Source organism: Planococcus halocryophilus, assembly GCF_022489025.1.
GTDB classification, from domain to species: Bacteria; Bacillota; Bacilli; order Bacillales_A; family Planococcaceae; genus Planococcus; species Planococcus halocryophilus_A.
On the sequence record NZ_JAKVTG010000003.1, the window covers coordinates 1 to 57671 of the forward strand.

A 57671-nucleotide genomic window follows, 5' to 3' on the forward strand; every position below is an offset into this window, starting at 1 on the left:
AGGAGGCATCGGAGCATGATGGAAGAAAAGAAAGCGGAGATTCCCGCAATCGAAATATTGCCTCCGGTTCATAAGTTTTGGTATGAGACGCGCGGCGGAGATATAACCGTTTATCGCTTGCGCCTTATGACAGTCGAACAGATTGCCGCACATGGCTTAGAGAAGTATATGCCGGAACGAGGCGAGAACAATGAGTAATGAAGTATGGAACAACGGAAGCGGCGGCTACTTCGGATACACGGAAGACACCTCATTAATGAGCCGTATCAATCGTAATAAAAAATGGCGGATTGCCGCAGAGTATCATGATTCAGCGACAGGCAAACGCATAGCGGTTCAATATACGATACCGCAGGAAGAACGCCGCGCCGCCTTGTATATGTTTAATATTGCGGCAATAAGCGAATAGCAGCGAGGTTGCAAAATTAAATTTTAAAGCGTTCTAAGGGGTTATGAAGATAGCAGGTACAAATACCTTCCTGTGTTATTCCGATAGCTTTAAAACGTCTTAAAACGTAAAAATGCGACTATATAAGCACATTAAAAATAAGGAGGAATATGAAATGCCATTATTCAGAGGAAAGGCAAGCGAAGCAATTCCGGCAGATAGCACAAATTCAATGAAAGGTTATGTTGCCGCAAATATCAGCATAACGAAGAAGCCTGCATATCGCGAAGTTTCAATAATCGTAATTGATTGCGTAACAGGCGATACCTTATATAAGTCGCAATTTCGCAGTAAGGCACGAAACGACTTTGCCGCGCACAATCACGCATTAGACAATATTAACGCGTATCTAGTAACAGAAGGATACGTGCTTCACGATGAACCTACGACAAACGCAGACTTGCCGAGCATAACAAGCCATTTAAAAGGCGGCAGATGGTAAAGCATTACGCTTAAAAATAACAATTGTTGCAATAAGAAATATACCAAAAGGGGAAATTAAAATGAACAATGCTAAAACTGAAATTGAAAATGCAGTTAAGAAATTCCGTAGAGAGGTTGAGAAAATTAAAACTTCGGATAACCCGTATTACCACGATGCAAAAGTACAGGAATACGAAATTAAAGAGAAGCGCGCGGAACTAGACGCCTTTGTTGCCGAACAGCAAAACGCCTTCAATGCTTCTATTGTCGCAGAAATTGAAAAGGCGGAGCATGCCGCACAGCATAGCCGTTTCACTGCAACCGAACAACAACGCAAGCAAGGCGACTACGCGCTAGACAGTTACGTTGCAGACGTTACTCTAGCGAGGGATGATAACGGTAAGCATAGCGCATATAAGACGTTAGAGCGTCGCTTAGATGGAATGAGCGCAGAAGAATTAGCGCATATCCGTTTGCAATTGCCAAGCGTACTTGCACGCGTGAACGGAGATACTGTAGCGCTTAAGCGATTGCAGAGCCTTAATGAAACGCTTGCCGCATTGAAGACGGAAGAGCAAGAGCGGCTCGACGAATTGAAAGCGCACAAGGTTAGTGGCGCGGATGGCGCATATAGACGTTTGCGCATGATTCACCCGGCTTATAACGATTTTCGCGATAACATTGCACGAATGAAGAACTAAACGTAATATTATAATAGGTAGAAACTCAAAAAACGCTTGCCATTATCGGCAGGCGTTTTTTTTGATTAGAATGGAAGTTTATAAAATTTTTGTGCATTATTACTTATGATTAATTTAGCCGTTGAAGTCAAGGCTCGCACTCTATCATACAGAGGTAGAGGCATCTTATATGTTATTACATGATTGTATGAAGGATGATAGGTTGGTGTTAATAAACCTCTATCATAGAAGTTTGAAAGAACTTGTCCATACATATTAATTAGTTCAGAGTCATAAGAATTACTTTCTAACCACGCTATTAATTCATGTTCAGTATTCAATGTGCTTGCTTCTAATGAGTCAAATTCACGAATATTTGTACTTAACATATAGCTCAGAAATAACATTTCAACTGGTGTAAAGATTCCTCGAATTACCATTGTATAAATATCAATATCCTCTGTCGCCGCATTATTAAAATCTTGTTGGAAGAGTGACTTTGCAATAGAAGGCCTTTTTTTATTGTATTCTTGTACTTTTTTATAAAGGTGCGGAATAATATTTCCTTTAGAATAACTAAAAGTTATCCCTTTTTTTCGGTACTCTGATTTAAAATCATCAATCTTTTTAACCTCTTCATAATTACTGTTTCTAGGTATATCTCCATCGACGAAGTAGAGCATAACTTCTTTTCCTTGCTTAAGAAAAATGTTTATTTCTTCAATTGTTCCAGAAGGGCTTGTTGCAGTAGCCGTACCAAATTTGGTCCAAAAAACTCCTACAAGTATGTCGCAATCATAAACAATTTGTTCGTTAATGCTTTGTTGAGAACCTTCTTCGTTATAAGAGGGAATAGTATCGTTTTCCCAACGAATTGGCAATAAGATAGTATTCATTTGTTTAGCATGTAAATTATTCCATTTATAAATTGATTCTTCTATTTCATTGCGTTGTTTGAAAACGTCAGATGGAGAGGCAATTAATACTTGTAATACGTTTGCTTGAAATGCCATTTTAACCCTTCTTTCATAAATCCATTATTTAGCCTTAATTCATTATACAATAAATGTTAGTTTTCTAAATGAAATATTTATAATAGAAGAAACTTAAACTTTTAAGTTAAAGCGCAGGTATTTTCTCTTTGCGCAATGCCTATTACGATGTTATCTTTAGGTATACGGTCTAAGAACGGCTAATGACCGATTCACAAACCTTTCATAGCGCGGTTTATAAACGGCTAATTCTACGTCGGTCGGGGGTTCGAATCCCTCCTGGGACATTATAGGAATGTACATACTTCTCAAAACCTTCCCACCGCTCACAGAGTGATGGGAAGGTTTTTTGTTTAGCGGAATGACCGATTTTTTAAACTATGATGAAGGATATAAATTGCACACGCTGCAATGGATAAGGCATCGTGTTTTTTAATGTAAATACTATTTATAAAAAATCTAATAGGAAATTATAGATATGATACAATTATATTAAATTGTGTATTGATGATAAGGAGTTACGAAAATTTATGGAATCTAAAAGACGTATTCGTCCCGAACTAGAAGGTTTACGAACAATCGCTGCCATATTAGTGGCAATTTACCATATATGGTTTAATCGCGTTTCTGGTGGAGTAGATGTTTTCTTTGTCGTATCAGGATTTTTAATTACGACATCGCTTTTTTCAATGTATCGAAAAAATGGGAAGATCTTATACTTTTCTTATGTTATTAAATTATTGAAACGACTTTTACCAACAGCTTGGCTAATTGGTATTACCACTTTAATCGCAGGTCTATACATATTGCCAGCTTTTACGAAGCAACAAACACTAAATGAGTTTTTAGCTTCTGTTTTTTATTTTCAAAATTGGCGCTTAGCTATCGATTCAGTAGATTATTTAGCTCAGAACAATAGCGCTTCTCCGTTTCAGCATTTCTGGGCGTTAAGCATCCAATTTCAGTTTTATTTAGTTTGGTTGTTAATATTCTTTGTAGCGATTAGCATTCTTCGTGTTTTTTCAGGAAAACACATTAAAAGCAAATTAATTATCTTAATTTCTATCGCTTCAATTATATCTTTTGGTTACTCGGTATATTTAACTGCAGAAAATCAGCCAGTCGCTTATTATCATACGCTTACTCGTGTATGGGAGTTTGGAATTGGTGGGTTGTTGGCATTAACGATTCAAAAGTTAGTAATATCGTCTAAACTTGCATGGGTTTTTGGTTGGCTAGGATTAATTGGATTGATTAGTTGTGGCATCGTATTGCAAGTATCACAATTGTTCCCAGGCTATGCAGCATTATGGCCAGTATTATCAGCTGTGTTTATAATTGTGGCTGGTAATTACTCAACAAATTTTAGCGCTTTCCGACTGCTAAGTTGGAAGCCGTTAGTGAAATTTGGAAGTATATCTTATGCGTTTTATTTATGGCATTGGCCGTTATTGATTTTTTATTATGCATTATTTGAAGTAGAGAAGGTTTCATTTGTCAATGGATTGATTATTATGGTTATGGCATCGATTTTTGCTTATATCACGATTTATGGATTTGAAGTTCCAATCCGTAAACTTCAAGTGGCTACATGGAAAACTGCAAGTTTTATCATTGTTTTCTCTGTTGCGATATGGATTTCTACGATGGTATATGAAGACACTTCTTTAGCTGTCCCTGTCGCTGACACGGAGTTAGATGAAGAAAGTCTCTCAGCTCATCCAGGTGCAGCAACTTATTTGGAAACTGGCCGATTAACTACGGTAGAGGAGTTTAAAGATCCTTATATTCCAAGTTTAGATGTAGCAAAACAAGACAGGTCAGTAATCTATGAAGAGCGTTGTATGGTTGGGAAAGTTACGACCGCAGCAAAAGTTTGTGAATATGGTGAGCTTATAGACTACGACTATACAATTGCGCTAGTAGGTGGATCTCATTCAGCGCATTGGCAACCGATGCTTGAAGAATTAGGGAAAAATCACAAGTTAAAAATTGTAACTTATCTTAAAAGCAGTTGTCGTTTTTCGGAAGAGAGTTTACCAGACTTTCCAGAATGCGAAAAATGGTTTTCGAATGTAAAAGCTAAAATTGCAAAAGACACACCTGACCTTATTTTCACTGTAGGAAATGTGGAGAGTCAAAAAGAAGAATACGATGAAGTTTCAGATGGCTTTATCGAAGCTTGGAAGTACTTTGAAAACGAAGGCATTCCTTTATTTTTAGTAAGAGACACACCTTGGTATAAACAACATGTGTTAACATGCCTTAGTAAAAATGAAGATGCACCAGAAAACTGCAAAGCAAAACAAGAAGACATTATGCGAAAAGAAAATCCAATTACACAAGCAGATTATATTCCAGAAAGTGCAACAACAATGGATGTAACAGATTATTTTTGTGATGGCGAGTATTGTCATTACGTAATTGGGAATGTTGTTACTCATTTTGATGCCAATCATATGACCGCAACATTTTCTCGAAGTTTCGCACCGGTATTTGAAAAACCAATTCTTGAAGCTTTAACAAAAGAATAGTTTAACAAGCTGAGCGAATAACCTGAAAAGGTCATTCGCTCATTTTTTGCAGTACATTTCATTTCTTGTTTTTTTTAAAGTTAACGAATGAAACCATTTCCAACTTAAAGCGTTAAGACTAAGCAATCAACATAAACATTTATATCAAAATGCTATCGTAAGTTTATTGTTTTCTACATAAAGGGAATATGATATGATTATGAAACACAAAAGAGGTGGTAAAGTGCGAAAGAAATACCGGGAGTTAAAACGCAAGGGGAATGTCATCGTCTTTCCAACCACAGTGGAACGTTTACTGGCAGAAGGTATGACTTATTTAAAAGAAGAGAAGTACGAAGATGCTCGGGACAGTCTGTATCAGGTGCTTAGTTACGAACCTGACCACGCAGCTGCACTGGGAGGCTATACTTATTGTCTGTATGAGCTTGGGGAGTTTGGGGAAGCTCTAGAAGTGTGCAGAGAATTGTTGCAAATCGGTCCCATCCACTATTTGGAGACGATGGAGCTATACATAAGTATTTTAATGCAAGTCCGTGAATTTGAAGAAGCGGAAAAGATGATCGAGGTTTTAATAGAAGAAAAAGTTTTGCCTGAAGAGCGATTAGAGCAGTTTCAGCAATTGCGTGAATTGAACGAACGCATTTCAGCGAATGCAACGTCAGAGAAAGTGGATGCATCACTGTATGCAATTGAAAACTTTCTATCGTTACATCCTTCAGAACAAGAACAACTTATTCTATCGTTGCCAACGACTTCTTATCAAGCGCTCAAAAAAAAGCTGCTGGCAATTATTGAACATGTAGAAGCGGATTTGTTGACGAAAACATACATATTATTTATGCTGTCTCAAGAAAACATTGATGCAGAAGTAAGAGTGCAAAAGTTCCATTACAAAGGGGTATTCATGATTAATGAATTACCTGACCCGGTAAATGACGGACGCATACAAAAAATTTCCGCTATTATGGAAGAAGCTTTAGAAAAAGATCCAACTCGTCTGGAACTAGTAAAAGAATTATTTGAACGCCATATTTACTTGCTATATCCGTTTATGTGGGATGACTTTAATGAAAAAGAAATAGCACAAGCATATATGGATTATACGGCCGGGTTATTTACTGGAATAAGCTCATTTAGTGAAGATGAAAAGCTCTTAGGGCTGATTCAACAGGCCGAACTTTGGTTTGAGATGCGTAATGGGTAGAAATAGTTGAACCTGCGTGCATCTGTGCTATAATATTGAAGTTGTCAAAAATCGTAGAGAACGTTAAATAACTTTTAAGAAAATGTTTGGAGGGCTTATAATTATGTCAGCAAAATGGGAAAAACAAGAAGGTAACACAGGAGTCTTAACAGTAGAAGTTCCTGCAGAAGAAGTAAACGCAGGTCTTGATAAAGCGTTTAAGAAAGTTGTTAAAGAAATCAACGTACCAGGATTCCGTAAAGGGAAAATGCCTCGTCAAATGTTCGAAAAACGTTTTGGTGCTGAGTCACTTTACCAGGATGCATTAGATTTCATCCTACCTGACGCATACGCAAACGCTGTTGAAGAAGCAGGAATCAACCCAGTTGACCGTCCTGAAATCGACATCGAAACAATCGAGAAAAACCAACCTCTAGTGTTTACTGCTAAAGTAATCGTAAAACCTGAAGTTGAGCTTGGCGAATACAAAGGTCTTGAAGCGTCAAAACCTGATACAGAAGTAACTGACGAAGATATCGAAAAACAATTGAAAGAAAACCAAGAACGTTTGGCTGAGTTGACTGTTAAAGAAGACGAAGCAATCGTTGAAGGCGATACAGCTGTTATCGATTTCGAAGGATTTGTAGATGGAGAAGCATTTGAAGGCGGACAAGGAAATGATTATTCTCTTGAAATCGGTTCAAACTCATTCATCCCAGGATTTGAAGAGCAATTGGTAGGCGTTAAAGCTGGAGAAGAAAAAGAAGTTGAAGTTTCTTTCCCAGAAGAATACCATGCTGCTGAACTTGCAGGAAAAGCTGCAACGTTCAAAGTAAAAGTAAGCGAAGTTAAAGGCAAAGAACTACCTGAGCTTAACGACGAATTGGCAAAAGAAATTGACCCAGAAGTTGAAAGCTTAGAAGCTCTACGCACAAAAATGAAAGATAGCTTAGTTGCTGAGAAAAAATCAGCTGCTGATGCGAAACTTCGTGACGAATTGGTTCAAAAAGCTGCTGAAAATGCAACAATCGACATTCCTCATGCAATGATCCACACTGAAATGGATCGCATGATGAGCGATTTTGAACAGCGTTTAACGCAACAAGGTATGAACCTTGAGCTATACTTCCAATTCTCTGGTCAAGACGAAGCTGCACTTCGTGAGCAAATGCACGGTGATGCTGAAACACGCGTACGCGTTTCAATGACACTTGAAGCAATTGCTAAAGCTGAAAACATGCAAGTAACTTCAGAAGACATCGATAAAGAGCTTGAAAAAATGGCTGCTCAATTTAGCATGGACATTGAACAGATTAAAACAGCTTTAGGTGGAACTGAAATGCTTGAAAATGATATCCGTATGCAGAACACAGTTGAGTTCCTAGTGGACAACGCTAAAATTTCTGAATAACACATAAGTAACATATAAGTTTTAGGGAAAACAAGGTGCGGAAACGTACCTTGTTTTCCACTACATAGAAGACCGGCTTTATACGTAAGTAGCAGCAAAATTGACGCTGAATCTAATTAGTTGCTACAATCACGATAATCTTGTAAGATAATTGCTTGAATAGGGGTGAATACATTGTTCAAATTCAATGACGAAAAAGAGCATTTAAAATGTTCGTTTTGCGGTAAACCACAAGAGCAAGTTCGTAAACTGGTGGCAGGACCAGGTGTTTATATTTGTGACGAGTGTATTGAGCTTTGTACGGAAATCGTAGAAGAAGAGCTTGGTACAGATGAAGAAGTAGAATTTAAAGAAGTACCTAAGCCAAAAGAAATTTTAGACATTTTAAATGGCTATGTAATCGGTCAGGAAAAAGCGAAAAAATCATTGGCTGTAGCAGTTTATAATCACTACAAACGCGTAAATTCTAATAGTAAGATTGATGACGTTGAATTGTCGAAATCGAATATTGTACTGATCGGACCAACAGGAAGCGGGAAAACCTTGCTTGCACAAACATTGGCTCGTATTCTGAATGTACCGTTTGCTATTGCTGATGCCACTTCATTAACTGAAGCGGGTTATGTTGGTGAAGACGTAGAAAACATTCTACTCAAACTGATTCAAGCAGCTGATTATGACGTTGAACGTGCAGAAAAAGGGATTATCTATATCGATGAAATTGATAAAGTAGCCCGTAAATCTGAGAACACCTCAATTACACGTGATGTATCTGGTGAAGGTGTTCAACAAGCACTTCTGAAAATTTTAGAAGGCACAACTGCAAGCGTACCTCCTCAAGGTGGACGCAAGCATCCTCATCAAGAATTTATCCAAATCGATACGACGAATGTATTATTTATCGTAGGTGGAGCTTTTGACGGAGTCGATCAAATTATTAAACGCCGTCTAGGCAATAAAATCATCGGTTTCGGTGCAAACCCAAACAAAGAAGAAATCGACGAGAAATCATTGCTTAGCCAATTGATTCCGGAAGATTTATTGAAATTTGGTTTGATTCCAGAATTTATCGGTCGTTTGCCTGTATTGGCAAGCCTTGAACAATTGGATGAAAAAGCGTTAGTTGAAATTTTGACTGAACCTAAAAATGCATTGATCAAGCAATACCAAAAAATGATGGAGCTAGATGGCGTCAAATTAACGTTTGAGCCTGAAGCACTTGTAGAAATTGCGAAGCTGGCAATTGAGCGCAAAACTGGTGCACGTGGACTTCGTTCAATAATTGAGAACACGATGCTTGAAGTAATGTTCGATTTACCTTCACGTGAAGATATTGTCGAATGTGTCATTACAAAAGAAACTGTTGCCGATAGCGTGCCGCCTAAACTAATCTTAGAAGATGGTTCAGAGTACGTTAGCGACAACGATGAGAAAACATCCGCGTAATGAGTGGAATTTCACCCAGCAGGAAAAGGTAACTGGGTGAACGTTAAACCAATCAAAAGGATGATACGGGCTGACTCTGATCGTGCGCATCCGCACCTTCTGAGTTAGCCCGTTTTTGTTAGAAAAGCAAAACAGCTTATAAATTAGATGCTACTAATTCATGTTTAAAATATCCCCGGAGGTGACTTCCTAGATGGCGAAGAAAAAAGGAACGAAACACGTGCCATTATTACCATTGCGCGGACTGCTTGTTTTTCCGACGATGGTGCTGCATATAGATGTCGGCCGCGACCGTTCTGTGGCGGCATTAGAGAAAGCTATGCTAGATGACAATATTGTTTTTTTAGCAACGCAAAAAGATATGAGCGTTGAAGAGCCGAAAAGAGCAGATCTTCACAAAATCGGGACGTTGGCTTATGTGAAGCAAATGCTGAAATTGCCAAACGGTACAATTCGTGTTTTGGTTGAAGGATTAGAACGTGGCCAATTAAAAAATTATGATGATGAAGAACAGTTCACAACGGTAGAAGTAACTCCTTTTGCGGATGAAACAGAGCGAGATGCTGAACAAGATGCACTAATGCGTTTGTTGTTGGAGCATTTTGAGAATTACGCTAAAAGTTCGAAAAAAGTTAGTACTGAAACGTACAATACCGTAGCGGATATTGAAGAACCTGGCCGTTTAGCAGATATGGTCGCTTCTCATTTATCGATGAAAGTAGCTGCAAAACAAGATGTTTTGGAAACTTTTGATATTAGCAAACGATTAGAATTGTTAATCACTCGGTTACACAGTGAACAAGAAGTGGTCGATCTGGAAAAAAAGATCAATCTTCGTGTTAAAAAAGCAATGGAGCAAACGCAAAAAGAATTTTATTTGCGCGAGCAGATGAAAGCTATTCAATCCGAACTTGGCGATAAAGACGGAAAATCAGCTGAAGTCGTTGATTTGAAAAAACGGATTGAAGATGCAAAAATGCCAGAGTCTACGGAAAAAACCGCTCTTAAAGAACTTGACCGTTACGAAAAACTTCCTGCAGCAGCTGCAGAAAGTGGCATTATTCGTAATTACATTGAATGGCTCGTGACAATTCCGTGGTCAGAAGCGACAGAAGATCGGTTGGATATTAAGTACGCTGAAGACGTGTTAGATCGCGATCACGACGGTTTAGAAAGCGTTAAAGAACGTGTGTTGGAGTATTTGGCTGTACAGCAAATGACCAACTCTTTACGTGGACCTATTCTTTGTTTAGTTGGACCTCCTGGGGTCGGGAAAACTTCATTAGCGAAGTCGATTGCTGAGTCACTCGATCGTAATTTTGTTCGCGTTTCACTCGGTGGCGTTCGTGATGAATCGGAAATCCGCGGTCATCGCCGTACATACGTAGGGGCGATGCCTGGACGAATCATTCAAGGAATGAAAAAAGCGGGTACGGTGAATCCCGTGTTCTTATTGGATGAAATCGATAAAATGTCGAATGATTTCCGTGGGGATCCATCTTCAGCGATGCTAGAAGTATTGGACCCAGAACAAAACAATTCGTTTAGTGACCATTACATTGAAGAGACATACAATCTTTCAAATGTCCTTTTCATTGCTACAGCGAATGATCTTGGGTCAATTCCAGGACCGCTGCGTGACCGGATGGAAGTCATCACGATTGCGGGCTATACAGAAGTCGAAAAACAAATGATTGCGAAAAATCATTTGGCTCCAAAGCAATTAAAAGAACACGGCTTATCGGCAGAACAATTACAGTTTGAAGAGGATGCTTTGTTAAACGTAGTACGTTATTATACGCGCGAGGCAGGAGTCCGCGGGCTAGAACGTCAAATTGCTTCAATTTGCCGAAAAGTAACAAAACAAATTGTTTCAAAAGAAGAAGAACACATTGTTGTTGGAGAAAAAGAAGTTGAGGCTTATCTTGGGAAACGCAAATTCCGCTATGGTATGGCAGAGTCTGAGAACCAAGTAGGTGTTGCTACTGGGCTAGCTTATACCACAGTGGGCGGAGATACACTTCAAATTGAAGTTTCATTGTCTGCAGGTAAAGGTAAACTGCAATTGACTGGTAAACTTGGTGATGTCATGAAAGAATCTGCACAAACTGCTTTATCGTTTGTTCGAGCACGTGCAGAATCACTTGGCATTGACCCGAAATTCCATGAATCGCATGATATTCACATTCACGTTCCAGAAGGTGCCGTACCAAAAGACGGACCATCTGCTGGGATTACGATTGCAACAGCTTTAGTGTCTGCATTAACGAAACGTCCAATTCGACGTGAAGTAGGCATGACCGGCGAAATTACCCTTCGCGGCCGCGTACTACCAATCGGTGGAATTAAAGAAAAAACGTTGAGCGCGCATCGTGCTGGGTTGAAAACCATCATTTTGCCGATCGACAATGAGCGAGACCTGGAAGACATTCCAGAGACAATCCGCAAAGAGATGACATTTAAATTGGTCTCTCAAGCAGATGAGGCATTAGAAATCGCCTTAGAAGGAGAAAATGAATGAAAGTTAATAATGTAGAACTAGTTATCAGTGCCGTTCGTCCAGATCAATACCCTGAAGACGGATTGCCAGAATTTGCTTTAGCTGGAAGATCAAACGTTGGTAAATCATCTTTTATCAACAAAATGATTGGCCGCAAGAGCATGGCGCGTATTTCATCAAAACCAGGTAAGACACAAACTCTTAACTTCTATAAAATTGAAGAGAAATTGTTTTATGTCGATGTACCCGGTTATGGTTATGCGAAAGTATCAAAAAGTGAACGTGAAGCATGGGGCAAAATGATCGAGCGGTACATTACTGACCGCGAGCCATTGCGTGCTGTTATTCAAATCGTTGACTTACGTCATCCGCCAAGCAAAGACGATGTCGCTATGTATGAATTCATGAAACATTTTGAAATTCCATGTATCATCATTGCAACAAAAGCGGACAAAATTCCAAAAGGTAAATGGGACAAGCATAAGAAAATTGTCCGCACGACTTTGGATATGGAAAAAACCGATCCATTAATCGTCTTCTCATCTGAAACAGGATTGGGTAAAGATGAAGCATGGCAGGAAATTGAAAGCAGAATGTAATACAATAAACGCAGCCCTCAGGTTGCGTTTTTATTGTGGAATTTTGGTATAGTGATGTACTTTAAGGGATAAAATCTTCATAATTTGCCCCTGTATTTACAGTTAATTCTGACTAAGAGCGTTATACTTGTGACACGGAAAACTGTTTGCTAGTATTAATTTATAATAATTATAATCAGGGCTAGGTTCATGCCTTGTTCACAATTTCGGAGTCAACATTATGCATAAAAGTGTTATACTTAATAGAGATGAAATATTGAACGTGAAAGGTGTTTTGTACCCATGCACACATTAGTAGTCGGTGTGAATTATCGCTCTGCACCTGTGGAGATTCGTGAAAAGTTATCGTTTATCGAAAATGATTTGCCACAGGCGATGGAAGCGTTAAAACAACAAAAAAGCATATTGGAAAACGTGATTGTTTCCACCTGCAACCGGACGGAAATTTATGCAGTCGTGGATCAACTTCACACAGGTAAGTACTATGTAAAGCAATTTCTTGCGGATTATTTTGACTTGCCAAAAGAAGCGATTTCACAGTACTTATTTATTCATGAGCAGGATGCAGCGATTGAGCATTTGTTCCGTGTAACGGCTGGTATCGATTCGATGGTATTGGGTGAAACTCAAATTTTGGGTCAAGTAAGAAATAGTTTTCTTGCTGGACAAGAGCAGGGGACGACAGGAACTGTCTTTAATCAATTGTTCAAACAAGCTGTAACTTTGGCAAAAAGAGCACATTCGGAAACAGCGATTGGTGAAAATGCCGTGTCAGTCTCGTATGCAGCTGTTGAACTTGGTAAGAAAATTTTTGGCACGCTTAAAAACAAGCACGTTGTTATTTTGGGGGCCGGAAAAATGGGCGAATTGGCTATCAAAAACTTGCAAGGCAGTGGAGCGGATCGTGTGACGGTTATTAACCGTACATTCGAAAAAGCTGAACTACTGGCTGACAAATTTGGTGGCAATGCAAAACCATTGAGTCAATTACAATGTGCATTGTTAGAAGCGGATATTTTAATCTCTTCTACAGGCTCAACAGATTTCGTCATTGATCTTGAATTGATGCAGTTTGTAGAAAAACTTCGTAAAGGCAAACCGTTGTTTATGGTTGATATCGCCGTACCGCGTGATATGGATCCACGTATCGGTGATTTACCAAATGTTTTCTTGTACGATATTGATGATATGCAAGGGATTGTTGAAGCTAATTTAGCAGAGCGTGAACGTGCAGCGGGTGAAATCATGACAATGATCGATCAAGAAGCACTGCTGTTTAATGAGTGGTTAACAACACTTGGCGTTGTGCCGGTAATTTCTGCACTTCGTCAAAAAGCGCTTGGTATTCAGGCTGAGACAATGGCGAGTATCGAAAACAAAATGCCAGATTTGACGGATCGTGAAAAGAAAATTCTTAACAAACATACCAAATCGATTATCAACCAATTGTTGAAAGACCCAATTTTGCAAGCGAAAGAAATGGGCGGGGCTCCTAAATCCCGTGAACAGCTAGAACTATTTATGCAAATATTTGGTATCGAAGAGGAAGTTGAAATAGAAATAGAAAAGCAGTCGAAAGCTCCACAAAAGAAAAAGGATAAAGCTGTACTTCAAACCGAAAATTCATCAACTGAAACTCCCAGGTATTCATTTTAAGCTTTTTAAAAGAGGCGTTTGCGAATCTATATGTTAAAATGTAGAGACGGAACGCCTTTAACTATGGAGATGAAGGGGAATGGGATGGCTGATATAACAATGGCAAGGCTGCATGAAGCTATGGTTATTCTATATGCTGTCAGCCTTGTTTTTTATTTTATAGATTATTTATATAAAGAAAAAAAAGCAATTCGCATTGCGATGAGTTTACTCGGTATTGTATGGGTGTTGCAAACTATATTTTTAGGATTGTATATTTTTGAAACCCAACGTTTTCCGGTATTGACTTTGTTTGAAGGGATTTATTTTTATGCCTGGCTGTTGGTGACATTGTCGATAGTTTTGAGGATATTTTACCGATTTGATTTTGTGGTGTTTTTCATCAATGTTATTGGCTTTATCTTTATGACAATCCACACATTTTCACCGGTACAAATCGAACGGTCGCCTGTAGGTGATGCGTTAGTATCAGAATTATTGTTTATCCATGTTAGTTTTGCGATTCTATCGTATGTGGCATTTTCATTGTCGTTTGTATTTGCAGCGCTCCATATGGTCTTGTATAGAATGCTCAAAAAGAAAAAATGGACGAAACAATGGGCGAATTTGCCATCGCTCGGCCAAACCCAACAATTTATGACCATTTCAATTTTGGTCGGAATTTCCTTATTGTTTGTGTCACTTGTACTCGGTTTACAATGGGCGGTTATTTCACTGCCGGAGTTTTCATTATTAGACATGAAAATTATCGGATCTTTTGTTTTGCTGGTATTATACAGCTTGGTTCTTTGGCGACATCGAAAAGGTTCGTTAAATGGGATGAATTATGCACTGGCTCATACGTATTTATTTTTAGTGCTGCTCATCAATTTCTTTTTAGGCAGCCGGTTATCTGATTTTCATTTTTGGTATTAAAGAGAGGTAGGATATAGTTGAGAAAAATTATTGTAGGTTCGAGAAGAAGCAAATTAGCGTTAACTCAAACAAACCAGTTTATCGATAAATTAAAAGCAGCAGGTGTACCTTTTGAATTTGAAATAAAAGAAATTGTGACAAAAGGCGATCGGATTGTCGATGTTATGCTTTCTAAAGTTGGCGGGAAAGGCTTGTTTGTAAAAGAAATCGAGCAAGCACTTTTTGAACGCGAAATCGATTTTGCTGTTCACAGTATGAAGGACATGCCTTCTGTTTTGCCTGAGGGGTTGGCAATTGGATGTATTCCGGAACGTGAAGACCCACGCGATGCCTATATTGCAAATGACCATGTGAAGTTATTGGACTTACCAGTTGGAGCAGTTGTTGGAACAAGCAGCTTACGCCGTAGTTCACAATTGCTATTATTGCGTCCAGACCTTGATATTCAATGGATTCGCGGCAATATCGATACGCGTCTTGCAAAACTGCAAGCAGGCGATTTTGACGCCATCATTTTAGCGGCAGCTGGGTTAAAACGGATGGGTTGGAAAGATGATTTAGTAACAGAATTCCTTGAAGTGGATGAATGTCTACCAGCAATCGGACAAGGGTCACTCGGAATTGAGTGTCGCGTAGAAGATACAGAACTTCTTAGTGAATTAGCAAAACTAAATCATGAAGATACAGCTTTAGCAGTAAACGCTGAACGTAAATTCCTTAAAGATATGGATGGCAGCTGCCAAGTGCCGATCGCTGGATATGCAACAGTGAATAATGGAGAAGTAACGTTTACAGGACTTATTTCTTCACCAGAAGCTGACCAAGTGTTTAAAGAAATGGCAATTAGCCATGACCCAATCGAAGCAGGACGGATTGTTGCTGAGAAAATTAGTGCTCAAGGCGGTTACGATTTAATTCAACGCGTCAAAGCTGAAAGCAATGTCTAATAGCAAAAAACTGCTTGAAGGAAAAACAATCGTTTTTACCGGTTCTAGAAAACCGGTAGAAGCGATTTCTCATGCACAATCATTTGGTGCAAAAACAAAGTACGTTCCACTTGTTGAAACAATTGTTCGCCAGTCACAAAAGCCGGATTTCACGAAATATGACTGGCTCATTTTCACTAGTCGTACAAGCGCAGAAGTGTTTTGTTCGTTCAATGAAACCGTGCCTGCTAAAATTGCCGCAGTCGGTAATCAAACAGCAGCAGTTTTAGAAAGACATGGTCACCAAGTGGATTTTATTCCGAAAGTGTTTAGTGCGGATCAGTTTATCCAAGAATTCCCGCCCGTCTCAGGAAGAGCGAAATGTTTGTTTATAAAAGGACAAATGGCGAAAAACACCATTTCCACTATGTCCATGCAAGTCGATGAATGGACGGTTTACGATACTGTGTTAAATAGTGAAAACGCAAAAACTATTACACAATTCAAAGACGTGATCATTCTGTTTGCTAGTCCTTCTGCGGTAAGAGCGTATCGTCAAGTAGGGGGCAATTGGTTGAACATCCAAGTCGCTGCAATTGGCCACGTAACGAAAAAAGCCATTATCGATAACGGTGGCACAGTGGATTTTATGCCTGAAAGATATACGTATATTGAAGTGATCAATGAAATAGCGAAAGGAAGTTTGTCGACATGAAAGAATTGAATTTTAATCGTCATCGCCGTTTACGCGGTTCAGCTAATCTTCGTTCAATGGTTCGCGAAACAAGTTTACATAAAGAGGATTTTATTTATCCGATTTTTGTAGTTGAAGGAGAAAATGTGAAAAACGAAATTTCATCTATGCCTGGCGTATTCCAATTTTCGATGGATAACTTAGGTACTGAACTGGATGAAGTAGTAGACCTTGGTATTCCTTCCGTTATTCTTTTTGGCGTACCAATTGAAAAAGACGCAGTCGGAACGCAAGCGTACCATGATCATGGCATCACGCAAGAAGCGATTCGTTTTGCGAAAAACCGTCATCCAGAATTAGTCGTTATCGCTGATACATGTCTTTGTCAGTATACCGACCACGGCCATTGCGGCGTAATCGAAGAGGGTGTTATCTTAAATGATGAATCACTTGATTTATTGGCGCGTACGGCTGTGTCACAAGCAAAAGCGGGAGCTGATATTATTGCACCATCTAACATGATGGACGGTTTTGTTGCAGCGATTCGTTACGGATTAGACGAAGCCGGATTTGATAATACACCAATTATGTCTTATGGCGTTAAATATTCATCTGCCTATTACGGACCTTTCCGCGAAGCAGCTCACAGTACGCCTCAATTTGGAGACCGGAAAACCTACCAAATGGACCCAGCAAACCGTATGGAAGCGTTGCGTGAAACTGCTTCTGATGTTCAAGAAGGCGCAGATTTCATGATTGTTAAACCAGCATTGTCGTATTTGGACATTATTCGCGAAGTTCGCGATAATTTCGATATTCCAATTGTTGCATACAACGTTTCAGGTGAATACGCGATGGTCAAAGCAGCTGCAGCAAATGGCTGGATTGACGAGAAAAAAATCGTTTTGGAAACTTTATTAAGCATGAAGCGCGCAGGCGCAGATATCGTTATGACGTATCACGCAAAAGACGCAGCACGCTGGTTGGAGGGAAAAGAATGACATACGAAAAATCATTAGCCGCATTTACAGAAGCCAAAACTTTAATGCCAGGCGGCGTTAACAGCCCGGTTCGTGCGTTTAAATCGGTCAATATGGATCCGATTTTCATGCAATCTGGAAGTGGCGCGACAATTAAAGACGTTGATGGCAACACATATATCGACTACGTTTTATCTTATGGTCCACTTATTTTGGGTCACGCACAAGAAGATGTAGTAAAAGCTATTCAAGAAACGGCTGCACTTGGAACATCATTCGGTGCACCAACAGAACTAGAAAACCAAATGGCGAAATTGGTCATGGACCGTGTGCCATCAATCGAAATGGTACGTATGGTGTCTTCTGGAACAGAAGCAACGATGAGCGCATTGCGCGTAGCTCGTGGCTACACAGGTCGCGACAAAATCTTGAAATTTGAAGGCTGTTACCACGGTCACGGCGACAGTTTGTTAATCAAAGCAGGTTCAGGCGTTGCAACTTTAGGTTTGCCAGATTCACCTGGTGTTCCAGCATCAGTTGCTCAAAACACCATCACAGTGCCATTCAATGACCTTGAAAGCGTTCGTTTAGCATTCCAAGAATTCGGCGATGAATTAGCGGCTGTTATTGTAGAACCGGTTGCAGGTAATATGGGCGTTGTTCCTCCAAGCGAAGGGTTCTTAATGGAACTTCGCAACTTAACTCACGAAAACGGCACCGTGCTGATTTTCGATGAAGTTATGACAGGATTCCGTGTAGGTTATAACTGTGCACAGGGCTATTACGGCGTAACACCAGATATGACGTGCCTCGGCAAAGTAATCGGCGGCGGTTTACCAGTCGGCGCATTCGGAGGCAAGCGTGAAATTATGGAGCAAGTTGCACCAAGTGGTTCGATTTACCAAGCAGGCACGCTTTCAGGTAACCCACTTGCTATGCGCGCAGGCTTTGAAACATTGTCTCGTTTAACAGAAGAAAGCTACGACACTTTCATCGAACGTGGCGATCAACTTGAAAAAGGATTCCGCGAAGCTGCAACAAAATACAACATCCCGCACACAGTTAACCGTGCAGGTTCAATGATCGGGGTATTCTTCACAAACGAAGACGTAGTTGATTTCGAATCAGCTAAAACTTCTGACCTTGAGCTATTCGCAAATTACTACCGCTTGATGGCGGAAGAAGGCATTTACTTGCCACCTTCCCAATTTGAAGGCATGTTCCTATCGACTGCCCATACGGAAGAGCATATCGCAAAAACCGTAAAAGCATTCCATACCGTATTTGCTAAACTGGCACGTTAATAAAATAAACAGAGCTATCCTAAAAGGTTATGAAAATGACTTTTTGAGGATAGCTTTTTTGTGTGCACATTTAAGTTATAAATAAACGCCAAGTGAGTAGCTACATCAGAAAGTGACACAATCAATACACTTAATAAAAGGTATTAACCCACTAAGCTTCGGCGCGTCCAAGGGCTAGGCGAAGCGAAAAGACCGGTGCACTTCCGGGCTTATCGCGAGAGCCATGCCCAAAGCGACCGAAGCGGAATTAGAAAGCGATGCAACCTATCTACAAGATCCAACTAAAAAGATGTTCCCACACCTAGCGAGGCGCGTCCAAGGGCTAGGCGAAGCGAAAAGACCGGTGCACTTCCGAGCTTATCGCGAGAGCCATGCCCAAAGCGTCCGAAGCGATATAAGAAAACGCTGCAACCTATCTACAAGACCCAACCAAAAAAATGTTCCCACACCTAGCGAGGCGCGTCCAAGGGCTAGGCGAAGCGAAAAGACCGGCGCACTTCCGGGCTTCTGGCGAGAGCCATGCCCAAAGCGATCGAAGCGACATAAGAAAACGATGCAACCTATCTACAAGACCCAACTAAAAAGATGTTCCCACACCTAGCGATGCGCGTTTAAGGGCTAGGCGAAGCGAAAAGACCGGTGCACTTCCGAGCTTATCGCAGGAGCCATACCCAAAGCCTCCGAAGCGATAAAAGAAAGCGATGCAACCTATCTACAAGACCCAACTAAAAAGATGTTCCCACACCTAGCGAGGCGCGTCCAAGGGCTAGGCGAAGCGAAAAGACCGGCGCACTTCTGGGCTTATCGCGAGAGCCATGCCCAAAGCGATCGAAGCGACATAAGAAAACGATTCTTACTATCTCCATCACCAATATTCTGTAAAAATCACCGCTACCCTCAAGAACTTCAAAATAACTTGACGCTAAAACCTTCTATTGAGTACAATAAGAGTAATTAGATATTCATGCGTTGATGAGGATAGTAGGGTATACGGGCATTTCAGAGAGAAGACTATTTGGTGAGAGGTCTTTATGGCGTATAGTTGAATGTCACCTCGGAGCAGTTGCCGTGAAATAAGTAGCGGGAACCGGACTTAACATCCGTTATGAAACTTGAGAGCCAGGTCTGTAACTAGACCTGTGTATAAAGGTGGTACCGCGAAAAACTCCTTCGTCCTTTACAGACGACAGGAGTTTTTTGCGTTCTACCAGAAATTAAAGGAGGAATTCCCATGACTGAACAAATGTCCACAAAGTACGATCCGCAATCAATTGAAAAAGGCCGTTATGATTGGTGGGTCGACCAAAAATTCTTTGAAGCCAAACCAGAAAGCGGCAAAACGCCGTATACCATCGTAATTCCTCCACCAAACGTTACTGGCAAGCTACATTTAGGCCATGCTTGGGACACAACATTACAAGACATCATGACACGCATGAAACGCATGCAAGGTTTTGACGCGCTATGGCTTCCAGGTATGGATCACGCCGGGATTGCAACGCAAGCCAAAGTAGAAGGCAAATTAAAAGAAGAAGGGCGTTCACGTTACGATTTAGGACGCGAAGCGTTTCTTGAAGAATCATGGAAATGGAAAGATCAATACGCAGGACATATCCGCGAACAATGGGCTAAATTAGGTTTAGGACTTGATTATTCACGTGAGCGTTTCACATTAGATGACGGATTGTCAAAAGCCGTACGTGAAGTTTTCGTGAAACTATACGAGAAAAAACTCATATACCGCGGTAAATACATCATCAACTGGGACCCGAATACACAAACGGCGATTTCGGATATTGAAGTTATTCACAAAGACGTTAAAGGTGCTTTTTATCATATGCGTTATCCGCTTGCTGACGGCAGTGGACATATTGAAATTGCCACAACACGTCCAGAAACAATGCTTGGTGATACAGCTGTTGCGGTTCACCCGAAAGACGAGCGTTATAAGCATTTAATCGGTAAAAAAGTTATTTTGCCAATCGTTGGTCGCGAAATTGAAATTGTTGCAGACGATTACGTAGATAGAGAATTTGGAAGTGGTGCCGTTAAAATCACACCGGCTCATGACCCAAATGACTTTGAAATTGGGAACCGTCATAATTTAGAACGCGTACTTGTGATGAACGAAGACGGTTCAATGAATGAAAATGCTGGTAAATACGAAGGCTTAGATCGTTTCGAATGTCGTAAGCAAATCGTTAAAGATTTACAAGACATGGACGTGTTGTTCGAAATCGAAGAGCATATGCATTCTGTTGGTCACTCAGAGCGTAGCGGTGCTGTAGTAGAACCTTATTTATCTACTCAATGGTTTGTTGATATGCAACCACTTGCTGCTGCATCTGTAGAAGCACAAAAAAGTGGAGACGGTGTTAATTTTGTGCCGGATCGTTTTGAGAAAACGTATTTACACTGGATGGAAAACATTCGCGACTGGTGTATTTCTCGTCAATTGTGGTGGGGACATCAAATTCCAGCTTGGTACCATAACGAAACAAATGAAATTTACGTTGGTCACGAAGCACCGGCTGACGCTGAAAACTGGACACAAGACGAAGATGTACTAGACACATGGTTCTCATCTGCCTTGTGGCCGTTCTCAACACTTGGCTGGCCAGAAGAAAACGATGATCTTAGCCGTTACTACCCAACAGATGCATTAGTGACAGGCTATGACATCATCAACTTCTGGGTATCGCGCATGATTTTCCAAGCATTAGAATTCACTGGTGAAAAACCGTTTAAAGATGTATTGATTCACGGACTGGTACGCGATGCAGAAGGACGCAAAATGTCGAAGTCACTTGGCAACGGCGTCGATCCAATGGACGTGATTTCGGAGTACGGAGCAGATTCTCTGCGCTATTTCTTAGCAACAGCATCGTCTCCAGGACAAGATCTTCGTTATGCGAACGACAAAGTTGAGTCGGTATGGAACTTTGCCAATAAAATCTGGAATGCGTCTCGTTTCGCATTGATGAATATGGAAGGTATGACATACGACCAAATAGACTTGTCAGGCAAAAAGTCAGTTGCTGATTCATGGATTCTTACACGTTTAAATGAAACCATTGAACAAGTAACAGAGCTTGCAGAACGCTATGAATTTGGCGAAGTTGGACGTTCACTTTACAATTTCATCTGGGATGATTTCTGTGACTGGTATATCGAAATGTCGAAATTGCCATTATACGGTGAAGACGAAAGAGCGAAGAAAATGACGCGTTCGGTACTTGCTTATGTACTTGATAACACAATGCGTTTATTGCATCCGTTCATGCCGTTTATCACAGAAGAAATTTGGCAGAACTTGCCGCATGAAGGCGAATCGATTACGATTGCGGCTTGGCCAACAGTAGATGACTCGTTAACGAATCAAAGCCAGTCTTCAAGCATGAAGCTATTAATGGACGTGATTCGTTCTGTACGTACGATTCGTGCAGAAGTACAGTCACCAATGAGCAAAAAAGTGCCATTGACGATTTCTGCAAAAGACGCCAACACTCATGCAGTATTAGAAGCAAATGCTGCATACATCGAACGTTTCTGTAATCCAGAAACCTTAACAATTGGCGAAAACATCGTAGCTCCTGAAAAATCGATGTCAGCAGTAGTATCAGGTGCTGAATTGTTCATGCCACTTGAAGGTTTGATCGATATTGATGCAGAGCTTGCTCGTTTAAACAAAGAACTTGAAAAATGGGCAAAAGAAGTAAAACTCGTTAGTGGTAAACTATCGAACGAACGCTTTGTTTCAAAAGCACCAGAAGCAGTAGTTGCTGAAGAACGTGCGAAACAAGCTGATTATATGGAAAAACACGCAACAGTTGAAAAACGCATTGAAGAACTAAAAAATCTATAAAACGATAAAACCGCTTTCCCATAATGGGAGAGCGGTTTTTTAAATGGTTCACAAGCTATTAAGTTGAACTATAGAACTAATATTTCAAATCGCTTCGGCCGCTTTGGGCATAGCTCTCGCAAGAAGCCAGGCAAAGAACGCCAGTCTTCTTGCTTCGCTTATCCCTTGGCCGCGCCTGCGCTAGAAATTTACTAAATCAGGTGTGCCTATATTTATACGTTGTTTCTATAAAAGATAGTTGAAAAAAATGGAGAACCTAGTTTAACTTAAATAGAAATTATTTCAGTCGATCTTCCCGCTGAAAAGGAGCATGTTTTCCCATTTTTCGTATATGTTCCAAAAACAGTTCAGCAATATTTTCTACATGCGTTTCATAAAACGAACGGGCACCCACAGGATCTTCGATTTCATTAAATACGTGCCGTCCGTCTTCAAGTAGCAAAAAGTCTATTCCAACATAATCGCTGTTTATCGCACGGGAAATGCGCAATACATCCTTTTCTTGAGCAGCTGTTAACACGTATTTTTCGATAGATGCACCGAGTGAATAATTGGCTTTAAACGAGTCATTAGAAATTCGTTTCACAGCACCCACAATTTCCGTGCCGATTACGAATACACGGATATCTGCTTGATGAGCTACAACTGGTTGGAAGAGAAGGGAAGAATTCGTGTTTGGTATATCTTCAGCTGATTGGAGTAGCCATACTTCATCACCGCCATGTCCGTCCATAGTTTTTACCACGCACGGATATTCGGGTGCTTGTCGGTAACTTGGTATAGTAGGAACACCGAGCAACATAAACAACTCAAAACTTTTCCATTTGTCGTTAGCAATGCGATTTACTTCTGCGCGATTTACTAAGTGAATGCCTTGATCTTCTAAAAAACGAGCGGCTTTTGGTCGCCGTGCGCGAAAGACAACAAGTTCACCGGCTAGATTATCCGCCAGTCGTGTCAGCCCTTCATCGCTCCAGTCGTCCCATTCGATCAAATCAAAATCTCCAAATCGCTGTAATTCGGCTATAAATCCTCGATTCCGTTTTGCATCTTGTGTTTCATAAAGAAGTTTCATGACAAGTCCTCCAATATATATGCAATCATGGCATCTGCGACATTGATTCCAGTGACATTCAAAATATTGCGGATGTGTGCAGCGGCATTAACTTCACAAACGAGAGGTTGTTCACCTTCACCGTATAACAAATCAACGCCTGCAAAAGTGGCGCCAACGGCTTGAGCTGCAGCTAGTGCGACTTCTTGTTGTGCAGGAGTTAGCACGATCGGTGATGCCACACCGCCATTGGTAATATTGGCGCGAAAATCTGTTGTTGAATGGCGATGCATGGCAGCTACAATTCGTCCACCAACAATATTAACGCGTATGTCGCGACCACGGCTCGAATGGATAAATTCTTGAAAGACAAAATCAATTCCTCTAAGGCTCTCGACTTTTTCGTAAAATTGTTCTTCAGTTTCAATCAAATACACTTTCATACCGAAAGAACCGTGTCCTTCTTTTATAATCATCGGTAGTTTTAAGCGCTCAATCACTTTTTCAAAATAACCCGAATGGATGATTGAAAAATTCGGATAAACTTTTGGAGCTACAATGGTCCTTGGCATTGGTAAGTCGTGAGCGGCCAACTGTACATATTGTGTAGCTTTATTGTCACATAAATCAATAACAGCCGGATCATTATAAACGGGAACTCCGCGACTTTTTAAAAAATAACCTAGTAATATATCCTTATCCAATAATATTGCAAAATCAGGTATACTTAAATTGACTGATAAATCCATAATAGTTTCATAATTTTTCATAATTTTTACAGAAACGCCTGCGCGTTGTGCTGCTTCCGCAACTAAACTCGCTTGGTCTGCAAATTTATCGGAAACTAAGCTTCCGTTGTAGATCACCCAACAACTCGTCATATCGATTCCACCTTCGTGCTATAATCATACTCAAAAAGTGTATCATGTTTATTGAAGAAATGAGGCTACTAATGATAATTGGACTTGAACATTATAAAGAAAAATGGAATATCCAAACAGATACTGCCATTCACCCAGGTTTAGAAGCCATTACTGCAGCTCTTGAAGAACTTGGGAATCCACATAAAGTTGGAAAGTTTGTTCACTTAGCGGGAACAAACGGAAAAGGATCAACTGCTACGTTTTTATCTAGCATATTGCAGGCTCACGGATATTCTGTCGGTAATTTTTATTCACCATGCATTGAAGACCTCCATGATCAAATTCAGTTAAACGGTAAACCCATTAGCCCGCAGGAACTTGAATCCATTATGCAACAGCTAAGTCATGTGAAAACACCGTTAACGGATTTTGAATTGTTAACACTAGCGGCATTACTAGTTTTTAGAAAACACGCACCCGACTTTGCGATTATAGAAGCTGGTATGGGGGGAGCTTTAGATAGTACGAATGTGATTATCCCAAAAATTGCGATAATCCCATCCATTTCAATTGATCACACTAATTTCTTAGGAAATTCAATTGAAGAAATCACTTGGCATAAAGCAGGGATTATAAAAAAATGGCAGCCTGTTGTAATTGGAGAACTGCCTGTAAAATCACTAGACATTATTCGAGAAACTGCGAATAGACTTCACGTTGATATAATTAGGCCAAAAGACCTTAATAACCTCAAGTTAAAATTAAAAGGGCCCCATCAATTAGGAAATGCTAGTTTAGCTATGGAAGCTGCTAAAGAGCTGCTCGGGAAAAGCTTTAGTGAAGACAAAGCCTTAAATGCTTTGTCAACTGCTAATCTTGCCTATCGTTTTGAGGAAGTATTTCCGGGAGTTATTTTTGACGGAGCACATAATCAGGCGAGTGCAGAAGCTTTAGTTAAGACGGTGAAGGAAGCGTATCCAGGCAGTTCTATCCATATAGTTATGGGAATTCTTAAAGACAAAGACTATATAAAAGTGCTTCGTGAATTGGAAAAAATAAGCGATTGTTTTACATTTTTAGAGTTTGATAACGAGCGGGCATTACCAGCTGAAAAATTATTATTAGAATGCAATAATAAAAGGAAGACAATTCTAAAATATAATGATATATTACCTGTATACGAAAAAGGTACAGTGACTTTAGTCACTGGATCTTTATATTTATTATCCCTTCTAAGAAACGCTAAGTATTCATTTTTTCGTCATTATCAAGAATGAAAAAAATGAATAGATGTAATATGTAATAAAGAGAGGAAAGATGTTATGGAGGGGAATACAAAACGAAAAATAATTCTTTGGAGTATATGGATTTTGGTTATTCCGGCAAGTTTACTACTTGTCTATAACTTCTTTCCTCCTGTAGTAAACGATCCTTGGAATTTAGTAGGTTATATTATATTTTTTGTGTTGATGAGTTTAATGCCAATGAACATCAATGGTGCTTCAACATTTTTAGTGCAATGGGTAACAGTTGCACTGTTCCTAAAATATGGAGTTTTTATCGAGATTGTGGTATCTCAATTAGCAATGTTAATCGTACTCTACCGTAATCGGACACAGGAAGATCAATCATTACGAATCCCATTTAATTCACTTATGTTTTTTGGTGTATCATTAATCGCGGGATTAACCTATGTGGCAATTGGTGGGGAGATCAATTCACTTAACCTTATGCATGTCATTGTCTTTGGGTTAATATTTCAAGTGGTATCAGTTCTCGTTAATCAAGTGATTTTTTACTTGTACGATTACACAGTAGGCAGCCCAGGTAAGTTTTTCTCAGTAGATGCGATTTGGGATTTTGTGTTGATGATTGTAATTTTCCCTTACGCGATCGCTTTGTATATGTTTGAATCCTATATTGGTGTTGTTGCTTTGCTGTTGTTGGGTGTTCCGTTCTTAACAATGACGGTTGTTATGAAGATGTACAACAACTCTGAACAAATTAACATGGATTTGAAAAAAGCAGGAGTTATTGGTCATCAGCTTGCAGATCGACTAGAAACAAACGAAATACTCGATTTGTTTATTGTAGAAGTGTCTAAATTGTTTAAAGTTGAATATGCTTATGTTATTGATTATCGAGATGGCTTGCAACAATTTATGCGTATTTATGAAAACGATCAATTAGAGCCAAGAAGTATCCCGTCTATCTCATACGAACAGGGAACGGCTGGGCGAGTAATAATGACAGGTGATTCTTTTATCTATAACGAAAAAAGCGATTGGACCGACTTTGCAACTGGAAACTTTCCAGCGGATACGGAAAGCATTATGGCTACTCCAATCGCGCGAAACAATAAAACTGAAGGCGTGCTCGTACTAGCCTCAAAAAAGAAATACGCATTTGCAAAACACCAGTTGAAGATTTTAGATATCCTCAGTACGTATTTTGCCGTTTCACTTGAAAAAGCCGGATATATGCAACGTGTGATTGCCAAAAGCGAGCGTTGTGGATTAACTCGCTTGTATAATTACCGCTATTTAGATGAGAGTTTAGAAAATCACATTCAAGAAATGAAAGACGGTAAACTAGAGCAATTATCACTGATTATGATGGACATCGATCATTTTAAAAGCATTAATGACCGATACGGACATCAAAGTGGTAACGACATTTTAGTTCAGTTAGCTGACATACTTCGAGAAGAAATAGCTGCAGAGGGCATGGTAGCACGTTACGGCGGCGAAGAATTTGTTGTGCTTCTTCGAAACTATAGTAAAGAACTGGCAATGTTGCTAGCTGAAAAGCTACGCAAGCGTATCGAAAATCATGAATTCCTTATCGAAACTGATTTAGCCAATGAACGCCAGCAGCAAATTATTCACATCACGATGAGCATAGGTGTGTCATCTGCGCCTGAAGATAGTGATGAAGGAATGTCGTTAATCCGTAACGCCGATCGAGCACTATACATTGGTGCCAAACAAGCAGGACGAAATAAAGTTGCAGCTTATTCGAAATAACAAATTTAATGAGAATTGTTCAAATAAAAAATGGTTAACACTTAATTAAAAGTGTTAACCATTTTTGTTTACTCAGTCATCGTCGTCGTCATCGTCGTCATCATCATCATCTTTCTTCTCTTTTTTCTCCTTCTCTTTCTCAGCTTTTTCTTTTGCTTTCTCAGCTTCTTTCTCAGCTTTTTCTTTCTCTTTTTCAGCTTCTTCTTCCGCTTTCTCAGCTTCTTTTTCAGCTTCTTCTTTTGCTTTTTCAGCTTCCGGTCCACTAATGATAGGTGTACTCTCAGGAACAGTATTCACAATACGTTCTTGCTCAATTGGAGGTTCAACTGCATAGATAACCGGTTCCTGTTGTTTTAAATCAGAATAGGTTTGAATAATTTCTGCATCGTAAGTTACTTGTAATCGAGAATTGCTATTTGCTTGTGCGGTTACACCTTCAAAATAATCGTTTCTACCGGAAATTTTATAGGATCCACTAAATGAAGTTTCTTGAGCCCGTCCTCGGATTGCGTTCAAGGTAATTTTCCTTGCTGATATTCCACCATCAATATTTATATTAGAACCGACTCCATACATCTCAAAATCTTGTTCCGAATAGAAAAACCCTTTAATGTAACTAGCGATGGGCTCGTTAACTGAGTTGTTCGAGATTTTGATATTACCTTTTGATAATACAATTAAAGACCCTTGTTTACCTGAATTTAATACTTTACCATTTATACGTGAATGTTGAATAGATACTTCTCCATTTACATAAATAAGCGCATTACTTTGAAGATCAGCTCCTTTAATAGTAAGATTTCCATTAATATACATTGGACCATCGAGAACTACATCAGAGTATTGTTCGTGTTTATAAGATGTACTATTATTACCAATTGAGAGATCACCATTAACGAACAATCCATTTTTGAATGTAATATCTGTATCAATTAATTTTAAGTTTCCTTTTGTAGCAACTTGCTGGAAGGTATTTACTCCATTAAACGTATAAGTTCCCGTGTCACCAACAATTTTTTGTGTATTAGACCAACTTTGACATTGTCCCCACCAGTTTGTGCTTTGACAAAGCTTCCCAGTAAAATCGTGGTTTATAAAAATTTTAGAGTTGGGGAGGTTCTTTCCTGTAAGTGTATATTCAGAGCCTGCGTTTAGAGTGGTAACACCACTAGAAGAACCGCTATATTCAAAATTTGTTTTTTGCTGAGAAATAGCGATGGGGCTTTGGACAGGTTGTCTCGATACGAGAACAGGAGCAGCCCCTGATCGGAACAAATCTGAAATATTTGTTTTTAACTTATAAGGTGAAGTGTTGAAATCAGACTTTATAACATGATTCGCATAGCTACCGTTTGGTGTATCAAATGTATAAGCATTTTTACCTAAGAACAATCTTGATGTTTTAGCTCCTTCGATTGGTTTAGCTGATGGAGCTAAACTAGGGATCCATTGATCCCCACCTAAATATGCATAACCGTTCGAACTCGTAACAATATTGCCATCTACTTTTATATCTCCTGTAATCTCAGATCCCCCATGCATGATGAGATTTCCTTCGCCTGGAGAAAGGCCGTCTTTTGTATCAATATTGGTTCCGATTGCATATCGTAAAGCTTCAGGAGCTGTAGCAGCACCAATTTCGATTTTACTAATTAACTCTCTATTAGAGTCACCAGACTCTCCAATGCTTTTGAAGGTCACTAATTTTCTTAATGGATTTGTTATATTATCTGGGCTGATCGTATCAGTATAAGATAGAATACAAGCTTTGTGTGTTCCAGTTGAACCTGTAACTGGAAGGCTAGAATCTCCTTCACAAAGATACTTGTTTAAAATCAGTTCCAACCGAGTAATAAATAATGTTCTTGGTTGACCATTTTCACCTAAAAACGAATTTAGTTCAGTATTGACTTGAGTCGTGACCAAATCAATTCCTTTTTGAGTTAAATCGGACGACCGGGTAATATCTTGTCTCACTTCATTTCTTGTAGCACCATTACTTGTCAGTGTCATTAAACCTGTACCGAGAACCGCTAAAATAACGATAATTCCAAGAGTTAAAAGCAGCGCATAGCCTTTTTGATTTTTTAAATAGGTCATTAGAATTCCCTCCGTTTCATATAAGAAAATTTATTTAGTTTGCGAATCATCAGTCATCGATTACTACAATCACGTTCGTGAATTCTTTCGAAAACAACTTATTGTTTTTTAGTGTTTCAAGTGTGAACTTGACTGTGTAGGCGACTCCGTCTGGTGAGCTTAGACGGGATTTTAACACTTCAGAAGAGCTACCCGTACACGAAGGTTCAACCAGTTGAATATCTTTATCGTAAAATTGAACAACTTGATCTTTAACGATGGCTTCTTTATCTTTAAAACCTGTTTTATAAGTGGGGGTGTCTTCTTTTGTCACTTCGACATAGGACTGAACTTTCCCGTTCGTACAAGATTCGATTAAGTTAAGTTCAGATTCTTTTGTTATAAACAAATCAGAAACAAAACTAGCCATGATCAAATCGGCTTCATCTCTCAATTCTGTTTCGACTTTAATGCGCTGATAATTTGAATAGCCTTGATTCAAAACTGTATAAGAAAGTGCTGAGACGATACTCAAGATTAGTATAGTGGCTAATAGTTCAACTAAAGTAACACCTTGTTGATTGAAGTATTTACTCTTCATATGAAACATATCCTTCCACAGAACTCTTAATTTTACTATCGGCTGAACTGACCTGTACGGTCGTATCCAGTAATTTTAGTCCTTGTTCAGTTGAATCTTGCTTCATAATAATGGTTACTGCGTATGTTTTTTCGTTGATAGGATCGGGAGTTACTGTAACCGTTTTACATTTTTTCGATGTGTCTGGTGAAGGGCAACTAGTCAAAGTAGGTGGAAGTGTTCCAATAAACTCTGAAGGGTTAATTTTGATCCGTTCTAAATAAGCATCAGCTAAGTTAATAATGATGAGTTTTTCGCTGTTTCGAATGGCTAAACGATCGGTATTTGCAAAGACAGCCATGAAGCTCATTAATACGATTGAAAGTATTGCCATTGCCGCCAATACTTCAAGTAAGGTAAAACCTTTTTCATTATTCATAAGACACCTCGTTACCTTTTTCTATTAATTCTAAAGTAAGTACAAAGTAATGCTAAAAGTGGTTTTATTTTAGATATATTGTTATATATACCATTTTCTTTTCAACATTACTAGTTGAAATGAGAAAATAAATAAAAAGATTATAGGAAAAAAGTAACTGTAAATAATTTTTATATTTACTATTATTTATACCATTTATCTTGTATTATAGCTATAACAGTTAGGTTAGTTTTACTGTTTTCATTACTATAATTTACATTTTTGAGGGAAAAGCTTCGAAATCCAATCTTACTATTTAAAGGAGGAATAAAAATGATACGTATTTTATTGTTTTTGATCATTGTGGCAATTGTCTTACCTATATTTTATTTTCGGGTAAAAACCAACACAGGAAAAAAGCAAATGTTATTTATAAGTGGAGGAGCTATAGCAGCAGCGGTAGGCATTTTCATGCAGGCATCTTTTTCAGGGTATTTATCGTTATTAGGTGTTGTCGCAATTTCGCTTGTTTTAACGTTAGGTTATATGAAGTTTTTTGAAAACCAACAATTAAAAACACAACATCAGCAAATAGTAAAAAAAGAAAGCAAAACAAACCAACAAGCTGATCGAATAGAATCGGTACGTCAGCCGGTACACGAGCCCGTAGCTTCTAAAACGTTCGGTATGCAAAAAGTTGCTAAAATTGAGGAGGAACAGAAAGTTGAACAATAAAGTTTTCGGAACAACATTTATCACAATCATTTTATCAGCATTATTATTTTTTGGAGTAGCGAATGCTGGGGTATTAATCATTGATAAATGGATTTTTCCAAACGAGCAATTTGGAGATCACACATATATAGGAACAACCAATGTCTCGAACATGGAAGTAGCTAGTGCGATGGCACAATTTGAGGGAACGTCAAAAGCTTGGAAAGAAACTTCTGAGCTTTTAGTAACTTATCAAGATGCGACAGCAAATTATCCCTTAGACCAAGCAGAAATTCTTCTTGACGAAACAGCCGAACAAGCAGAATCAGGAGTTCAAAACAACTTTGTATTTGATCTAGATTCGAATGTTACTGCAAAGTTTTTAACTAATAATTTTCCAGTAGTAACATTTTCCGAAGCTGAAATTGAAAAAATTACAGCTAATTTAGAGCTGGCGCTCGAATCAGGTCTTGAGAAAACGCATGTTGTTATTAGCGATGATGCGTTATCTGTAGACCGAGCAATTATATCGAAAGTAATTTTCCCTACAAAGTCTAGCAGTGAAGGATTTAGGGCAGTAGTAGAAGCAATCGATGAAATTCAAATTGCACCTGAGGAAACTTTTTCATTTCTAGACTTTGTTAATGAATTAGGCCTAGTTGGTGTAAGTGATGCAGAACTTACTGATATTGCCTCAACACTTTATGCTGCAGTTCTCAAAACAAACTTTTCTATAAATGAGCGCAGCATTGGAACTGCAATGCCAGAAAAAGACTATTTAGGCCAAGAAGCAACGATCAACCAATCTCTTGGAATTGATTTAGTATTTACCAATCCGAATGCAAGCTCGGTTACGTTAAACACAGAAGTTTCGGGAACGAGTTTAACAGCTGCGATCAGTGGATTTCCTTTAGTTTATGATTATGTGATTAATACGGGGGCAATAGAAAAAGTTGAATATCGCCTTATCAAACAATTTAGTGCTTTTGTTTCATCAGGGGTTGCGATTGATGAAGTGGGTAGCGACGGAGCCAGAGTTGAAGTGGTTCGAACAATTGTTTCAGAAAATGAAGACATAAAAGTCGAAACAGTATCTAAGGATTTTTATCCACCGACCAATCGTATAGAAATATATCCGCTGCAAAAAGAAGTTGATAACAGTAGCACAGAAGAGAGTTCAAATGAATCGACAGAAGGAACTTCAGAAGAAAATTCAGAAGACGCCTCATCAGAGAATGCTTCATCAAATGATGCGACAGGTGGTTCTGATTCAACTGATGATCAAACCGATTCATCAGATAAAAGTGATTCTTCAAATACTGATACGAATGGAAATGCTACAAATCAAAATGGCGATAAAGCCAATACTGAAACCGATAAGGATTCGGGGACTGACAAGCCTGTATACGATAAGGGTGGAAATTTAGTTAATCCTTAATACGGATATGAGGAGGAAGTAGCTTGGCGAAAATTCGCAAACGACTGGGAGATATTCTAGTTGAACATGGTTTATTAACATTTGAAGATTTGAGCGAAGCATTAGAAGCTAAAAAACCGGAACAAAAAATTGGAGATGCACTTCTTCAACGTGGGCTCATAACAGAACGACAGCTTATTGAGACCTTAGAAAAGCAATTAGGCATACCGCATGTTTCGTTGTTCCGGTATCCGTTTGATAAAAACCTATTTAATATAGTGCCAAAGGAAATAGCGAAAAGAAATGAGCTAGTACCTCTTAAAATAGAGGGAGATAAACTATTCGTTGCGATGACCAATCCAATGGACTACATCACAATTGATGATCTTCGCTTGATGACGGGGTTTCAAATTCAACCAATCATTGCTTCAGTAGAAGATGTCAAAAAAACAATTGCCAAATATTACGAAGAAGAAACGTATGATGACTTAATTATTGATTTGCCTGAAAGTGCACAGCAGCAAAAAGATGATATGGCAGATTTAGATGCACCTATTGTGCGGCTAGTAAATCAGATTTTGTCAAATGCAGTATCGTTAAAAGCTAGTGATGTGCATATGGATCCTCAAGAAAATCGGGTGCTTATTCGTTACCGAATTGACGGATCGCTTCGAACTGAGCGGGTGTTACCAAAGGTCATGCAAGGAATGATCACGGCACGTATTAAAATTTTAGCGAATTTAGATATTACAGAAAGTCGCATCCCACAAGATGGGCGGATTAAAACAACTGTTGACATGCGTCCTATTGACTTACGGGTTTCCTCATTGCCTACTGTATATGGTGAAAAAATTGTTATGCGAATTTTAGATTTAAGCGCAAACTTAACCGATATTTCAAAGCTTGGTTTTAGTGAATTAAATATGGAACGCTTTATGCGTGAAATCGATAAACCGAATGGCATTATCTTAATATCAGGACCAACAGGTTCAGGTAAATCGTCTACACTTTACGCAGCATTAAACAAACTGAATAGTGAAGAAGTCAATATCATCACCGTAGAAGACCCGGTCGAGTATCAACTAGAAGGAATCAACCAAATTCAAGTAAATACAAATGTAGGGTTGACTTTCGCGGCAGGTTTACGTTCAATCCTCCGTCAAGACCCTGATATTGTCATGGTTGGAGAAATACGAGACAAAGAAACGGCGGATATTTCTATTCGAGCCTCCCTAACAGGACATTTAGTGTTGAGTACCATTCATACGAATGATTCGATTGCTTCAATTACACGTTTGATGGATATGGGTATCGAACCATTTTTAGTAACAGCATCTCTTAATGCGGTAGTTGCCCAACGTTTAATCCGACGGGTTTGCCGAGATTGTCGAGAAGTGCACCAAGCCACCGAACGTGAAAAACATATTTTTGAAAAACGTGGTTTAACAATAGAAACAATTGCTAGAGGTAAAGGTTGCTCACAATGCAATATGACGGGGTACCGTGGACGAATGGCGATTCATGAAGTACTTGTCGTAGACGAAGAAATTAAAGACGTGATTAATCGTAGCGGTACAGCTGGAGAAATAAGAGAAATTGCTCTGAAAAACAAAACGGTATTCTTGATCGACGATGGCCTATCAAAAGTGAAGGAGGGCATGACAACCACAGAAGAAGTTCTGCGCGTTGCCATGATGGACTAAGCCTATGCCAACAACTTATATCGACCAAATTTTGACAGCCGGAAGTAAATTAAATGTCTCAGATGTTCACTTGACTGCAGGTATTCCACCTATTTTTCGCATAAACGGAGAATTGCAGCAATACGGAGACCAAATCGTCACACCCGAACAATCACAAGAAATTAGTAAAGCGCTAATCCCTGAAAAAGTATGGGAAACGTTTACGACCAAAGGGGAAATGGATTACTCTTATTCTCTTCCTGGTGTAGCACGCTTTCGTGTCAACTCTTTTCAACAACGCGGCTCTGTATCCCATGCGTTCCGCGCAATTTCAGCGGGTGTTCCAACTGTTGAACAATTAAAAATGCCGCTTATTTTAAAAGATTTGGCTGAAACACATCAAGGATTAATCCTAGTAACAGGTCCCACGGGTTCTGGTAAATCCACAACACTAGCAGCAATGATTCGCCACATCAATGAGACAATGGCAAAACATATCATTACATTAGAAGATCCAATTGAATATTTGTACAAGCACGGAACTTCAATTATTAACCAGCGAGAAGTTGGCTTTGATACAAACTCTTTTTCAAACGGTTTAAGAGCTGCCTTACGCCAAGATCCGGATGTTATTTTAGTAGGGGAAATGCGCGATTTGGAAACCATTATGACCGCAATTACAGCTGCTGAAACGGGACATCTCGTAATGGCTACACTGCATACTTCGAGTGCTGCATCAACAATTGAGCGGATTATTGATGTGTTTCCTTCAGGTCAGCAAGCGCAAATTCGGACGCAACTCGGCGGTATATTAAAGGCGGTTGTTTCACAACGTTTACTGCCCACCGCAGATGGTAAAGGTCGAGCGGCGGCAACTGAAATTATGATTAACAATACGGCAATTGCTAACTTAATACGCACGGAAAAGGTTCATCAAATTCCGAACGTTATTTTAACCAATCGCGCTTCCGGTATGCATATGATGTCTACTTCTGTACAGGAACTATTAATAAGTGGGAAAATTTCGCGTCAAGTAGCACAACCTTACTTAAAGGCGGAGGGATAATATGGCACGTTTTAAATACGAAGGACGCGATACACAAAAAATTAGGAGCGGAATTATTACCGCTAGTAATCGTAGAGATGCCATTGTTAAGCTTCGTGAAGATGGGATTAAAACAATTGAAATTCGTCAAATCGAAACGTCAGCATTGCAAAAAGACATCACCATTGGAAATCCTGTAAAACGAGATCAATTTATTATGTTTCTTCGTCAATTTTCTACTTTGATGCGAGCGGGAGTAACGATAGTAGATACGATTCGGATTTTATCGCAACAAGTAGAATCGAAAGCATTGGGGAAAACGCTAGCTGAAATAGAAGACGAACTCCGAAAAGGGAATACTTTATCCGACTCTTTAGCGAAGCACCCTAAAATTTTTGAACCGTTAACGATTAATTTAATCAAAGCAGGAGAAATGTCTGGGAACATCGATGAGTCATTAGACCGGCTTGCAACACATTACGATAAAGCGTATCAAACAAGACAAAAAGTGGTTTCGGCTATGTCTTATCCTGCAGTAGTAGGTGTTATTGCAATAGGTGTTGTTATCTTCTTACTAGCAACAATCGTGCCGATGTTTGTCGAAATGTTTTCGAGCTTTGGAGGAGAGTTGCCACTCCTAACACAATTCGTTATGCAAGCGAGTAACTTTATAATCGCTTATTGGTACGTAATTGTAATAGGAATTTTGGCAATTATAATTTTCTTTATATTAATGAAACGGAACGAAAAAGGTCGAATGTTATTAGACACTGCATTGTTACGCATGCCGATATTTGGGAAAATATTTAAAAAATCCGCGTTGGCACGGCTCACTCGCACGTTGAGTTCTTTATTCTCTAGTTCGGTACCAATTTTACAATCGTTAACTATGGTTGAAAAAGTAGTTGGCAACGAGGTCATGTCTAAAGTGATACTTGCTTCACGCGATTCTCTAGAAAAAGGAGGCTCGTTAACGGAACCCATGCGCAATCATTGGGCGTTTCCACCATTAATCCCACATATGATTTCGATTGGGGAACAAACCGGATCCTTGGATCACATGCTATTAAAAGTAGCAGAGTTTTACGAAAGCGAAGTAGATGCAGAAACCGATCGTTTAAAAGCGCTTATTGAACCATTGATGATTGTTGTACTGGCCGCATTGGTCGGGACTATAGTCTTATCTATTATGATGCCGATGTTTGAGATGTTTAACAATGTGGATAATTTGTAATGTAACAATTGCAATTCTTTTTAAATTAAAAAGATAAAAAACAAGAAAACACTATTGCTATAATTGGTACTATTGTTATAATTAACTCATACTCAAAGTAGTATAAAAAAGTAAAATAATAGGGGGAATACAAATGAAGAAATTTCTTCAGAACAAATTAAATAATGAAAAAGGGATGACGTTAATCGAACTTTTAGCAGTTATTGTTATTATTGCGATTATTGCAGCGATTGCGATTCCGGCGATTGGGAATATTATTGAGAATAGTAGGGTAGGAGCAATTAAATCGGATGCGCTAAATGTAATTGCAGCTTCTAATTTATATTATGCTGATAATCCTGATGTAACAACTAGTGTATTAATTAAAGATTTAGCATCTGCTTCAGGCGGATATCTAAAAGATGCAGCATCTTTTACAACTGATACAACTGCTGCAGTAACTCCTAAGGGTCTAATTACTGGGAAAGGTACAATAGCAAAAGTTGAAATTGATTTCAGTGGAGCAGATAAAATCGCGATTAATTCTGTGTCAAATAATACGAAAACTGCGGGGACAAATAGTGGAAAAGGTACTGGAACAGTAACGGTAACTAGAAAGTAAAAAAATTTTCAATACTATTTGAGTTTAGGAGCTGAAAAAATGGCCTTATCGTTTTTATCGAAAAAAGCACGCGTAGTGACAATTACAATAGAAGAAGACGCCATTCGTTATGTGGAATTGAAATCATTTAATCCGCTGCAAATTAGTTTGGCGGAAGAAGTAATTTTACCAGATGGCGTTATCAAAGATGGAGAAATTGTCGACGCAGAAGCGCTTGGATCGATACTCGATGAGGCTGTCAATCAGTGGGGTCTCACCAAAAAGTCAGTCCGCTTCCTCGCCCCTGACGAATTTGTTATTGTCCGCAAAGTAGCATACCCTCATAATGTAAAAGTTGATGAACTGAAAGGTCATTTCTTTATCGAAATTGGCTCGACGCTTTATCTGCCTTTTGAAGATCCAGTATTCGATGTTGTGCCTTACAATAACAATACGGAAGTATTAATTATTGCTTCAAAAGAATCGGTTGTTCATTCTTATGAACGCTTGTTCGAAAATGCGAAAATGACTGCCGCTGTGGCAGATATTACGCCGCTAGCACTTTACCGACTAGCTTATTTGCAACACGATATCTCTGAAGATGAGCACATCATGATGATTGATCTACAGTCGAAAAAGATGACGGTTTCTATTTTTCATGAACATTACCCATTGTTTATGCGACCAGTAGAATTAGTCCAAGGAGAAGATGATTTTATCGATCCGGATGCGTTTGTCGATGAAATTGAAACCGAAGTTGAAAAGCTAAGTAATTTCTACCGGTACAGCATGAATGCAGGAGAAGCAACTATTAGCAAAGTGGTTTGTAACGGCTTAGGCGATTGGCCAGAACTTAGGACGCGGCTTGAAAATCGACTAACAGCGCCAGTGTATCCAATTGTACTAAAATCATTTTTTACAGATTCAAACGACACTATCCCAGAGCGTTTTAACCGTGCCATCGGTTTAGCATTGAAAGAGGTGTAAGCATGCTAGTAGATATTAACTTATTGCCGCAAAAAGAACATGAGCGTCCTGTGTTACTTTTTGCAATCCTTGGAATCTTACTTGTCACAATACTTATATGGGCAACCTTTTTCTTAATGGCACAGTCTCAAAAAAGTGAAAAAATTGAAGCAGATGCTGAGTATATACAAGTTATGACGGAAAGCAGTGTGATTCAAGCCGAATTAGAAGCAGCTGTAGGATTGACTGACGAACAACAACTAAAAACCACAGTTGATTGGGCTGAAAGTTATCAATTCGATACAATTCCGCTACTGTCTGATTTGTCTGCAAGGCTTCCTGAACGTGGGTTTTTAGAATCTTTTTCATACACTAAACCCAATCTAGCTACTATCACAGTGCAGTTTGATGCAGCGCGCCAAGCAGCTTATTATTTAGCACAGCTAAAAGCATCTGACTTAATTCAGTCGGTTCAGTTGGATTCGACCGAATTTAAAGAGTTAGAAATTATTGGAGATACTGGTTTTGTTGAGAAACCAGAAACACCAGTCGAAGTTCCGCGCTACGTTGCCACATACAATATCGCATATGTAGATGTGAGGTTACCCGCTGAAGAAGAATTAGATGCTGATGGCAATATAATAGAAGAAGTTGAGACAGAAGAAATACCCAATGAAGAAACAGTAGAAGTTGATGTTACTGTCGAAGAAACTGAAGCTACTCCTTCAGAGTCAGAGGGGGACGCTCAATGAATAATTTAACAAGACGTCAAAAATATATGGCAATGGTTATTCTTGCGGCAGCTGTCTTAATTGGTAGTATTGTATTTTCTTATTTTACCTTGTACGCACCAGCCAGAGATGCTCGATTGCAAGCTGAACAAACTTTAACTTCTCAAAAAGAAGTACTGATGAGTTTGCAAGCTCAGCAAAAGTCAGCTCCGCCTGCTGAAAAAATTAGCATTAAAGACTTGCAACACAAAGTCACGGTTAAACCATTAACGGATGCCATTCTTTTACAAGTAGAAGAAGCTGAGTTGTTGTCGCAATCACTGGTTACCTCTGTTAATTTTACAGAAGCTCCACTGACTTTACTTCAACCTATAGAAGGGCTTGAAAACGTTCAGGAAGTAGTAACATCAGTCGAATTTAATGCGCAAAACTATGAAGGTATCACAACTTTTATAGAAGAAATTGAGAAAATGGAGCGCATTATGGTTGTTGAAGCTATTGACTTTACGTCGATACCGGAAGTTATAAAAGAGGAAGCCTCAGAAACCCAAGAGCCATTAACCGTTTCATTATCATTTGCATCTTATTATCGTCCCGATTTAGTTGGGTTAGAAAATTCGTTGTTGAAAATTGATTCACCTGCTCCTGCAAAGAAAGCTAACCCTTTTCCTAAAAACGGAAATTCGGACTTACTCCCAAATAAAACAGAAGTTGAAGATGTGGTAGTCGAAACTCAAGTTTCACCTGATTCAAGCGACCCAGATGTTAGTGTCGAAGTCGAGGTTGAAGGGTCTGAGAATTCAGAAGCCCTAGTAGAACAAACAGATCGATAATGAGTAAAAGAGAAATCATTGCGATTTCTCTTTTTTTGATAGAATAGAAGTAATCGATCACAATAAATTAAAGCAAAGAGGGTTTCTATGGTACTGACTTATTCCATTTTCTTTTCACTGTTTGGTCTTGTATTCGGATCATTTTTTAACGTAGTCGGACTGCGTGTGCCGAAAAAAGAATCGATTGCGTATCCGCCATCACATTGTACAAATTGCGATCGCCGTTTAACGGCATTAGATTTGGTGCCAGTGTTTTCTTATCTATTTTTAAAAGGAAAATGCCGTACATGTAGTTCGAGCATTCATTGGGTTTATCCGTTAATGGAAGCAATCACTGGCGTTTTATTTGTTGCATCGTATTTAATGTTTGGCTTTACGCCAGAATTGATTGTGGCGATTTTGTTTGTTTCGCTGCTGGTTATTATTACGGTGTCTGATATTGCGTATATGCTTATTCCTGATAAAGTATTGTTGCCGTTTGCGGTCGTGTTACTTGTTTTGCGTTTTGTAATTCCGCTGGATCCGTGGTGGAATAGTTTGCTTGGTGCGGTTGTCGGATTTTCATTGCTGTTTTTAATTGCGATTGTTTCTAAAGGCGGTATGGGTGGTGGCGACATTAAGTTGTTTTTTGTCATTGGCTTAGTACTTGGTTTAGGTGGAACGTTGATGACTTTATTTTTCGCTTCGGTTATCGGCTCAATTGTAGGTATTGTTCAATTGCAGGTTACAAAAAAAGGACGCAAATCGCCAATTCCATTCGGTCCGTCCATTGCGGCTGCGGCAATTATTGTTTATTTTTGGGGAGACGGAATTCTCACATGGTATATGAATTTTCTAGGATGAGACTTAATTAGGAATGTAGACTACTCAATCTGTTTGAGTTGTCTACATTTTTTTTCGTTGATGTCAAACCGTTCCGGGCGCTTTGGGGATGGCTCTCGTCAAAAGCCAGGGAGACCACCTGTCTTTTAGCTTCGCCTACCCAGTAAACGCGCCTTCGCTAGTATACAGCTCTACATTAGCGAGTAAATAAAATAGGATGTTTTTCGACTAATGTTTTTACACTAGAAATTTAAGAATCATAAAGTAGAAAGCCAGTGGTGAGAATTTTCGAATATCTTTGTTTATTTTATTCTATAGTCGTATCTGCACTTTGAGCATAACTCGCGGACAGAACAGCCCTTTTGCGAAATATTATAAATCAGAATTATCAACACCTACATGAAGCGCTTTAAGACTTAGAGAATAACCAAATCTCATTTTTCAACAATCAAATCAAAGCAAAACTCATTTTTCATCATTTGTTTTCGAGTTTACAGAAATGGTATGATTCTCGAAAAAAGGAGAGATTTTCTCATGAAATTTAAATCCCATTTCCCAATCATACTCGCTTCACAATCGCCGCGCAGACAAGAATTGCTTGGCATGCTAGGTGTTGATTTTACCATTGTCCCAAGCACGAAAGATGAACCGGATCCGCAGCAATTTCAAACAGCGCTTGGTTATGTGTTAGCTTGTGCTTCACAAAAAGCACAAGAAGTGGCAGCTGGAAAAAGAGATAGCGTTGTCATTGGTTCAGATACAATTGTTGTATTAGATGAAGAGATTTTATTAAAGCCAAAAAGTAAGGAACAAGCTAAAAGCTATTTGCAAAAACTATCAGGTCAAACTCATCACGTTATTACTGCAGTAACGGTTGTTCATGGCGATAGCGAGTTATCGTTTCATGAAACAGTTCAAGTGACATTTTTTGAATTACCTGAGGCATGGGTTGATGCGTATATCAATACAGAAGATCCGTATGATAAAGCGGGTGCTTATGGCATTCAAACGGTATCTGGATTGTTCGTAAAAGAAATTAATGGCGATTACAACGCAGTTGTTGGTTTACCGGTTGCAGCTTTAACACAAAAGCTAAGCGCTGCAGGATTTATTTCGTTAGAAGGGAGCGGTGTTCGATGCTAAACGAAACGCCGTTAATGATTCGTGATGTGCACATTACAGACCGCCCCCGTGAACGGTTAATGAACCAAGGGGCGTCAGCGTTATCCAATCAAGAGTTAATCGCGATTTTACTGCGCACTGGCAGTCGGCAAGAATCGGTGCTACATTTGGCAAATCGTGTGCTTACGCATTTTGAACATATTCAAGAATTGAAAAACGCTACGATCGAAGAAATGGTGGCGATCAATGGCATCGGACAAGCAAAAGCGGTGCAACTGCTCGCAGCGGTCGAACTTGGCCGGCGCTTGTCTTCAAAACAAACCGATACGAAATTTACCATTCGTTCGCCAAAAGACGCCGCTTCTTATTTAATGGCGGATATGACCTCGCTCAAGCAAGAACATTTTGTTGTCTTGTTCCTCAATATTAAAAATCAAGTTATGCACAGACAAACGATTTTTGTTGGCAGCTTGAATGCTTCTATCGTTCATCCTCGAGAAATTTTCCGCGAAGCGGTCCGTCGTTCTACAGCTTCAATTGTTTGTGCGCACAATCATCCGTCTGGTAATCCAGCTCCTTCTCCAGAAGATATTGAAGTCACCAAACGACTAGTTGAAGCAGGCAGTATCATTGGAATCGAATTACTCGATCACGTTATAATTGGAGACCACCAATTCATTTCGTTGAAAGAAAAGGGGTTCATGTAGCACTGTTTATTTTTTTTCTTTTCGTCTATAATGATTGGTATTGTGTCCTCGCAAATGTAGAGGTGCAGCTGTTTAAAAGAAGGGACGAAAAACTTTGTTTGGATTTGGTTCAAAAGATGTTGGAATAGACTTAGGCACGGCAAATACATTGGTGTATATTAAAGGCAAGGGTATAGTTCTTCGCGAACCTTCTGTTGTCATTAAAAATAAAACGACTGGCGAAATTGTAGCAGTCGGTAGCAAAGCTAAAAATATGATGGGACGTACAGCAAGTTCGATTATTGCCGTGCGTCCAATGCGTGACGGTGTGATTGCTGATTATGATACGACGTTAACGATGATCAAGTATAATCTTGCTGAAGCGTTTCGAGCAGTCGGTAGTAAATGGAAAACAGGGACGGTCATGATTTGTGTTCCTTTTGGCATTACGTCAGTAGAACAACGTGCAGTATTAAATGCTGCTCGTGCAGCTGGAGCACGTGAAGCTTATACAATTGAAGAGCCTTTTGCTGCGGCGATTGGAGCAGATTTGCCGGTATGGGAACCTGTTGGCAGTATGGTCGTCGATATTGGGGGCGGAACTACAGAAGTCGCTGTTATTTCACTAGGCGGAATCGTTTCGAGCGAATCGATTCGTGTTGCTGGAGATGCGTTGGATACAGAAATTATCCAGTATATCCGCAAAACCTACAAAGTGTTAATTGGCGAAAGAACGGCTGAAGCACTCAAAATTGGCATCGGTTCTGCGGCTATTATGGAAGCCTCTGAAAAAGATGTATCGATGGAAATTCGTGGGCGTGATTTAGTAACAGGATTTCCAAAAACCTTACAAATCACGGCTGGTGAAATCGCAGAAGCGTTGAGCGAACCAGTAGCTGATATGTTAGCCGGGATTAAAGCAGCACTTGAGAAAACGCAGCCTGAATTGAGTGCAGATATTATCGAAAACGGGATGGTGTTGACCGGTGGAGGAGCATTACTTAAAAACCTCGATCGTGTGATTTCAAGGGAAACATCGATGCCGGTATCTATCGCTGAAAATCCACTAGACTGTGTGGCACTTGGCACAGGCAAGGCGCTTGAGAATAGGGATAAATTCCGACGCCAGTTATCAATTAAATAAGGAGGATGGCAATATGCCACAACTTTTAACAAACAAGCGGCTTATTTTGCTGCTGTTGGGTGTCATCCTGCTCGTTGCACTAATTTCTTTTTCGCTCCGTGATCGCGACAATGTGTCGCTTCCGGAACAAATTATAAAAGATGCTGTTGGAGCCGGGCAGTCGGTATTTTCACGACCTGCTCATTTTGTAACTGGAATTTTTGATAATGTGGATTCGTTACTGAATACATTTGAAGAAAACCAGCATCTGAAAACGCGCTTAGAAGAATTTGCGGGTGTGCAGGCTGAAGTAAAGGACTTGCGTTCTGAAAATGAAGAACTGAAAAAAATTGTTGGAAAAGAAGAAGATTTACGCGACTTTAACCCGATACAAGCAACTGTTATTGCGCGGAACCCCGATCAATGGGAAGAAAAGTTGATCCTAAACCGTGGTGCGAACCAAGGAGTTAAACCAAATATGGCGGTAATGACTGCGAGTGGCTTAATCGGCAAAGTGACGCTAACAACGCCGACTACTTCGACGGTTGAATTGATTTCAACGCTTAACCCGAACTACCGCGTTTCAGCGATGGTTGTTGGTGGGGCGAAAGATGTTTATGGACTTATTGAAGGCTACGATGCAGAGCGACACGAATTATTATTAAAGCGCATTGATGCGAATATTGAATTGAAAAAAGGCGATCAAGTGATATCAAGTGGGCTCGGCGGGATTTTTCCAAAAGGTGTTTTAATTGGAACAATTACTGAAGTGACAATTGATGAGTTTGGTTTAACGAAGCTTGCTTACGTGAAACCAGCAGCCGACTTTTCTCTTTTAAACCACGTGATTATTGCAGACCGATTGATGCCGGAAGTGGACGGTGAAGACAATGGCGTGACAGGAGACGATGAATCATGATTCGTTTCCTCATCCCGTTGATCTGCCTCGTCCTGTTTTTCATGGAACCGGTTTTTGGTCTTTTCTCACCATTAAATATTGGTGGCGAATTGAATTATATCGTCCCGCGTTTTCTAATAATGTTTTTGATATTTTTAACGCTTTATTATGATTTAAAACATGCTATGTTTTATGGATTATTTTTCGGGCTCTTGTATGATGTCTTTTACATTGATATTATTGGATTATATTCTTTTCTATACCCGGCCACTTGTCTGGCTGCAGCAGCTGCATTCAAAAGAATCCCTCGGAATTTGTTGACAGCGACCCTGCTGACGCTCGTTTTATTGGCATTGTTCGAGTTTTTGCTTTACCAATTCTTCCTGCTTATTTCATTTACGGGAATGCCGCTTGGCACATTTATCACGACAAGGTTATGGCCAACGATGATCGCCAATTCTATTTTCTTGGTAATGCTTGGCTGGATTTTCAAGTCGGTAATGGTCACGCAATTATCAGAGCGTGATAATAAGATAGGGTTATATTAATGAAAGCGCAGGTGACATTTTTTTGAAGAATCTCGTTAATATTAAAGGGAAAAATAAAGGACTTGTGCTGTATCTCGATGATCAATGTGCATATTCTGAGTTGTTGACCGAGTTAAAAGCGAAAGTATCGGATCCTGCGCTAGACAGTGATACCGAAGTGACGGTGCATTTAAACAAACGTTATTGCACGGATAGCCAAATTCAAGAACTTAGCGAAGTGGTTGCGACAAACCCTCATTTGAAGGTCGTCGGAACAACGAGCGATATTTTAACAGTTGAAGAATGCGAACAAAAGATCATTGAAAGCCAGTCGGAAACGTATGTCGGCATCGTAAGGTCTGGACAAGTGATCAAAGCTGAAGGTGACTTGGTCGTTATTGGCGATGTTAACCCGAACGGCCGCGTCGAAGCAGGCGGCAGTGTTTATGTGTTAGGTCGTTTAAAAGGTGCAGCGCATGCTGGAACAAAAGGCAATCGCGATGCAGTCATTGCGGCATCTTGGCTAGAAGCAACACAATTAAAAATTCACGACGAATTAGAAACAATGACAGACGAATTGTCTAGTTTATCAGAGCAACCGGAAATGGAATGTGCATATTTACATAAAAATGGCACGATCATCATTGACCGTTTACAGGAATTGCGGTTTATCCGTCCGCAAATTTCAACGTTTAAAGGAGGAAGCTAGTGTGGGACAAGCTATCGTAATTACATCAGGTAAGGGAGGCGTCGGTAAAACGACAACAACCGCCAACCTCGGCACTGCATTGGCCCTTCAAGGCAAAAAAGTATGTTTAATCGATACTGACATTGGATTGCGTAACCTTGACGTTATTTTAGGACTTGAAAATCGCATCATTTATGATTTGATTGACGTACTAGAAGGTCGTTGCAAAGTTCACCAAGCGCTTGTAAAAGACAAACGTTTTGATGATATGCTTTATTTATTGCCAGCAGCGCAAACTGCTGACAAAAATGATGTCAATCCAGAACAGATGAAAGAGCTTGTGACAGAACTGAAAAAAGACTATGATTTCGTCATTATTGATTGCCCAGCCGGCATCGAGCAGGGCTATAAAAATGCTGTAGCTGGAGCGGATCACGCGATTGTCGTAACAACTCCTGAAATTTCAGCAGTTCGTGACGCTGACCGCATTATCGGTTTGTTGGAACTTGAAGAAAATATCGATGCACCACGTTTAATCATTAACCGCATCCGCCCGCATTTGATGAAAGCAGGAGAAGCGCTTGATGTAAACGAAATCACGACGCATTTGTCGATCGATTTACTGGGCATCATCGCAGACGACGAGCGCGTCATTTCAAGCTCAAACAAAGGTGAACCGATTGTTATGGACCCGTCGAACACAGCTGCACTTGGCTACCGCAATATTGCGCGTCGCTTGCTAGGTGAATCGGTTCCATTGATGAGCATGGAAAAAGCGCCGCCAAGCTTGTTCACGAAAATTAAAGCAGTCTTTACGAAATAGAACATTTTGAGCCTTCGCTATAAGCGAGGGCTTTTTTTAAACTTTCGGGAGGTGTGAAATGAACGATTTTTTACTTGTGCAAATGATTGCTGCAGAACGATTACAAACTATTCACGAATCAAAGCATACAGTTTTATCCGAGTTGAAGAATTCTTTAGCGGGGGTTAGCGGTGAACAGCGTACGGCCGCTTTGTTGAATAGAGAGTTGGATTTAACGGGAGATAGTGTTTTATTGAGAGATGTCAATATTCCTTATAAAGACGGCACTGTGCAAATTGATTTGCTATTAGTTCACTCGGAGTGTATTTGCGTATTAGAAGTAAAGAATATGATTGGTGATTTTTATTTTGATACGGTCAATTATCAGTTTCACCGAGTCGTTGATGGGCGAAGAGAAGGCATGCGCAATCCGGAAGCGCAAGTGCATCGCGCGATAAAAGCAGTTAATGGATTTTTAGGTGTTCCGGTTCATGGTGTAATTGTTTTAACGAGTCGATCTGGAAAAGTAATCGAAGCACCTAAACTTTATCCGGTCGTCTCACTCGACTACTTGCCGTTTCATTTGGAGAAGTTGGCTAATAGATCCGAGCTTTTTGATGTAGCAAAGCTAACGAGTAAGTTAGAGAAATTACCTCCGCAGAATTTTAGTAAGTCATGGCTCATGCGGCACCAGATTGGATTTGATTCCTTAAGACTCGGTGTCACCTGTCCAACATGTCGCACTTGTTCGCTTATCTGGCAAGGCCGTAAATGGCATTGTGCAGCATGCGGTTTCTGTTCCCGAAATGCTCATGAAGTGACGCTTCAAGAATATGCCTTGTTGTATGGCAGGGAACTCGACACGCGACTTGCATACCAGTTACTTGGAGTTGAAAACAAATATGTGTTGTATCGGTTGCTTGAAAAGTCAGCGCCGAAAAGCCAGAAGCGTGGAAAGAGGCAAATTGTTGAAAATCGCGAACTGTTGCGCGACTATTTTAGCCGCGTTTATCGGTGACCGCACCTTAAATGGACAAAAGCGCACCTCAATCGTCCAAGACCGCACCTCGCGACCGCAAAAGCGCACCTCAAACAACAAAGACCGCACCTCGCACCGAGATAACCGCACCTCACACAAATCAAAACCTCACACCACACAATCAATTTCCCGAAACATAACATTCCCTATTGACTCGACTAGTTCCAACATGGTATTATTCTAATGTTATGTTTGTAGCGTATCGTTGCTACAACCGCTCGAATCAGGTTACTTTAAGAAGATGCTTCGGCAGATCACCTGAATAGGCGAGTCTTAATCTAGAGGAGGTGCAAGGATATGTACGCGATTATTGAAACTGGTGGAAAACAAATCAAAGTTGAAGCAGGCCAAGAAATCTATGTTGAGAAATTGACTGGAGAAGCTGGTGATGTTATCACTTTTGACAAAGTTCTATTTGTAGGTGGAGATGATACTAAAGTGGGTGTTCCTTTTGTTGAGGGAGCTACTGTTACGGCTAAAGTTGTAAAAAGCGGCCGCGCTAAAAAGATCACTGTTTTCACTTATAAAGCGAAAAAGAACTACCATAGAAAAAAAGGTCACCGTCAGCCATACACGAAATTGACTGTCGATGCAATTAACCTGTAAGAATGATACTTGTAACTGTAAAAGAAGCATCAAATCGCATTTCGTCCTTTGAAATGTCAGGTCATGCGGATTACGCTGAACACGGGCAAGACCTCGTATGTGCTGGTGCATCTGCTGTCTCTTTTGGAGCGGTAAATGCCATCATGGAGCTGACGGGAATCGAACCAGACATTCAGCAAGCAAATAGCGGCTTTTTAAAAGTCAGTTTTCCGAATAACTTGGATGAGAAGACAGATGAGCAGGTTCAACTGCTAGTGCGCTCTATGATTGTTTCATTAAAAACGATTGAACAAGACTATGAAGAATATATTAAAATAACCTTCACAGCTTAGGAGGTGGGACAGAATGTTAAGATTAGATCTTCAGTTTTTTGCATCTAAAAAAGGTGTAGGTTCAACGAGAAACGGACGTGACTCAGAATCTAAACGCCTTGGCGCAAAACGTGCAGACGGCCAAGAAGTTACTGGTGGTTCAATTTTATACCGTCAACGCGGTACTAGAATTTATCCAGGTGAGAACGTTGGACGCGGCGGAGACGATACACTTTTTGCTAAAATCGACGGAGTTGTTCGTTTTGAACGTTACGGACGCGATAAGAAAAAAGTTAGCGTATATCCAGTTGCACAAGAAGCTTAATACAAAACGAAAAGGGCTGCTTTCGCAGTCCTTTTTCTTTTGATAATAATCGGCGCAATTCACGAAACGCGTTAGACGCATTATTTTAGGAATTTACTGCGAATTATTGGTATACTGGAATAAGAAGCTGAATCGGGACGTGACTTATGGAAAAACCAATGACAGTGGCACAATCGCTTCGGCATGCGCGCCATGATTTTTTAAATGACCTTCAATTAATCAAAATGAATTTGGATCTTGGCCGTCTCCAAGAGGCGCAAGCGCTTATTCGTTCGTATGCCGAAGCGTCTATGCATGCCAGCCGGCTAGCCGACATCGGGCTACCGCTGACAGAGGAGTGGCTGCTAACGGTCAATTGGCGCTTTCCTGGATTTAATTTTCATGTAGAGTGCCAGGCTGTTGCAGCACCCGCACATTTAGATGGCGAGTTCCGGCGTTTTTTAGAGGGTTTTGTAGAATTAGCGAAAAAGCAACTGAATCCTTATCAAGTGTTTGATTGTGAGATTTTATTGAAATCCGATGCAGCGTTTTTTGAAATAACTATCAAGTGTTCGGAGAGTTGGCCGGACTTGAACCTAGTGGAAACAGATGAATTCACAGTACGAAAAGAGTGTAGCGAAGACAGCACAATGATTGCTGTTCGTGCACAGATGGAGGGATAATATGTTTGTCGATCACGTAAAAGTTTATGTTAAAGGTGGCGACGGCGGAGATGGCATGGTTGCTTTCCGTCGCGAAAAATATGTACCAAACGGCGGCCCTGCCGGTGGAGATGGTGGTAAAGGCGGGAATATCGTCTTTATCGTTGAAGAAGGATTGCGTACGCTAATGGATTTCCGTTACAAACGGATTTTTAAAGCAGATCGCGGAACACATGGCATGAGCAAAAACCAACACGGTGCCAAAGCAGAAGATACATTGATCAAAGTTCCACCAGGCACAGTTGTAAAAGACGTCGATACAGGCGAAACAATTGCTGACTTAGTTGAACATGGTCAAACTGCGGTTATCGCTAAAGGTGGACGCGGCGGACGAGGAAACTCACGTTTTGCAACGCCTGCGAACCCTGCTCCAGAACTTTCTGAAAAAGGCGAACCGGGTTATGAGCGTAACGTCATTTTGGAATTGAAAGTATTGGCAGATGCTGGACTTGTCGGATTCCCAAGTGTCGGGAAATCGACGTTATTGTCAGTGGTTTCTGCAGCTAAACCGAAAATTGCTGAATACCATTTCACAACGATCGTTCCAAACTTAGGCATGGTTGAAACAGAAGACCAGCGTAGCTTTGTTATGGCCGATCTTCCTGGATTAATCCAAGGCGCTCACGAAGGAATCGGTCTTGGCCATCAATTCCTACGCCATATTGAACGTACGCGTGTAATTATTCACGTAATTGATATGTCTGGTCTTGAAGGACGCGATCCTTACGAAGATTATTTAACAATCAATGAAGAATTAAAACAATACAATATGCGTTTAACTGAACGTCCGCAATTGGTAGTTGCAAATAAAATGGATATGCCAGATTCTGAAGAGAATTTAGCGAAATTCCGCGAAAAATTGCCGGAAGATGCACGTATTTTCCCGATTTCTGCATTGTCACGCAAAGGATTAAACAATTTGTTGTTCGCGATTGCTGATGTCATTGAAGTAACTCCAGAATTCCCATTAATGGGCGATGAAGAAGTTGATTCTGAAAGCACAGTATTGTACAAACACGAAACGGATGCTGATGGCTTTGATATTACCCGCGGTCCTGATGGCGCATTTATCTTGTCTGGTTATGCGATTGAACGTATGTTCAAGATGACGGACTTTTCTCATGAAGACTCAATTCGTCGTTTTGCTCGTCAAATGCGCGGTATGGGTATTGATGATGCCCTTCGTGAACGTGGAGCGGAAAATGGCGACACAGTTCGCTTGCTTGAATTCGAATTCGAATTTATGGATTGATGCGGAGGTAGCTTGAATGAAGGATATTTCAGAACAACGATATTATTTAGTGCGTGAAGACGTATTAACAGAAGCGATGCAAAAAACGCTTGAAGTGAAAAGAATGTTGCAAAATGACCGCATTTCGATTATGGATGCCGTAAACAAAACAGGTCTTTCGCGCTCTGCGTTTTATAAATATCGTGACGCTGTATTTCCGTTCCATTCGATTGTCAAAGAACGGATCTTGACGGTCTTCTTACAATTAGAAGACCGCTCAGGAACGCTTGCGACACTTCTGCAAACAGTCGCTGAAAATGGCTGTAATATTTTAACCATACATCAAACCATTCCGATTCAAGGACGGGCGAATGTGACTTTGTCTTTGGACGTTACGGCGATGGACGGGAACTTGGACGTATTTTTGCAACAGCTGAAAAAACTCGATTTTGTCGAGTCGGCTGATGTGGTATCAAGTGGATCATCTTAATGGAGGAATGTTTAAATGACTGGACAAGCTATAAGTAAACGAATCTCATATTTAGGGCCGGAAGCGTCATTTACACACCTTGCGGCAACAAAAGTTTTCCCTGAAAGTACCCTAGTGTCATTTACAACTATTCCCGAATGCATAGAAGCAGTGGTAGAAGGCAGCGTAGATTACGCTGTCGTCCCACTGGAAAATGCATTAGAAGGATCGGTTCCATTAACCGTGGATTACTTATTCCACGAAGCCCAATTGTATGTGACAGCTGAAGTGTTATCACCGATTGAGCAGCATTTATTGGTGCACCCTGAAAACCGTCACGCGGAATCATTTGAAGCGATTTATTCGCATCCGCATGCATTGGCACAATGCCACAAATATCTTTATTATACATATAAAAGTACGCCACTAGAGCAATATAGCTCGACAGCAGCTGCAGCTAAAATGGTATCTGAATTGCCAGAGCGTAATATTGCGGCAATCGGCAATGAATTTTCAGCCCATAAATACGGCTTGGATATTTTACAGCGCGATATTCATGATTTCCATTTTAACCACACACGCTTTTTCGTGTTGTCAAAAACCAATCATAAGCTAGAAAATCCGCAGCATGAGGATCAAATTAAAACTACATTAATGATGACCTTGCCAGAAGATGACCGTTCAGGTGTTTTACACCAGATTTTGTCGGTTTTTGCATGGAGACGTTTGAATTTGAGTAAAATCGAGTCAAGGCCATTGAAAACGGGTCTTGGAGATTATTTCTTTATTGCGGATGTATTAGCAGATGAAAACGATGCAATGATGCGTGGTGCGTTTGAAGAACTTACAGCTTTGGGTTGTACAGTGAAAACGCTTGGCTCGTATTACACTTATAAAAATTAAACACAAAAGTCCCGCAGCATTTCGCTGCGGGACTTTTGTCATTCGAAATCTATTCACTTTCCTCTAATAAAAATCCGCTTTCACGCATTGCGCTCACAGCTTGATCAAGTGTTGCGTTGTCTGGCGCGGTAATAGTGTGAAGATGTGTACCATCTGTTAGCTCGAGTAAATAACTAGCGCCCGTATCGCGGATGCGTTTCATAAAGGCTTCTACTTCTTGAACGTTTGATACGTGAACACCCGCTGTTAGTTCACCGTAAACTGGATGCTCAATCGACACATCTTTAACGGTAACGCCCGCTTCTACTAATAAAATTAATTCGCGTTCTGTTTCGTCAGCTTGGTGACGACATGCAATGCGACGGCTCGCTTTTTCTGTCGTGCGTTCCGCTAAATACAAATAACCTTGGCTCGTTGCAATGATCGGTTCGCCCTTCGCTTTTAACAAAGTCATATCCCCAACAATTACTTGGCGAGATACGTTGGCAAGAGACGCCAAATCACTGCCCGTCATTGGAGTGTTCGATGTTTTGATTTTTTCTAGCAGAAATTGGCGTCGTTGTTCACCTAATAATTTTTTCATGTAAATCCCTCACTTATCGACTCGTTACAGCTATCTTATCATGTGCTGAACAACAGTGGGATTATTTCGTCTAAAGCACAGGAATATGCTATAATTGTTAAGTTGAATTAAAGGAGAGACTGTCCATGTACGATTACATAAAAGGCACGGTGACACGCGTAACGCCTGAATATTTAGTAATAGAGCAACAAGGAATTGGCTGGCAAATTTTTGCGCCAAACCCGTATTCATTTGGTACAGAAGATTTACAAGTATTTCTTCATCATCATGTGCGAGAAGATGCTCAATTGTTATTTGGCTTTCCAACATTCGAGCAGCGAGAATTGTTTCGCAAATTGATTTCGGTTTCTGGCATCGGTCCAAAAGGCGCGTTAGCCATTTTAGCGACTGGACAACCCCAACATGTTATTGAGGCGATCGAACAAGAAGATGAATCGTATTTAGTGAAATTCCCAGGAGTCGGTAAGAAAACAGCTCGACAAATGATTTTGGATTTAAAAGGCAAGCTTACCGAGTTTTTCGGCGAGTCGTTAGGAGCAGAAAACACGAATAGCTTGTTAGCACATGACCGTGTTGAACTTGAAGAAGCGATGCTGGCACTTGGTGCACTTGGTTATTCAGAACGGGAAATCAATAAAGTGAAACCGCAATTGCGCGATTTGGATTTAGATACAGAAGGATTTATGAAAAAAGCGTTACAGTTATTACTCAAACAAAACTGATGAAAGGAGGCGAACGGCATGGAAGACCGCATTATAGATAGTGAAATTTCGGAATTTGATGATCGTTTTGAACAATCATTGCGACCTCAAATGTTGTCTCAATATATTGGGCAACATAAAGTAAAACACAATTTGCAAATTTTCATCGAAGCGGCAAAAATGCGTCAAGAAAGTTTAGACCATGTCTTGTTGTACGGGCCTCCTGGACTCGGGAAGACGACGTTGGCTGCTGTTATCGCCAATGAAATGGAAGTTAACGTTAAAATGACCAGCGGACCAGCAATTGAACGTCCGGGTGATTTAGCCGCAATCGTATCGTCATTAGAACCTGGTGATGTATTGTTTATCGATGAAATTCATCGCTTAAATCGTGCCATTGAAGAAGTGCTTTATCCGGCGATGGAAGATTTTTGTTTGGATATTGTCGTCGGTAAAGGTCCGACAGCGAGATCTGTAAGACTCGATTTGCCCCCATTTACATTAATTGGCGCAACAACGCGTGCGGGAGCGTTATCAGCACCGCTGCGTGACCGTTTTGGTGTATTGTCACGACTCGATTATTATGACACGGAAGCGTTGACGGAAATCGTTATTCGTTCTTCAAAATTATTCGAAGCAGACATCGACCCTAACGCCGCTATTGAAATTGCACGTCGTTCTCGTGGAACGCCGCGTATTGCCAACCGTTTACTAAAACGAGTTCGTGATTATGCACAAGTTCGCGGCACCGGCACCATTACCATGGACATGGCAGAGCAAGCACTAGAAATGCTGCAAGTCGATCCACTCGGACTCGATCACATCGACCATAAATTATTGACGGGTATGATAGAACGTTTCCGCGGTGGTCCGGTTGGATTAGATACCATAGCAGCAAGCATTGGAGAAGAATCGACAACAATTGAAGATGTTTACGAACCATACTTATTGCAAATTGGTTTTATCCAACGAACACCAAGAGGTCGTACTGTTACACAATTAGCCTACGAACACTTTAAAATGGAGATGCCTGAATGACAAAACTAACTGTAAAGACAAGCTTAAATATACAAGATTATGATTTTGAGTTACCTGAAGAATTGATCGCGCAAACGCCTTTACTCGACCGCACGTCAAGTCGGCTTTTGGTTATGAATAAAGAGACAGGAGCGACATCTCACCGTCATTTCCGCGATATAATCGATTACTTGGATAAAGGAGATACGCTCGTATTAAACGATACGCGCGTTTTACCTGCGCGTTTAATGGGTGTCAAAGAAGATACTGGCGCAAATATTGAATTGCTGCTATTAAAGCAAATTGAAGATGATGTGTGGGAGACTTTGGTTAAACCTGCGAAAAAAGTGAAAATCGGCACGGTCGTGTCATTTGGCGATGGCTTATTGCGTGCAGAATGTACCGGTATTCTCGATCACGGGGGACGTCATTTTAAAATGATTTACGACGGTATTTTTTATGAGATATTGGACCAATTGGGTGAAATGCCATTACCGCCTTATATTCGTGAAAAACTAGAAGATCAAGATCGTTACCAAACGGTTTTTGCTAAAGAACGAGGCAGTGCAGCAGCGCCGACTGCTGGACTTCATTTCACAGATGAGTTGCTAGAAAAAATCCGTAACAAAGGCGTTAATATCACCTTTATCACGCTTCACGTCGGACTTGGTACATTTCGACCGGTGTCGGTTGATTCGATTGAAGACCACGAAATGCATTCGGAATTTTACCGAATTACAAAAGAAACGGCTGAACTCATCAATGAAACAAAAAGAAAAGGTGGACGAATTGTGTCTGTTGGCACAACTTCGACACGTACGCTTGAGTCTGTTGCTCAAAAATTTGACGGCGAATTACAAGAAGATAGTGGCTGGACCGATATTTTCATATTCCCAGGCTATGAATTTAAAGCGGTAGATGGCTTGATCACCAATTTCCATTTGCCAAAATCCACATTGGTCATGCTTGTTAGTGCTTTATCAAGCCGAGACCATATTTTAAACGCCTATAACCAAGCAGTAGATGAACGCTACCGCTTCTTCAGCTTTGGAGATGCGATGTTTATTGAACCACAGAAAAAGGAGACTCACCAATGACATCAGCAGTTACGTACGAACACATTAAAACCTGCAAACAAACAGGCGCACGACTAGGGATCGTTCACACTCCACACGGTTCTTTTGAAACACCGGCATTTATGCCAGTTGGCACTCAAGCTACAGTAAAAACGATGTCGCCAGAAGAATTAAAAGCAATGAACGCAGGCATCATTTTGAGCAACACATATCATTTATGGTTGCGTCCAGGTAATGATGTCATTAAAGAAGCTGGTGGATTGCATAAATTCATGAACTGGGATCGTCCGATTTTAACGGATTCTGGCGGATTCCAAGTATTTTCACTGAGTGAATTCCGTAATATTAAAGAAGAAGGCGTTCATTTCCGTAACCATATGAACGGCGATAAATTATTTTTAAGCCCAGAAAAAGCGATGCACATTCAAAACGACTTGGGTTCTGATATTATGATGGCGTTTGATGAATGTCCGCCATTCCCAGCGACGCATGAATACATGAAATCGAGTGTTGAGCGAACTTCACGTTGGGCAGAACGTTGCCTTGAAGCGCATCAGCGCCCGCAAGACCAAGGATTGTTTGGTATTATTCAAGGTGGCGAGTTTGAAGATTTGCGAAAACAAAGTGCTCAAGATCTTGTATCTCTTGATTTCCCAGGATACGCAATTGGCGGATTATCAGTGGGTGAACCAAAAGACGTTATGAACCGTGCGTTAGAATTTACGACGCCGTTAATGCCTGCGGACAAACCACGTTATTTGATGGGTGTGGGATCACCAGATTCGTTAATTGACGGAGCAATTCGCGGCATTGATATGTTCGACTGTGTATTGCCAACACGTATAGCGCGTAACGGTACATTGATGACAAGCACAGGGCGTTTGAACATTAAAAACGCAGCATTTAAACGTGATTTTGGACCAATCGACGAGAAATGTGATTGCTACACATGTACAAATTATTCACGGGCATATGTCCATCATTTAATTCGTGCCGATGAAACCTTCGGAATTCGACTTACTAGTTATCATAACCTGCAATTTCTGTTAAACTTAATGGGACAGGTTCGTCAAGCTATTCGTGAAGACCGCCTGGGAGATTTCCGCGAAGAATTTTTTGAAGCTTACGGTTTCAATAAACCCAATGCTAAAAATTTCTGAGTTTGAAAAAGAATAGAGAAAGTGAAAGGGGGAAATTGAATAATGGATACGTTAATTGCGTTATCACCTTTACTATTAATGTTCTTGTTGATGTGGTTTTTCATCATCCGTCCTGCCCAAAAGCGTCAGAAAGCAACTAAAAACATGCAGACTGAACTAAGACGTGGCGACCGTATTGTCACAATCGGTGGTTTGCACGGCCTAGTGGATGCAGTTGATGATGCAACAATCTACATCACTGTAGCTGATGGCACGCGCTTGCAGTTTGAGCGTCAAGCAATCGCACGTGTAGTGGAATCTGCAAAAGCAACAATCTAAATGCAAAAGTGCGCCTTCGATTTAGAAGGCGTTTTTTTATTGAATAAATAATGTCCTTATTCTAAATTTTCCAGTTACGAGGTACAATAGATAGAGCACACCAGAAAGGAGTATTCGCATGACGAGTTATCCCGAACAATTTGAATTCGTTTTGCCAGCGCTCGAAAGTAAACGTAGTGAATTTCATCATTTCGATTATGATACATTTACAGAAGAAGATTTATGGGAGTTTTGTGTAAAGAAAAAATGGCGTAAAAAAGATATAAACACCATGCACCTGTATGAAATGATTAACGATATTATGGATATGACGGCATCTGACTTTTTAGCTTACCACCAAGTTGTAGAGTTAAAAAAAGCCCGATGGCATGATGATAGTACGCTTGAAAATATTCAACATTTGCTGCGTCCACCTAATAAAAAATAAATACACATTTTTTATTAAGTAGACAGATCTCAACTAGATTTTAAAAAACACACATTTTTCACTCGATTACCCGAGTTGAATTTGACAGCGCATTAACGCTGTTTCATAATGATAGTGCTGTGTTTTTCACGACGAGGAGGAAATTTACATATGAAAGCAAGAGGTCGCATTATTGCCTTTTTCTTATTGGTTGTTGTACTGATAGGAGTTATTGGCAGCACGAGTTTACCAATCGCAAAAGACATTAAATTAGGGTTGGATTTGCAAGGTGGTTTTGAAGTGCTTTACGAAGTATCAGCGCTTGAAGATGGCCAAGAAATCACGCAAGACGTGCTGACGGATACGACAAATGCGTTAA

Annotated in this window: 58 protein-coding genes and 2 other annotated features (1 of these 60 running past the window's edge); of the genes, 51 read left to right on the forward strand and 7 right to left on the reverse strand. The window is 40.1% G+C overall.

Going from position 1 to position 57671, the window contains the following annotated elements:
• The 4 genes from MLE13_RS04615 to MLE13_RS04630 form a co-directional block, all read left to right on the forward strand.
• Positions 1–198, forward strand: a 198-nt coding sequence (locus MLE13_RS04615) for a hypothetical protein (RefSeq protein WP_240748280.1), incomplete at its 5' end; no start/stop codon positions are given.
• Positions 191–409 carry a hypothetical protein gene (locus MLE13_RS04620; protein ID WP_240748281.1) on the forward strand — a complete coding sequence of 73 codons (219 nt, stop codon included), beginning with the start codon at positions 191–193 and terminating at the stop codon, positions 407–409. The genes MLE13_RS04615 and MLE13_RS04620, both read left to right, overlap by 8 nt.
• Positions 410–563: 154 nt before the next feature.
• Positions 564–890 (forward strand): hypothetical protein, encoded by a 327-nt coding sequence (locus tag MLE13_RS04625; protein WP_240748282.1) that lies wholly within the window; start codon positions 564–566, stop codon positions 888–890.
• 61 nt (positions 891–951) lie between these two features.
• Positions 952–1572: a hypothetical protein gene (locus MLE13_RS04630; RefSeq protein ID WP_240748283.1), complete on the forward strand. Its 621-nt coding sequence runs from the start codon at positions 952–954 to the stop codon at positions 1570–1572.
• 65 nt (positions 1573–1637) lie between these two features.
• Here the strand turns inward: MLE13_RS04630 and MLE13_RS04635 are convergent, their stop codons facing one another.
• Positions 1638–2564: a hypothetical protein gene (locus tag MLE13_RS04635; RefSeq protein ID WP_240748284.1), complete on the reverse strand. Its 927-nt coding sequence runs from the start codon at positions 2562–2564 to the stop codon at positions 1638–1640.
• A 509-nt stretch (positions 2565–3073) separates the two neighbouring features.
• Here MLE13_RS04635 and MLE13_RS04640 point away from each other — a divergent pair.
• The 13 genes from MLE13_RS04640 (at position 3074) to MLE13_RS04700 (ending at position 22556) form a co-directional block, all read left to right on the forward strand.
• Positions 3074–5077, forward strand: a complete 2004-nt coding sequence (locus tag MLE13_RS04640; RefSeq protein WP_240748285.1) for an acyltransferase family protein — start codon at positions 3074–3076, stop codon at positions 5075–5077.
• 193 nt (positions 5078–5270) lie between these two features.
• On the forward strand, positions 5271–6281 hold the full coding sequence (locus MLE13_RS04645) for a tetratricopeptide repeat protein (RefSeq protein WP_240748286.1): 1011 nt from the start codon (positions 5271–5273) through the stop codon (positions 6279–6281).
• 103 nt (positions 6282–6384) lie between these two features.
• Positions 6385–7671: a trigger factor gene (tig, locus tag MLE13_RS04650; protein WP_065527891.1), complete on the forward strand. Its 1287-nt coding sequence runs from the start codon at positions 6385–6387 to the stop codon at positions 7669–7671.
• Positions 7672–7845: 174 nt separating this feature from the next.
• Positions 7846–9117, forward strand: coding sequence for an ATP-dependent protease ATP-binding subunit ClpX (gene clpX / locus MLE13_RS04655; RefSeq protein ID WP_240748287.1), 1272 nt, complete (start codon positions 7846–7848; stop codon positions 9115–9117).
• Between the two features lie 193 nt (positions 9118–9310).
• A complete protein-coding gene (gene lon, locus MLE13_RS04660; protein WP_240748288.1) occupies positions 9311–11638 on the forward strand; it encodes an endopeptidase La in 2328 nt (775 codons plus the stop codon).
• Positions 11635–12216, forward strand: a complete 582-nt coding sequence (yihA, locus tag MLE13_RS04665; protein WP_240748289.1) for a ribosome biogenesis GTP-binding protein YihA/YsxC — start codon at positions 11635–11637, stop codon at positions 12214–12216. The genes lon and yihA overlap by 4 nt, the downstream gene beginning before the upstream one ends.
• Before the next feature lie 282 nt (positions 12217–12498).
• Positions 12499–13872, forward strand: a complete 1374-nt coding sequence (gene hemA / locus MLE13_RS04670; protein WP_240748290.1) for a glutamyl-tRNA reductase — start codon at positions 12499–12501, stop codon at positions 13870–13872.
• Between the two features lie 84 nt (positions 13873–13956).
• Entirely contained in the window at positions 13957–14787 is an 831-nt protein-coding gene (gene ccsA, locus MLE13_RS04675) for a cytochrome c biogenesis protein CcsA (RefSeq protein ID WP_240748291.1), read from the forward strand.
• Positions 14788–14804: 17 nt separating this feature from the next.
• The gene (gene hemC, locus MLE13_RS04680; protein WP_008496520.1) at positions 14805–15734 is read left to right on the forward strand and encodes a hydroxymethylbilane synthase; all 930 of its coding nucleotides are present in this window, start codon (positions 14805–14807) and stop codon (positions 15732–15734) included.
• The gene (locus MLE13_RS04685) at positions 15727–16428 is read left to right on the forward strand and encodes a uroporphyrinogen-III synthase (RefSeq protein WP_240748292.1); all 702 of its coding nucleotides are present in this window, start codon (positions 15727–15729) and stop codon (positions 16426–16428) included. The genes hemC and MLE13_RS04685 overlap by 8 nt, the downstream gene beginning before the upstream one ends.
• A complete protein-coding gene (gene hemB, locus MLE13_RS04690) occupies positions 16425–17408 on the forward strand; it encodes a porphobilinogen synthase (RefSeq protein WP_240748293.1) in 984 nt (327 codons plus the stop codon). The genes MLE13_RS04685 and hemB overlap by 4 nt, the downstream gene beginning before the upstream one ends.
• Complete coding sequence (hemL, locus tag MLE13_RS04695; RefSeq protein ID WP_240748294.1) at positions 17405–18691, forward strand: glutamate-1-semialdehyde 2,1-aminomutase; 1287 nt, start codon at positions 17405–17407, stop codon at positions 18689–18691. The genes hemB and hemL overlap by 4 nt, the downstream gene beginning before the upstream one ends.
• 960 nt (positions 18692–19651) lie before the next feature.
• Positions 19652–19872, forward strand: a binding site (T-box leader).
• Between the two features lie 50 nt (positions 19873–19922).
• Positions 19923–22556 (forward strand): valine--tRNA ligase, encoded by a 2634-nt coding sequence (locus tag MLE13_RS04700; protein ID WP_276323836.1) that lies wholly within the window; start codon positions 19923–19925, stop codon positions 22554–22556.
• A 277-nt stretch (positions 22557–22833) separates the two neighbouring features.
• Here MLE13_RS04700 and MLE13_RS04705 read toward each other — a convergent pair whose 3' ends face one another.
• Positions 22834–23631: an ATP-grasp domain-containing protein gene (locus MLE13_RS04705; protein WP_240748295.1), complete on the reverse strand. Its 798-nt coding sequence runs from the start codon at positions 23629–23631 to the stop codon at positions 22834–22836.
• Positions 23628–24491 carry an ATP-grasp domain-containing protein gene (locus tag MLE13_RS04710; protein WP_240748296.1) on the reverse strand — a complete coding sequence of 288 codons (864 nt, stop codon included), beginning with the start codon at positions 24489–24491 and terminating at the stop codon, positions 23628–23630. Before MLE13_RS04710 ends, MLE13_RS04705 begins: the two co-directional genes overlap by 4 nt.
• Positions 24492–24562: 71 nt before the next feature.
• Between MLE13_RS04710 and MLE13_RS04715 the strand changes: the two genes are divergently transcribed.
• Both MLE13_RS04715 and MLE13_RS04720 read left to right on the forward strand, forming a co-directional pair.
• The gene (locus MLE13_RS04715) at positions 24563–25750 is read left to right on the forward strand and encodes a bifunctional folylpolyglutamate synthase/dihydrofolate synthase (RefSeq protein WP_240748297.1); all 1188 of its coding nucleotides are present in this window, start codon (positions 24563–24565) and stop codon (positions 25748–25750) included.
• A 45-nt stretch (positions 25751–25795) separates the two neighbouring features.
• Entirely contained in the window at positions 25796–27499 is a 1704-nt protein-coding gene (locus MLE13_RS04720; protein WP_240748298.1) for a sensor domain-containing diguanylate cyclase, read from the forward strand.
• A 72-nt stretch (positions 27500–27571) separates the two neighbouring features.
• On the opposite strand, the gene MLE13_RS04725 is transcribed toward MLE13_RS04720, so the two are convergent.
• The 3 genes from MLE13_RS04725 to MLE13_RS04735 are packed head-to-tail and all read right to left on the reverse strand — an operon-like array spanning position 27572 to position 30597.
• A complete protein-coding gene (locus MLE13_RS04725) occupies positions 27572–29599 on the reverse strand; it encodes a hypothetical protein (RefSeq protein ID WP_240748299.1) in 2028 nt (675 codons plus the stop codon).
• A 49-nt stretch (positions 29600–29648) separates the two neighbouring features.
• Positions 29649–30179, reverse strand: coding sequence for a PulJ/GspJ family protein (locus MLE13_RS04730; protein WP_240748300.1), 531 nt, complete (start codon positions 30177–30179; stop codon positions 29649–29651).
• Complete coding sequence (locus MLE13_RS04735) at positions 30169–30597, reverse strand: type IV pilus modification PilV family protein (RefSeq protein ID WP_240748301.1); 429 nt, start codon at positions 30595–30597, stop codon at positions 30169–30171. The genes MLE13_RS04730 and MLE13_RS04735 overlap by 11 nt, the downstream gene beginning before the upstream one ends.
• Positions 30598–30909: 312 nt before the next feature.
• On the opposite strand from MLE13_RS04735, the gene MLE13_RS04740 reads away from it, so the two are divergent.
• From MLE13_RS04740 to pheA, 25 genes are all read left to right on the forward strand, one after another.
• Positions 30910–31311, forward strand: coding sequence for a hypothetical protein (locus MLE13_RS04740; RefSeq protein WP_240748302.1), 402 nt, complete (start codon positions 30910–30912; stop codon positions 31309–31311).
• On the forward strand, positions 31301–32728 hold the full coding sequence (locus MLE13_RS04745) for a VanW family protein (protein ID WP_240748303.1): 1428 nt from the start codon (positions 31301–31303) through the stop codon (positions 32726–32728). The genes MLE13_RS04740 and MLE13_RS04745 overlap by 11 nt, the downstream gene beginning before the upstream one ends.
• A gap of 23 nt (positions 32729–32751) precedes the next feature.
• Positions 32752–34410, forward strand: a complete 1659-nt coding sequence (locus MLE13_RS04750; protein ID WP_240748304.1) for a GspE/PulE family protein — start codon at positions 32752–32754, stop codon at positions 34408–34410.
• Between the two features lie 4 nt (positions 34411–34414).
• A complete protein-coding gene (locus MLE13_RS04755) occupies positions 34415–35455 on the forward strand; it encodes a type IV pilus twitching motility protein PilT (protein WP_240748305.1) in 1041 nt (346 codons plus the stop codon).
• Between the two features lies 1 nt (position 35456).
• A complete protein-coding gene (locus MLE13_RS04760; protein ID WP_240748306.1) occupies positions 35457–36668 on the forward strand; it encodes a type II secretion system F family protein in 1212 nt (403 codons plus the stop codon).
• A 133-nt stretch (positions 36669–36801) separates the two neighbouring features.
• Positions 36802–37269: a prepilin-type N-terminal cleavage/methylation domain-containing protein gene (locus tag MLE13_RS04765; protein ID WP_240748307.1), complete on the forward strand. Its 468-nt coding sequence runs from the start codon at positions 36802–36804 to the stop codon at positions 37267–37269.
• 39 nt (positions 37270–37308) lie between these two features.
• On the forward strand, positions 37309–38235 hold the full coding sequence (pilM, locus tag MLE13_RS04770) for a type IV pilus biogenesis protein PilM (RefSeq protein ID WP_240748308.1): 927 nt from the start codon (positions 37309–37311) through the stop codon (positions 38233–38235).
• 2 nt (positions 38236–38237) lie between these two features.
• On the forward strand, positions 38238–38966 hold the full coding sequence (locus MLE13_RS04775; protein WP_240748309.1) for a PilN domain-containing protein: 729 nt from the start codon (positions 38238–38240) through the stop codon (positions 38964–38966).
• The gene (locus MLE13_RS04780; protein ID WP_240748310.1) at positions 38963–39778 is read left to right on the forward strand and encodes a pilus assembly protein PilO; all 816 of its coding nucleotides are present in this window, start codon (positions 38963–38965) and stop codon (positions 39776–39778) included. The genes MLE13_RS04775 and MLE13_RS04780 overlap by 4 nt, the downstream gene beginning before the upstream one ends.
• Before the next feature lie 87 nt (positions 39779–39865).
• Positions 39866–40621 carry a prepilin peptidase gene (locus MLE13_RS04785; protein WP_240748311.1) on the forward strand — a complete coding sequence of 252 codons (756 nt, stop codon included), beginning with the start codon at positions 39866–39868 and terminating at the stop codon, positions 40619–40621.
• Positions 40622–41134: 513 nt separating this feature from the next.
• Complete coding sequence (locus MLE13_RS04790; RefSeq protein ID WP_240748312.1) at positions 41135–41743, forward strand: Maf family protein; 609 nt, start codon at positions 41135–41137, stop codon at positions 41741–41743.
• Positions 41737–42429 carry a RadC family protein gene (radC, locus tag MLE13_RS04795; protein WP_276323837.1) on the forward strand — a complete coding sequence of 231 codons (693 nt, stop codon included), beginning with the start codon at positions 41737–41739 and terminating at the stop codon, positions 42427–42429. Before MLE13_RS04790 ends, radC begins: the two co-directional genes overlap by 7 nt.
• Positions 42430–42523: 94 nt before the next feature.
• Positions 42524–43552, forward strand: a complete 1029-nt coding sequence (locus MLE13_RS04800; protein WP_240748313.1) for a rod shape-determining protein — start codon at positions 42524–42526, stop codon at positions 43550–43552.
• Positions 43553–43565: 13 nt separating this feature from the next.
• Complete coding sequence (mreC, locus tag MLE13_RS04805; RefSeq protein ID WP_008498922.1) at positions 43566–44450, forward strand: rod shape-determining protein MreC; 885 nt, start codon at positions 43566–43568, stop codon at positions 44448–44450.
• A complete protein-coding gene (gene mreD, locus MLE13_RS04810) occupies positions 44447–44977 on the forward strand; it encodes a rod shape-determining protein MreD (RefSeq protein WP_240748314.1) in 531 nt (176 codons plus the stop codon). Before mreC ends, mreD begins: the two co-directional genes overlap by 4 nt.
• Before the next feature lie 16 nt (positions 44978–44993).
• Positions 44994–45665: a septum site-determining protein MinC gene (minC, locus tag MLE13_RS04815; RefSeq protein ID WP_240748655.1), complete on the forward strand. Its 672-nt coding sequence runs from the start codon at positions 44994–44996 to the stop codon at positions 45663–45665.
• A 1-nt stretch (position 45666) separates the two neighbouring features.
• Positions 45667–46467 (forward strand): septum site-determining protein MinD, encoded by an 801-nt coding sequence (gene minD, locus MLE13_RS04820; RefSeq protein WP_240748315.1) that lies wholly within the window; start codon positions 45667–45669, stop codon positions 46465–46467.
• 58 nt (positions 46468–46525) lie between these two features.
• Positions 46526–47464 carry a nuclease-related domain-containing protein gene (locus tag MLE13_RS04825; RefSeq protein WP_240748316.1) on the forward strand — a complete coding sequence of 313 codons (939 nt, stop codon included), beginning with the start codon at positions 46526–46528 and terminating at the stop codon, positions 47462–47464.
• A 223-nt stretch (positions 47465–47687) separates the two neighbouring features.
• Positions 47688–47769 (forward strand) — a sequence feature (ribosomal protein L21 leader region).
• 13 nt (positions 47770–47782) lie between these two features.
• Positions 47783–48091: a 50S ribosomal protein L21 gene (gene rplU, locus MLE13_RS04830; RefSeq protein ID WP_008498928.1), complete on the forward strand. Its 309-nt coding sequence runs from the start codon at positions 47783–47785 to the stop codon at positions 48089–48091.
• Positions 48092–48093: 2 nt separating this feature from the next.
• On the forward strand, positions 48094–48423 hold the full coding sequence (locus MLE13_RS04835) for a ribosomal-processing cysteine protease Prp (RefSeq protein WP_008498929.1): 330 nt from the start codon (positions 48094–48096) through the stop codon (positions 48421–48423).
• A 13-nt stretch (positions 48424–48436) separates the two neighbouring features.
• Entirely contained in the window at positions 48437–48727 is a 291-nt protein-coding gene (gene rpmA, locus MLE13_RS04840) for a 50S ribosomal protein L27 (protein ID WP_240748317.1), read from the forward strand.
• A gap of 146 nt (positions 48728–48873) precedes the next feature.
• Positions 48874–49389 carry a Spo0B domain-containing protein gene (locus MLE13_RS04845; RefSeq protein WP_240748318.1) on the forward strand — a complete coding sequence of 172 codons (516 nt, stop codon included), beginning with the start codon at positions 48874–48876 and terminating at the stop codon, positions 49387–49389.
• A gap of 1 nt (position 49390) precedes the next feature.
• Positions 49391–50680 (forward strand): GTPase ObgE, encoded by a 1290-nt coding sequence (obgE, locus tag MLE13_RS04850; protein ID WP_240748319.1) that lies wholly within the window; start codon positions 49391–49393, stop codon positions 50678–50680.
• Positions 50681–50696: 16 nt separating this feature from the next.
• On the forward strand, positions 50697–51149 hold the full coding sequence (locus MLE13_RS04855; protein ID WP_008431510.1) for an ACT domain-containing protein: 453 nt from the start codon (positions 50697–50699) through the stop codon (positions 51147–51149).
• A 15-nt stretch (positions 51150–51164) separates the two neighbouring features.
• Positions 51165–52031, forward strand: a complete 867-nt coding sequence (gene pheA, locus MLE13_RS04860) for a prephenate dehydratase (RefSeq protein WP_240748320.1) — start codon at positions 51165–51167, stop codon at positions 52029–52031.
• A gap of 49 nt (positions 52032–52080) precedes the next feature.
• Here the strand turns inward: pheA and MLE13_RS04865 are convergent, their stop codons facing one another.
• A complete protein-coding gene (locus MLE13_RS04865) occupies positions 52081–52614 on the reverse strand; it encodes a transcription repressor NadR (RefSeq protein WP_240748321.1) in 534 nt (177 codons plus the stop codon).
• Positions 52615–52739: 125 nt separating this feature from the next.
• Between MLE13_RS04865 and ruvA the strand changes: the two genes are divergently transcribed.
• From ruvA to secDF, 7 genes are all read left to right on the forward strand, one after another.
• Complete coding sequence (gene ruvA, locus MLE13_RS04870) at positions 52740–53336, forward strand: Holliday junction branch migration protein RuvA (protein ID WP_240748322.1); 597 nt, start codon at positions 52740–52742, stop codon at positions 53334–53336.
• A gap of 18 nt (positions 53337–53354) precedes the next feature.
• Positions 53355–54353 (forward strand): Holliday junction branch migration DNA helicase RuvB, encoded by a 999-nt coding sequence (gene ruvB / locus MLE13_RS04875; protein ID WP_008498937.1) that lies wholly within the window; start codon positions 53355–53357, stop codon positions 54351–54353.
• Positions 54350–55429: a tRNA preQ1(34) S-adenosylmethionine ribosyltransferase-isomerase QueA gene (gene queA / locus MLE13_RS04880; protein WP_240748323.1), complete on the forward strand. Its 1080-nt coding sequence runs from the start codon at positions 54350–54352 to the stop codon at positions 55427–55429. The genes ruvB and queA overlap by 4 nt, the downstream gene beginning before the upstream one ends.
• A complete protein-coding gene (gene tgt / locus MLE13_RS04885) occupies positions 55426–56568 on the forward strand; it encodes a tRNA guanosine(34) transglycosylase Tgt (protein ID WP_240748324.1) in 1143 nt (380 codons plus the stop codon). The genes queA and tgt overlap by 4 nt, the downstream gene beginning before the upstream one ends.
• Positions 56569–56610: 42 nt before the next feature.
• The gene (gene yajC, locus MLE13_RS04890) at positions 56611–56886 is read left to right on the forward strand and encodes a preprotein translocase subunit YajC (protein WP_240748325.1); all 276 of its coding nucleotides are present in this window, start codon (positions 56611–56613) and stop codon (positions 56884–56886) included.
• Positions 56887–57004: 118 nt separating this feature from the next.
• The gene (locus tag MLE13_RS04895; protein WP_240748326.1) at positions 57005–57313 is read left to right on the forward strand and encodes a post-transcriptional regulator; all 309 of its coding nucleotides are present in this window, start codon (positions 57005–57007) and stop codon (positions 57311–57313) included.
• A gap of 150 nt (positions 57314–57463) precedes the next feature.
• Positions 57464–57671: the start of a protein translocase subunit SecDF gene (secDF, locus tag MLE13_RS04900; protein WP_240748327.1), read on the forward strand. It continues 2069 nt past the right edge of the window; 208 of the gene's 2277 nt are visible here — the first part of the coding sequence; the start codon lies at positions 57464–57466; the stop codon falls past the right edge of the window.

Excerpts from the sequence above, each read along its gene's own strand:
- MLE13_RS04780 (WP_240748310.1), top strand. The coding sequence starts at position 38,963 with ATGAATAATTTAACAAGACGTCAAAAATATATGGCAATGGTTATTCTT.
- MLE13_RS04775 (WP_240748309.1), top strand. The coding sequence starts at position 38,238 with ATGCTAGTAGATATTAACTTATTGCCGCAAAAAGAACATGAGCGTCCT.
- pheA (WP_240748320.1), top strand. The coding sequence starts at position 51,165 with ATGACTGGACAAGCTATAAGTAAACGAATCTCATATTTAGGGCCGGAA.
- MLE13_RS04790 (WP_240748312.1), top strand. The coding sequence starts at position 41,135 with ATGAAATTTAAATCCCATTTCCCAATCATACTCGCTTCACAATCGCCG.
- MLE13_RS04645 (WP_240748286.1), top strand. The coding sequence starts at position 5,271 with ATGATTATGAAACACAAAAGAGGTGGTAAAGTGCGAAAGAAATACCGG.
- mreC (WP_008498922.1), top strand. The coding sequence starts at position 43,566 with ATGCCACAACTTTTAACAAACAAGCGGCTTATTTTGCTGCTGTTGGGT.
- MLE13_RS04755 (WP_240748305.1), top strand. The coding sequence starts at position 34,415 with ATGCCAACAACTTATATCGACCAAATTTTGACAGCCGGAAGTAAATTA.
- rplU (WP_008498928.1), top strand. The coding sequence starts at position 47,783 with ATGTACGCGATTATTGAAACTGGTGGAAAACAAATCAAAGTTGAAGCA.
- MLE13_RS04740 (WP_240748302.1), top strand. The coding sequence starts at position 30,910 with ATGATACGTATTTTATTGTTTTTGATCATTGTGGCAATTGTCTTACCT.
- hemL (WP_240748294.1), top strand. The coding sequence starts at position 17,405 with ATGACATACGAAAAATCATTAGCCGCATTTACAGAAGCCAAAACTTTA.
- radC (WP_276323837.1), top strand. The coding sequence starts at position 41,737 with ATGCTAAACGAAACGCCGTTAATGATTCGTGATGTGCACATTACAGAC.
- yihA (WP_240748289.1), top strand. The coding sequence starts at position 11,635 with ATGAAAGTTAATAATGTAGAACTAGTTATCAGTGCCGTTCGTCCAGAT.
- yajC (WP_240748325.1), top strand. The coding sequence starts at position 56,611 with ATGGATACGTTAATTGCGTTATCACCTTTACTATTAATGTTCTTGTTG.
- MLE13_RS04730 (WP_240748300.1), bottom strand. The coding sequence starts at position 30,179 with ATGAAGAGTAAATACTTCAATCAACAAGGTGTTACTTTAGTTGAACTA.
- MLE13_RS04625 (WP_240748282.1), top strand. The coding sequence starts at position 564 with ATGCCATTATTCAGAGGAAAGGCAAGCGAAGCAATTCCGGCAGATAGC.
- obgE (WP_240748319.1), top strand. The coding sequence starts at position 49,391 with ATGTTTGTCGATCACGTAAAAGTTTATGTTAAAGGTGGCGACGGCGGA.
- MLE13_RS04865 (WP_240748321.1), bottom strand. The coding sequence starts at position 52,614 with ATGAAAAAATTATTAGGTGAACAACGACGCCAATTTCTGCTAGAAAAA.
- MLE13_RS04725 (WP_240748299.1), bottom strand. The coding sequence starts at position 29,599 with ATGACCTATTTAAAAAATCAAAAAGGCTATGCGCTGCTTTTAACTCTT.
- MLE13_RS04700 (WP_276323836.1), top strand. The coding sequence starts at position 19,923 with ATGACTGAACAAATGTCCACAAAGTACGATCCGCAATCAATTGAAAAA.
- MLE13_RS04785 (WP_240748311.1), top strand. The coding sequence starts at position 39,866 with ATGGTACTGACTTATTCCATTTTCTTTTCACTGTTTGGTCTTGTATTC.
- queA (WP_240748323.1), top strand. The coding sequence starts at position 54,350 with ATGACAAAACTAACTGTAAAGACAAGCTTAAATATACAAGATTATGAT.
- MLE13_RS04765 (WP_240748307.1), top strand. The coding sequence starts at position 36,802 with ATGAAGAAATTTCTTCAGAACAAATTAAATAATGAAAAAGGGATGACG.
- hemB (WP_240748293.1), top strand. The coding sequence starts at position 16,425 with ATGAAAGAATTGAATTTTAATCGTCATCGCCGTTTACGCGGTTCAGCT.
- MLE13_RS04760 (WP_240748306.1), top strand. The coding sequence starts at position 35,457 with ATGGCACGTTTTAAATACGAAGGACGCGATACACAAAAAATTAGGAGC.
- pilM (WP_240748308.1), top strand. The coding sequence starts at position 37,309 with ATGGCCTTATCGTTTTTATCGAAAAAAGCACGCGTAGTGACAATTACA.
- MLE13_RS04685 (WP_240748292.1), top strand. The coding sequence starts at position 15,727 with ATGTCTAATAGCAAAAAACTGCTTGAAGGAAAAACAATCGTTTTTACC.
- mreD (WP_240748314.1), top strand. The coding sequence starts at position 44,447 with ATGATTCGTTTCCTCATCCCGTTGATCTGCCTCGTCCTGTTTTTCATG.
- MLE13_RS04620 (WP_240748281.1), top strand. The coding sequence starts at position 191 with ATGAGTAATGAAGTATGGAACAACGGAAGCGGCGGCTACTTCGGATAC.
- MLE13_RS04640 (WP_240748285.1), top strand. The coding sequence starts at position 3,074 with ATGGAATCTAAAAGACGTATTCGTCCCGAACTAGAAGGTTTACGAACA.
- MLE13_RS04845 (WP_240748318.1), top strand. The coding sequence starts at position 48,874 with ATGGAAAAACCAATGACAGTGGCACAATCGCTTCGGCATGCGCGCCAT.
- MLE13_RS04705 (WP_240748295.1), bottom strand. The coding sequence starts at position 23,631 with ATGAAACTTCTTTATGAAACACAAGATGCAAAACGGAATCGAGGATTT.
- MLE13_RS04855 (WP_008431510.1), top strand. The coding sequence starts at position 50,697 with ATGAAGGATATTTCAGAACAACGATATTATTTAGTGCGTGAAGACGTA.
- MLE13_RS04895 (WP_240748326.1), top strand. The coding sequence starts at position 57,005 with ATGACGAGTTATCCCGAACAATTTGAATTCGTTTTGCCAGCGCTCGAA.
- ccsA (WP_240748291.1), top strand. The coding sequence starts at position 13,957 with ATGGCTGATATAACAATGGCAAGGCTGCATGAAGCTATGGTTATTCTA.
- tig (WP_065527891.1), top strand. The coding sequence starts at position 6,385 with ATGTCAGCAAAATGGGAAAAACAAGAAGGTAACACAGGAGTCTTAACA.
- hemA (WP_240748290.1), top strand. The coding sequence starts at position 12,499 with ATGCACACATTAGTAGTCGGTGTGAATTATCGCTCTGCACCTGTGGAG.
- MLE13_RS04720 (WP_240748298.1), top strand. The coding sequence starts at position 25,796 with ATGGAGGGGAATACAAAACGAAAAATAATTCTTTGGAGTATATGGATT.
- ruvA (WP_240748322.1), top strand. The coding sequence starts at position 52,740 with ATGTACGATTACATAAAAGGCACGGTGACACGCGTAACGCCTGAATAT.
- MLE13_RS04630 (WP_240748283.1), top strand. The coding sequence starts at position 952 with ATGAACAATGCTAAAACTGAAATTGAAAATGCAGTTAAGAAATTCCGT.
- MLE13_RS04735 (WP_240748301.1), bottom strand. The coding sequence starts at position 30,597 with ATGAATAATGAAAAAGGTTTTACCTTACTTGAAGTATTGGCGGCAATG.
- MLE13_RS04715 (WP_240748297.1), top strand. The coding sequence starts at position 24,563 with ATGATAATTGGACTTGAACATTATAAAGAAAAATGGAATATCCAAACA.
- rpmA (WP_240748317.1), top strand. The coding sequence starts at position 48,437 with ATGTTAAGATTAGATCTTCAGTTTTTTGCATCTAAAAAAGGTGTAGGT.
- lon (WP_240748288.1), top strand. The coding sequence starts at position 9,311 with ATGGCGAAGAAAAAAGGAACGAAACACGTGCCATTATTACCATTGCGC.
- tgt (WP_240748324.1), top strand. The coding sequence starts at position 55,426 with ATGACATCAGCAGTTACGTACGAACACATTAAAACCTGCAAACAAACA.
- MLE13_RS04825 (WP_240748316.1), top strand. The coding sequence starts at position 46,526 with ATGAACGATTTTTTACTTGTGCAAATGATTGCTGCAGAACGATTACAA.
- MLE13_RS04635 (WP_240748284.1), bottom strand. The coding sequence starts at position 2,564 with ATGGCATTTCAAGCAAACGTATTACAAGTATTAATTGCCTCTCCATCT.
- MLE13_RS04710 (WP_240748296.1), bottom strand. The coding sequence starts at position 24,491 with ATGACGAGTTGTTGGGTGATCTACAACGGAAGCTTAGTTTCCGATAAA.
- MLE13_RS04835 (WP_008498929.1), top strand. The coding sequence starts at position 48,094 with ATGATACTTGTAACTGTAAAAGAAGCATCAAATCGCATTTCGTCCTTT.
- ruvB (WP_008498937.1), top strand. The coding sequence starts at position 53,355 with ATGGAAGACCGCATTATAGATAGTGAAATTTCGGAATTTGATGATCGT.